Origin of the sequence: Acinetobacter lwoffii (assembly GCF_024129735.1) — a bacterium.
Classification (GTDB): Bacteria; Pseudomonadota; Gammaproteobacteria; order Pseudomonadales; family Moraxellaceae; genus Acinetobacter; species Acinetobacter lwoffii_H.
Map to the genome: position 1 here is coordinate 112,839 of NZ_JAMXXK010000001.1, position 57,671 is coordinate 170,509.

Consider the following 57,671-nt stretch of genomic DNA (forward strand, 5'->3'; position numbering starts at 1 on the left):
AAGGTTTGCTCAGGTATTTTTAAAATATCCTGTGGCATCAGATTCTGCGTATTTACATCTTGGGAAATATCTTCCAGCAAAGCTGTCTGTGCAACTGGCTGAACCGGAGCTGTGTTTTCAAGAGCAGGCTGAGCAATCGAATCCTGTGAAAGTTCCAATTCCGGTGCAGCAAGACTAAATTCCTCATCAGCAGGCATACTGTCTTGTGCTGGCTCGGTAGGGATGACAGCATCTGCAGGAATAAACTCTTCAAGCAGGAAATCATCCGAACTGTTGCTGGTAGCAGGTGCTTCTGGCGTACTCTTGATTTCATCAAAACCAAATAGGCCTTTGTCATCATTTGGATCAAAAACAATTTGATCACTAGACCGCACTTCTTCAATCACTGTTTGAGTTGCTACAGGCTGGACAGGTTCAGGCGCATTGATGCTGGTTGGCTCGTCTTCATCCAAAAAATCATCCGAAGAAGGTTCAGACGCTGATGCGACATCAATCTCCTCATCTGTCTCATCGTCCAGAGAAAAATCATCAAATACCATTTCTGCTTCAAATGCTTGTGTTTCTACTGATTCAGATTGCAATTGTGTCTGAACGGGCTGCTGTAGGCGTGTGGTATGGGGCGCTGCGTGTTGCGGTGCAGTCTCCTGCATCACCGGAATTTCGCTTGGCTGTAAGGGACGGAATGCCAGTAAGCGTAGCACCGTCATCTCAAAGCCTTGCTCTTGGGTGACGACGAGTTGCAAGTCAGCACGTCCTTTACAGGCGATTTGATAATAAAGTTGTAGATCCTGAGCAGAAATCAGGCCGGATAACTGCATGATCTTTTGATTGATCTCAGCACTATATTTCAGGCTTAAATCTGGTAAATATTGCAATAAGGCCAGTTCATGCAACGTCGAAATCAACTGGTCGAGCACCAGTGACACATCCAGAGCTTGCTGACGGAACTGTAGCAATAACTGACTAACCTGCGCTTTCTGATTCTGGTGAATCGCCAGAATCAGATCATAAATAATAGTACGGTCAATCAGCCCTAGCATGTCTTTAACATCCTGATGCTGAATCGCTCCTTGACCATAGGCAATCGCCTGATCGGTCAACGACAAGGCATCACGTAATGAACCTTGCGCAGATTCAGCAATCTGCCAGATGGCATCCTGATCAGACTGAATGCTTTCTTTGCTAAGAATATGGCCCAGATGATCAGTAATTTCATCGACTGCCAATGGACGCAAAGTAAATTGCAGACAGCGAGAAATTACGGTAATGGGTAGTTTTTGCGGATCGGTGGTTGCAAACAAGAATTTGACATGTTCTGGCGGTTCTTCCAGCGTCTTTAACAGCGCATTGAAAGAATGCGTGGAGAGCATGTGCACTTCATCGATCAGGTAGACTTTAAAGCGACCTTGAGTCGGTGCATAAGGCACATTGTCGAGCAACTCACGTGTATCTTCCACCTTGGTGCGGGACGCCGCATCAATTTCAATCAGGTCAATAAAACGACCTTCATTGACTGCGGTACAGGTTGCACACACTTCACATGGGGTCGAAGTAATACCGGTTTCGCAGTTCAAGCACTTCGCCAAAATACGTGCAATCGTGGTTTTTCCGACACCACGCGTTCCTGTAAACAAATAGGCATGATGCAAACGGCCACGTTCGAGCGCGCTGGTTAAAGCACGTGATACATGGTTTTGCCCCACCAATTCATTGAAATTACGAGGACGGTATTTTCGCGCAAGTACTTGATACATGTATGCTCCTTTTTACAGGTCTAAGCATACTGTTTTTTTATGAAATAGTGAAATGAATGTCGGTTTATAAAAAATAAAAATCCCTTGATCAAAATCATTGAAAAAGGGATATAAAACAAATACTTTTTTAAAATTAGACCGATTCAAACAGGATAAAGTCACTTTGCATCTGGTAGCGTTTGCCTGTTTGATCTTCACGAATTTCCAGAACATGCTTTTTCAGATCGACATAGAGTAGATTCCGGGTATCGACATTCAGCAATTCAATCTTTTGTTGTGATTCATCCTGAAACCGAATATTCCCGCTCATCGTTTCAATTTCATTATGACCACTTAAACTTTCACGCTGTAAAGTAAAGGTCTGATCTTCATTCAAAGTCAAGGCCACTGCCATGCCTGGACAGTCTTCACAACTTGAAAAGCATCCCATACATGGCGTTGTACCTTGATAATTCCCGACCCAGGCAGGAATCTGAGCTTTGGCTTCCATCACCGTTTTTGCAGCCGGCTGATTCGGCTCCTGACATCCGAACAACGCACTGCTTGCGACCAGTGGAATCACCAGCACTTTTTTCATTACTTCACACCATAGCCATGGACTGCGCGACAAAATAACATATTTGTCTGATGGGCTAAACTCCCAAATCAGGGATAACTAGCGCCAGCCTTTGCGGCCGGTCAGTACCGCATCCGCACAGCGCAATGTTTCCTGCGTCAGGCCCCAAAGACGATAATCTCCGGTTAATGAACCTGTCGGGAAATTATGGGTATAGGCAAAACTTAAATTCCGCTCAGGATCGCACCAGGCACCAGAGCCATTAAACCCCATATGACCAAAACCTTTAGAGGCTTTTCCTAAAGTGAGAACACGGTGATAACCCAAACGCCAGTGCATCGGTAAAGGCATGACCCGATCTCGTGTTTTGTATTGCATCTGACTAAGTCGCTGGAACACCTCAGGCGAAATCAGTTGCTGACCTTGCCATTCACCATGATTCGCCAGCATGGTATAGATTTTTGCCAGACTCTCTGCAGTAAAGACACCATTGGCGGAGGGAATAATCGCTTGTAGCCCCTGTTCACTAAAGAAACTAAATTTCTTCATGCCTTTGGGAATCATGGCATCCTGAAAATCCTGTGGACTCTGCCCGCTAAAGACCAAGGCTCGTTCCATCAAGTTTGGTTGCCTTGGCACAGTTTTTTTCACAGGCTGTGTTTGAGACTTGGCTGCTTTAGGCTTTAAAATAGGTAAGGCCACCCGAGCTAACTCATGCGTCGGTACGCTAAAATAAGCACCATTTAACTGTAGTGGCTGTACCAGATATTCCTGCATCAGTTCACCCAGTTTTTTACCAGTCGCTTTTTCCAGTACACCACCCACCTGCCAGCCAAAAGTCAGCGGTTGATAGGCTGCATCGGTTGCAACTCGAAAACGTGGTTCCGCTGCCGCAATCCGGTCCAGCATATGCGACCAGTCGGCCATTTCAGTGGCATCATCAATCATATTACGGATATCAAACAATCCGCTTTGATGACTGAGCATATGTGCCAAGGTAATATTTTCTTTACCCTTTTGTGCAAATTCAGGCCAGTATTCTGTAACCAGTCGATCATAATCCAGATAACCTTGACTGACCAGAATATGCGCCAAAGTCGCCAATACGCCTTTGCCGGTGGAGTAACACAGTGACATGGTATCGGGTTGCCAGTTTTCAGTGACAGACTTTTTACCGGTATAAATATCGACGACCTTTTGTCCTTCAAAATATACCACCAGTGCAGCACCACCCTGTTCGGTACGTGCATCCTGCAAACGGCTAAACTGACGGGCAAGATCGCTAAAACGCTCATCGACGTTGCCCTGATAATTATGCTGATCAGCAAACAGATAATCTTTAATTGGCTGCATCATTCTATCCATAGAATATTGATCCCTTAAAATGAAAAAGCCTAAATCGGGTTTAGGCTTTTGATCCAGATTTAAATCGCTTTGATATGACCGGTGACATGCGGTTTTTGACTCTTACTGTTTCGAATCAGGAAATCTGTCTCATTCGCTGCCTGCGCGGTCAGGAACTCAACTTTAGATGGCAAGTACATCGGCAACTTGAACCAGACATCAACTTCATAAGCATCTGGCAATGACAGATTCGCCAGTGCTTTGGCTTTGCTCCACATACCATGTGCAATTGCCTGTTTAAAGCCAAAGGCTTTCGCTGTAACTGCATGAATATGAATCAGGTTAAAGTCACCTGAGGTCATGGCATAACGGCGACCCGTATTCTCCGAGATGCTCCATTCATTATTCAGTTTGTATTCTGGCGCTTGGCTTTCTGCAGGTTTAGCAGCCGCTTTAGCATTGGTCTTTTGACGTGACAGATAAGTGGTTAATGCTTCAACTACGACCTCACCTGCCACTTTGACTGTAGTAATGAAATCAAACTGAACGCCTTTATCATGTGGCTGTAATTCACCAAATTTGCATGATAGGGTCAAGGTTTCATTGACGCCGATTTTACGGTATTGCTTCACTTGGTTACGGATATGTACCAGACCCAAGATCGGAAACGGAAATGCTTCTGAAGTCATCATGTGCATTTGTAGACTTTGTGAAAGCACCGTCAGATAGATTGCTGGAATATAACCATTATTTTTAAAACCGCAGACTTCATTATAGGCTTTCAGATGTTTTTGATCGACCTTGAATGAATCCACCACATATTCAACTTGCGGTAGAACTTTTTCAGCTTTCGGCTTTTTAAAAATCAAGCCTTGAATCACTTTTGGATAGGCTAAATAAGGTTTTGGAAGTTGACTAAAATGGCGCGTATTCATACTGAACCTTTAAAATATTCTTTTCATTTATATATGAGTGGATTTCTCTCTCCCTTTGGGAGAGAGTTAGAGAGAGGGCTAAAAAAAGGCCCCTAATCTCCCTCTCCTAAATCCTCCCCCTGAGCTTCAATAAAAGCGCAAGAGAGAATTTGAATGCTTTAAGCCCCTAAAAGACTTTGACCACATACACGTATCACGTTGCCATTTAAACCTGTTGATGCAGTAGCAGCAAACATTGCAATCGTTTCTGCAACATCGACAGGTAGACCGCCTTGACTCATCGAATTCATACGGCGGCCCGCTTCACGGATCGCAAATGGAATCGCAGCCGTCATTTGTGTTTCGATAAAGCCCGGTGCAACGGCATTAATGGTTATACCATTTTTTAAAGTTGGTGCTGTGAATTTCACCACACCAATCACACCCGCTTTAGACGCTGCATAGTTGGTTTGACCCAGGTTACCTGCAATGCCTGAAATTGAGGATACACAGATAATACGACCATTGGCATTTAGACCATCGTTGGAGATTAAATAGTCATTTACACGTTCAATCGCAGACAGGTTGATGTTAATCACCAGATCCCATAGCTCAGGCTTCATATTGGCCAAAGTCTTGTCACGGGTAATACCGGCATTGTGCACAATAATGTCCAGACCACCCTGCTCAGCTGCTGCCGCTTTGATTTTCTCACCTGCATCTGCAGCAGTAATATCAATAGCTAAAGTTGAACCGCCAATTTCACCGGCTACACGATCAAGGTCCGCTTGCTGCTGCGGAACATCCAGACAGATGACATGTGCACCATCACGTGCCAATACATGAGCAATCGCTTCACCAATACCACGGCTCGCACCGGTTACTACAGCAGTTTTGCCTGCTAATGGTTTAGTCCAGTCCACATCCACTTTTTCAGCAGGTGAAACACGGATCACCTGACCAGAAACATAGGCAGACCGTGGAGAAACTGCAAAACGTAAAGCAGACTCAAGATTTGCTTTAGCACCAGCATCTACATAGATCAGGTTCGCTGAAATTCCCTTTTTAAACTCTTTACCCACAGATTTTACAAAACCTTCCAGTGCGCGTTGAGCAATGGACTGGCTGACTGATTTAGCAGTTTCAGGCGTAGTTCCTACAATCACGACACGGCCAGAACTTTGGATTTGACGTGCAATCGGGTTGAAGAAATCATAAAGTGATTTTAACTGTTCTGAGTTTTCGATTCCTGAAGCATCAAAAATGACAGCTTTGAATTTTGATTCTTTATCGCCTGGATTAAATGCACCCAGATTCAGTCCAGCTGATGCAGCAGCCTGTTGTAATTCAGCATTGTTACCTGCATAGCTATTGGCATGAATATTTGCCAGAACCTGAGCAATAGCACCAGTCAAGGTACTTGCCGGTGCTGCTCCAAACAATACTGCACCTTTGACTACAGGTGTAGCAGACTCAAAACGCTCTAAAGAAGTTGGGGATGGCAGACCCAAATTTTTAATGACAAATTTACCAATAGGAGATTTTGCAAAAGTTTGGTACTGATCAGTCATGTTTATTATCTCTCATACAAATTAATTTTTGGTTGATCTAAAGTTATCCTTAAACTTCAGTATGATGCCAGACACTTATATTTCAATAGATCTACCAGTTTCCGCCCAATCATACTTGAGATAACAGGCAGATGACTTGACCTAAGCGCAGTCTGTAATGTCATTGTAGTCAATACAGCTTATCTTCTTCTATGCTAATGTAACCGCCAAGAAGACGATCTATTTGCCTGGTAAAGCCTTATGAGCAAAACAACTCAAGATAATCCAGCAGTCGAGAACTCTGCGACAGAAACTGTGTCAAAACCATCAACGCGTAGCAAGCGTAGCACTAAAAATCCTGATACAGCCAATGCCACAGAAAAAAGTCCGGCTAAAACCACACGTACACGCAGTACATCTGCACGTACCAAAAAAACGACTTCAAGCCAACAAGATTCAACATCTATAACACAGACTTCTGTTCAACAGGAACCAAACATGAGCCAAAATACAGTTCGCCGCGTTGCTATTATTGGTGGTAACCGCATTCCATTTGCACGTTCTAACGGTGCTTACTTTACGGCATCCAATACTGATATGTTCACAGCAGCCCTGAATGGTCTGGTTGAACGTTTTAACCTTCAAGGTCAACGCTTAGGTGAAGTGGTTGCAGGTGCTGTACTGAAACACAGCCGCGATTTCAACATGACTCGTGAATGTGTACTAAATACTGCTCTTGCACCGGAAACCCCTGCTTATGACATTCAGCAAGCATGTGGTACTGGCCTTCAAGCGGCATTTCTGGTAGCGAACAAGATTGCTCTAGGTCAAATCGAAGTAGGCATTGCAGGTGGTGTAGATACGACTTCTGATGCACCGATTGCTTTTGGTGACGGTTTACGTAAAGCATTACTTGAGCTAAATATCGCGAAAACTGCAAAAGACCGTCTGAAAGCATTGACCAAGATCAATGTGAAAGACCTGATGGATGCACCAAAAAATGGTGAACCGCGTACAGGTCTGTCTATGGGTGATCATCAGGCGATTACCACACTGGAATGGGGAATTTCCCGTGAAGCGCAAGATGAACTGGCTGCATCTTCACACCAGAAAATGGCTGCAGCTTATGAAGAAGGTTTCTTTGATGACCTGATTACACCATTCTTGGGTCTTCAACGTGACAATAACCTGCGTGCTGATTCTTCAGTTGAGAAGCTGGCAAAACTTAAACCTGCTTTTGGTAAAGGTGATGCACGTACCATGACAGCGGGTAACTCTACACCGCTAACAGATGGTGCTTCTTGTGTGCTATTGGCTTCTGAAGAATGGGCGAAGGCAAATGGCCATGAAGTGCTAGCTTACCTGACTTTCCAGGAAACTGCCGCAGTTGATTTTGTCGAGAAAAAAGAAGGTCTGTTGATGGCGCCTGCATATGCCGTACCACGCATGCTTGAGCGTGCAGGTCTGAAACTGCAAGACTTCGACTATTATGAAATTCATGAAGCTTTTGCATCTCAAGTATTGTCTACGCTGAAAGCTTGGGAAGATCCAAAATTCTGTAAAGAGCGTTTAGGTCTGGATGCACCTTTAGGTTCAATTGACCGTGCCAAACTGAACGTAAAAGGCTCTTCACTTGCTGCCGGTCACCCGTTTGCAGCAACTGGTGGTCGTATCATTGCGACAGCAGCAAAACTGATTAACCAGAAAGGTTCAGGCCGCGTACTGGTGTCGATCTGTGCAGCCGGTGGTCAAGGTGTGACGGCAATTATTGAAAAATAATCCGTTGACCGATCCAATTAAAAAGCCCCTCAATTGAGGGGCTTTTTTTATGTTTTAGGGATTTGTTATTGGATTATTTTTAAAATATTCATCTACTTTATTCCATGGTGCAGTCGATGCCACACCTTTTACCATATTCTGGTTCACACCCTGACAAAGTGCGCTGTCCGGCGTCAAGTGAAAAGCATTCACATTTGGGTCCATATAAGGAATTGAACCTGGACGGCGCTGGAAATAGAAGTTTAACCCTTCGACCATAGCTTCAAAGCCATAATTCGACATGGCCCAGGCACTATTATGCCCGCCCCAATGATGACCAAATTCATGTGCAACAATTCGATAGCCAGATAATCTGTAATGGCCATAGAACAACCATGTATCTACCCCCAAGACTGCACCCCCACCTAGACCACCGCCCATATGGGTAATACCAAGATTAATTTCATTGCGGTTAAGAATTTCCCGATAGATCCGGACATAATCTTCTGGCTGAAAGAAACCATTCGGTCCTTCTACCTGACCATGATTGCCAAAAAAATCGTGTCCCATGACTGCTTTATGGTTAAACCATAAGGTTTCAAATTCTGGAGTACTCAGCATATAGGCCAGATTGGTCATCATCATGACCCATTCCCGGGCATAGACCGGCGTAATACGACACCATTTGTTCGGTTCATCATAGGTACCGAAATAAATTTTCCATTTGGCTTTAATCTGGTTCAGCTTTTTGACGTGCTCATCAGTCTCAGAGCTAATTTTCAGATCAAAAATATTGCTTGGATTTTGCGTGGTCTGACTCAGACCTGCTAGCTGGATCGAGCCTGTGCCATCGAGCAACGGGAAACGGGATTGATCGGTCAACTTGAGATCAAAGCTGGCATTCGAAAATGGCGTCAACTGATCCAGCTTCGCCAGAATCACCCAGTCTTCTGAGTTTTTAATCTTGGCACGAATCTGCAAATCACGTACAGGGACAGCACTGTAGCTTTTCAAATGCAGGCGATTGCCATTTAGGGTTGCCGATAAAATCTTGTCCATATAGACATAACGCTGGCTGCTATTGGTCAAGGTTTCCCATGATTCACCATCCTGCAAGACACGGCTTCTTTCGCGCGCTTTAGATTCGGTTAAAATCATAGCTTGGTTTAGCTGTGTGGATTTATTCTGTTGCAAGGTCAGCATTGGCAGAATATGAATTTTCTGATTGGCCATGTGTAATAGATTCTGACCATAAATATAAAGATCGCTGGCCTTGGCTAGTCGGCTGCTCTGGGTTTGCCCTTTTACAATATAATCTCGGAAGGTATCCACACTTTTGTTGGGTAAGATAGAGTCTAAGTTAAAGGATTTTTCCTTGTAACTTTCTACAGTGCCATCATTTCGTGACACATAGACCAAGCCATCGTTATGACGATGCATGACTGCCGACAAATTGGTTTCTGTTAAAATGGGCGTAATATTATTTCCATTTTCCTGAATCTGATTGATATCGTGGACATAAGTCATACCATCCGGCAGGCTGGTATACAGATAGTCGCCCATGACCTCCATACGTGCATTACAGTTGCGTGCACAGCCCGGCAAGCTGAGCCGTGCAAATTTGCGGGCCTTTAAATGGTTTTGCGCTGTCACATCACTTTGACGCCAGACATTGATCCTGCCTTCAATATCAGGTACATACACATAACGGTCGTCAGCAGTCACTGCATTGCTATGTACCAGCGCGTAATTAAGCGCATCGCCCCACCATACACCTGTGCCGAGTGCCATAATGAAGTTCGGTTGCTCGCTATTAATATCTAAAACATCAATCCGGTTCGAGCCATAATTGGCCACATACAAACGCCCTGCTTGAATTTCCAGATCATTCAGGCTATCCCATTTTTTGGCCAGACCCGAAATTTTCGTAAGATCAATCGCACTGAGTGCACGTTTTTGTTTTAAGTCATAACGTAAAATATTCGATTCGGCCTGACTATTGGCAATATAAAGCACATCGCCATTCACCACCATGGCGGTGGGATTCCAGATTTTCAGACCAAAATTCCCTGCTGTTAATTCTGAACCTACATCCAGAACCTTAAATTCCGCAATTTTGCTCAGTTGCTCTCCCGTACTGGGTGATGTCATTGAATCTGGCCCTGTTGGCTGTGAGGTACTGCTATCGCTTCCTCCGCCCCCACAACCAGACATCAGCAACACGATGGACACTGACAAGATCGCTCGTCTAAATAGCATTGAATTCCCCAATAAATTTAAAAATTAAAATAAAAAATCAAAGTCTTATAGCTTAATTTCTAGTTGGGTTCGAGCATAAAAAATGAGGACTTGATAAAGTCCTCATCGCTGAATATTTCACCTTTCGCATTCTGAAAAGGGAGTCTGAACTGTGTGGTATTTTTTATGGCATATTTTATGATGAGATTTTCCGATAATCCGGCTGTAGCCCCAGTCTGGCTTCTAGATGATCATAAATCCACTGAAAAATGAAGGTATACACCAAGATACAAAGGGTCAAAGCCAAATCCAGCAGAAAGGCCTGAGCCAGACTCATGTATAAGGCATAAGCCACCATCGGAATGGTCGCCAGCATCAAACCACCTTCAAAGCCAATTGCATGGGCAATCCGCACTTTAATGGTTCTTTTCAAACAATGTTTTGCTTCAAATTTTTCAAAATAATGATTAAACAGCATGTTCCAGAGTACTGAAGTCACAGCCATGGCAATTCCTAGCATACCTGTGACCTCAAGCGGCATATGCATCAACGTACTTAGCAGGACAGCGATCACGACCAGTAAAATGCCTTCATATAAGGCAGCATGAATCAGTCTTCTTTTGGAAATTAACATATTAAATCAGCTCAATTCATTACATGATGCAAGAATTTTATTTCTTTAAATCTGATTATTCGAGTTAGAATCTATCAATAAAAATGAAAGATTAAAGATATGAATGTTAATCAAGAACAGCTGCTGATGTTTAAAAACGTGATGGAAACCGGTTCTTTCTCTGCGGCTGCCCGACAACTGGGTAAAGTCCCTTCAGCAGTCAGCATGGCCATTGCCAATCTGGAAATTGACCTAAATCTAGAACTGTTTCAGCGTATAGGTCGTGAACCGAAACCGACCGCACAGGCGCAGGTGCTGTATGAAAAAACCCAGCAACTTCTGGTCGAGATGAACCAGTGGAAACAGCATGCTCAAGCCCTAAGTTCAGGCCTGGAATCTGAACTGAATATTGTGGTGGTTTCAGAATTGCTGCATACACGCTGGACCGATTATATCGTGTTGCTGGAACAGGAATTTCCTGCACTGCAAATCAATGTGTTTAGTGCACCTCAGGAAGATGCACATCGTATGCTGTTTGAAGGTTCAGCGCAGCTGGCTTTAATGTTTGAACGCGAACAGCTGGAAACACGGGAACAGTTTGTGGAGTTGAAACGTGAGGTACTGGTGGCTGTAGTCGCTAAACAGCATCCCTTAAGTCAGTTCGATCAAGTCAGTTATGAACAGATTTTGCAAAACAGGCAGATTGTGGTCGCCAGTCGGGATCGTACCATTAAACCGGAACTGCTCTTTTCAAGACACTACTGGCGGACCGACAATCACCACTCGGCTTGCAGCATGATACGGCAAGGTCTGGGCTGGGGCGTGCTGCCACTCGAGATGCTGAATGAGCAGCCACATTTGCAAGATCAGTTACAGGTTCTCAACCTGCTCGATTTCACCCCAAAGTTTGAATATTTTGTTGACCTGGTCTGGAGCAGGGAAACCCGATTAGGCACAGCTGCTCATTTTTTGATTAATCACTTGCGCAAACAACGTAAAACTAGGCATTAATCACAGAAATTCAACGACAGTCTACTTGGTAAACCGGCCATTTATGATATATAAGAAAGCATAAGCAATAACCATAGAACTAGATCGTAATGACATTAACTGCATTAAACCAATTAAAAAACTTGACGACCATTGTGGCAGACAGCAGTGATTTGAGTGCCATTGAAAAATTTCGTCCGCTTGATGCAACCACCAATCCATCGCTGATTACTGCAGCAGCGAAACAACCTGAAAATCAGGCTTTGATTGAAGCTGCTTTTCAGCAGGCCCAGCAAGAAGGCTATACAGATGATGCCCTGATTGAACGTACCATTGATATTTTGACGGTCAAATTCGGTGTAGAAATCTTAAAACTGATTGAAGGTCGTGTTTCAACGGAAGTCGATGCTTCGCTGTCCTTTAATACTGAAGCTACCATTGCCAAAGCCAAAGAGTTACTGGCACTTTATGCGCAATATGGAATTGACTCAGACCGCATTCTGATCAAGATCGCGTCTACCTGGGAAGGCATTCAGGCAGCGAAAGCACTGGAAGAACAAGGCATTCATACCAATCTGACTTTATTGTTTGGTCAGCATCAGGCCCATGCCTGTGCTGATGCCAAAGTAACATTAATCTCGCCTTTTGTCGGCCGTATTCTGGACTGGTACAAAAAAGCTGAAGGCGTTGAGTCTTACCCGATTGAAAAAGATCCGGGTGTACTTTCGGTTAAGCGTATTTATGAATTTTATAAAGCGCATGGTATTCAGACTGAAATCATGGGTGCCAGCTTCCGCAGTATTGATCAGGTTCTAGGCTTGAGCGGCTGTGACCTGCTCACGGTAGCACCAAACCTGCTGGCCGAACTGGAAAATGATCAGCGTGAAGTGCAGGCCCAACTCTCAGCCAAAGATATTAAAGTTCAAGGTGAACTCAGCCCAATCAGCCCTGCCGATTTTGAAGCACAACTGAAACAGGATCCGATGGCCAGTGAATTATTGCAAGGCGGCATTGACGGTTTCATTAAAGCCCGTGAGCAACTGGCTGCTTTATTACGTGAAACTTTCCTGAGTACCACTGAGATTTAAAGAAAATTTAGCAAATTTCTCCAAGCCGATGTTGCTATAATGCCGCATCGGCTTTTTTGTTCATGCGAGTTTTTCGTGTTTGGTATCACAGATCTAACGACCTTTATCATTGGAACCACGTTGATTGTGCTACTGCCCGGGCCGAATTCCCTGTATGTCATGTCGATTGCTTCGCGCTTTGGGATTAAGACGGGATATATGGGTGCCTTGGGGGTTTATACGGGCGATCTGATCCTGATTATATGTACAGCATTGGGAGCAGCTTCTTTACTGCATGCCTTTCCGGTACTGTTTATTGCACTGAAAGTTATTGGAGCGATCTATCTCAGTTACTTGGGTATCAAGCTAATCATTGCGGCCTACCAGACTTTCTTTCCGGAAAAGTCATCACAACGCGTCCAGATTAAAAAGACGACTCCAGATACGGTAGAATCTGTTCAGCCCTTTCGTACAGCGCTCACAATCAGTATTTTAAATCCCAAAGCGATTCTGTTTTATCTGTCTTTTTTTGTGCAGTTTGTCGATCCTGCCTATCCTTATCCAGCCCTGACATTCACGCTTCTGGCTGTAATCTTGCAATTGATCAGTATGACCTATCTGTCGATCCTGATTTTTTCTGGTGTAAAACTGGCCTCCTATTTCAATCAGAACTATAAAGTGACTGCCAGCTGTGTCGCGGCGGTTGGGATCCTGTTTTGCGGTTTTGGCCTTAAACTGGCGACTTCAACTTTCTAGCAATGACCGGCTTCAAGCCAGCAGACCTCTGGATAAAATTGTTAAAAACATTGTGTTGATACGTGAAAAGCGTATGATTTAAACGCATTTAAAAATAGTGTCATGGATGATGCCAAAACTTTTACAAGATCTCTCCTTTCCCGCCATCATGGCCGGTTTTATTACCTGCATGATTGGTATCAGTGTTTCTGCCGTACTGGTTATTGAAGCTGCGCAAAGCCTGGGTGCCAATCAGGCACAGATCAGTTCCTGGTTGTGGGCACTGGGTATCGGCATTGGAGTTTCCGGGTTTCTGCTTTCCTGGAAATATCGCTATCCGATTTCAACCGCCTGGTCGACTGCCGGTCTGGCGCTGGTCATTGCTTCTGCCGGTCACTATAGTCTGGGGGAAGCAATTGGCGCTTTTCTGATTTCTGGCATTCTGATCGCTTGTCTAGGATTTTTTGGAATTTTCGAGCGAATTTTCCAGTTTATTCCACAAAGTTTGACCAGTGCCATGCTGGCAGGTGTCTTGCTGAAATTTGGTATCTCTGTGTTTGGTAGTTTGCAACAGTCATGGGAATTTGTGCTTTGTGTACTGGCGATTTATCTGGTTTCCAAAAAACTGAGTACGCGGTATAGCATCGTGATTACCGTGTTAATGGCTATTGCCCTTTGTCCGTTCTTTATTAATTTTACTATTCCACAGCTGAACTGGAGTATTGCCCAGCCGGTATGGATTACACCTGAATTTAGCCTGCAAGCTGTTTTAGGACTGGCCTTACCTTTAATGGTGATTAATCTGGCATCGCAATACCTGCCTGGCTTGGCCGTCATCAAAAGTTATGGTTATCCGCCGAAAGTAAATTCTATTCTAGGCTGGACGGGTATTACACAGACGATGCTGGCGCCCTTTGGCTGTTTTAGTGTCAATCTTGCCGCAATCAGTGCGGCGGTCAGCCTGGATGCTCAAGCGCATCCTGATCCGGCCAAACGTTATATTGCCGGTATGAGCTGCGGCCTGTTTTATATTCTGATGGGTTTCTTTGCTGCGACCTTAACTAGCCTATTAATGGCCTTTCCCGCTATTTTGATTACAGTATTGGCAGGCATTGCCCTGTTTGGCACCATTGGCCACAATATCGCACTGGCTTTTCAGGATAGTCATGACCGTGAAGCAGCACTGATGACCTTCCTGTTTAGCGCCTCTAATATCCAGTTTTTTGGAATCGGTTCAGCTTTCTGGGGACTGCTACTTGGTTTGACGGTTTATTTGCTGTTTAAGCTTAAACCGCAAGTGGCATAAGCTTATTGTAGAAATGAGGCAGCTACTTTGTCTGCCTTTTTAATGCCCTGCAGTTTGGGAAATAGGTTAATCACCACCACACCGGAAATGATCAGTGCAATCCCGATAAAAGCTGGCAAATCCAGCGCCTGCTTAAATATTACATAGCCTACAATTGCCGTAAGAACGATGCCTACTCCCGCCCAGATCGCATAGGCAATGCCTAAAGGAATTACTTTAATCACCTGAGAGAGTAAATAAAACGCAATACAGAATAAAACGACTACTGCTAGAGATGGCCATAATCGGGTAAAGCCTTCTGACTTCACCAGAAATGTTGATCCAGTCACTTCGGCAATAATAGCCAGCGCCAACAACAAATATGCCCATGAGACAGGATTCATTTTTTAAACTCCAAACTATTTTTCAATGATTGCTGTCGGGCCGATCTGACATGATCAAGCCTGAGAGATTCATTTTGCACAATTTTCTATTTAAGGGGAAAGCTGATGTAAAAAATCCAGGGTTTTGACAAAAGTTTGCTGACTTTCCTTTTTGCCCATAAAAAACTGATATTCATGAATGAGCCAGGCCTTAGACTCTGGATAGAATATTTCAGTCACAGCAACCTGCTGTTCCTTCAAAGCTTTTACAAATGGTAGCGACTGTGTATCGGTCAGAAAGTCCTTGTTCCCACCACTGATCAGGACAGGTGGATAAGACGGCGTAATATACTGAATCGGAGAAATCTGCTTTAAAAACGCGGCATCATGTTTACGCTCGCCGGTATAAGCCTGAATCAGGTTAAAGACACCCCATTCGATAATTTTCATTTCTTCAGGTGCTGTGCTGGAAAATGCTTCCAAGTCATAAATTCCACAATGCAAGATTAAACCTTTAAGCTGCGCAGGTTGCAGATGAGGCTGAATACCAGATTGGTTGGCAAATACAGGGTTGGTCAAAAGCGCGGCATAATGGCTGGCCATATTCGCCCCGGCAGAATCTCCGGCCAGATATAAGTTCTGGGCATCGATTTGGTAGGTGTCTGCATAGGTATCTAGAAATTCAAGTGCCTGATTGATCTGGTGTAACTGGCTAGGATAGGTCGCTTGTGGCGCAAACTGGTATTGTACGGATACCACATTATAGCCCTGTGCCGCCAGCAGCTTGAAATAACCGCGTGCATGTTCTTTAGAACCTGAAATCCAGCCGCCGCCATGAATCCAGACAATAGTCGGTCGCGGGCCAATACTGGCAATATTCTGCGGCTGATACAGATCCAGAGATAATTTCTGTTGCGGCGCATAGGTAATATTTTGCTGGACGATAACCGCACCAGGCGCATAATGATCCATCACTTTTTGCTGCAAGCCTGTGGTCAGGTTAAAAGCACCGGCAATGACTTTACTGTTCTGTGCGGTCTGACAGCCGGAAAGAATAACTGAACTTATGAGCAAAAGATGAATGGCAAAAAACCTCAAAACAGTCCCCTATACATGATCTAAAAACAGGCTACGGCAGTTTAAACCATCCTGCTGTAAACGAGGACTATTCATCCTCTTATTTTTGATCATTAAAACTGCAAATCCGAGTCTTTTACTCTGTTTTTTTTATCACTTTTACATGAAAAATATTTGTAATTTAATGAGTTTTTTCAATTTTACCGCTTTTTTGCAATTGCACCCGCCACAGCACTGTGCTATCAATAAACCAAGCCTAAAAATCAGACAACCTGCGGAGAAAAGCCATGGCTTATCAACATATTTTAGTCCCAGTGGACGGTTCAGAAATTTCCTTTTCTGCAGTACGACATGCTGCCAAAATTGCCAAGGCATTCGGTAGTCAGCTTTCCCTGATCAGCCTGATCGCAGAAGATCCTTTTACCGAGGCTGATTTCTATTACAGCTCCTCTATCATGAAGGAATATTTTATCGAGGCACATGCCAATGCCAAAAAGGCCTTGAAAGAAGCCACTGCCATCGCAGCCGGTGAAGGTATTGAAGCGCAATCCCGCATTGTCACAGGTTTAGTCAATGCAGAACATATTGCTGAAACCGCGGGTGAGGTGAAAGCCGACCTGATCGTCATGGGTTCTCATGGCCGTAAAGGCTTCCAGAAAATGATTCTGGGCAGCTTTGCACAAGATGTATTGGGTGCGAGTGAAATTCCCGTACTGATCGTGAAAAAATAATCCTGATGCTGCGCATCTTCAAGATGCGCAGTACTTGCTACTTTTACATTTGGAAGTCTAACAAAACATGCTGTGGAGATTTACTCGCTTAAACCACACTCCCCCTTTACTGCAATAATAAATATGAGGAAGCACCATGAATAACTATGATCATCTTCTCGTAGCACTCGATGAGTCCTCGATTTCCTATGCTGCCGCAGATCATGCCCTGGAACTGGCCAAAGTATTTCATAGCCATGTCACTTTACTCAGTGTGATTGCGGTGGATCCCTTTAAGGGCGTAGATTTTTACAAAGTTGCTCCTGCAGTCACAGACTATTTTATGCATGCAGAACAAAATGCGCTGGATCGTTTAAATGAACTGAAACTGAACTTTGTTCGTGATGGCATCCAGGTGACGACAAAAATCCTGCATGGCATGGCACCGTCAGAAGGCATTATGCAGGCTGCAAATGAATCCCCGACCGATATGATCATTATGGGTTCACATGGTCGTAAGGGTCTGCAAAAACTCATGCTGGGCAGTGTCGCTCAAAATGTTCTGGCACTTTCCTCTATTCCAGTACTCATCGTCAGACAATAAGATGCTTGATCAAAGCCTGTATGATGCAGGCTTTTAGCGAAGTTTTTGATTTAACTCACTTAAGAAAATTTCAGCATCAAGCTGGCTTTGAAATACTTTTTTGTATTCTCCGACCTGCTGAATGGAATGCGGCGTATATTGAATGGAGATTTCAAGTAAGCCATTTTCAGGATTCTTGCTGACATGTACGGCAATAATATGCTGGCTATTTAAATAAAAACCATCTTCAATTTTCACTAACATATCTTGGACAACCTCTAGTAAGCGAATCTGTAGATCCCTTTACCTAGCTTACAGCTTAATAAACAAATACTCTTTTCCGTATAATCATACTGTAACACCCTTTGGTACTTACCTAGGCCTTTAGAGAAATTCAACTGTATTTAAAGCCAGCATTTGAAATAAACAGGAAATAAAAAACCGGATCAGGTCGATCCGGTTTTTTATGAATATTGATGTTATACGCTGAGCATACTATTGAGTGTCTCAGACACATTTTTAGATTTAACCAGTGGCTTTAAGGTTTCAAGCTGTGCTTTCACTTCACTGCGTTGCGGTTCTGCCAAGGTATACCAGCGTGACAATACCTGTAGCAAACGTGAGCCTACAATCGGATTTTTCTCGTCCAGATATTTTGCCAGTCCAATAAAATGCTGCACGCCAAAGCTCCAGGTATTGACCGGATTAGCATTCAGCCCCCCGCTCACTGCACGGATACGGTTAGGCACAGCCAGATCATAATCCGGATGCTGGGTCAGATACGCAATCGTTGCATCCGTTGCTTTTGGATGTGCTGCCTGAACCATAAACCATTGGTCTAAAGACAAGGCTTCATCTTCAAAGCGGCTATAGAAATCTGCCAAAGCTTCTTCTGCTTGTGGTGCATCATTCCAGACCAAGACTTTCAGCGCACCCAAACGTTCAGACATATTCCCCGTGTGATATTGCTCATAGGCTAAATCAAAGGCAAATGCATCTCCCTGACGAGCCATCATCGTCAGCATAATATTTCTTAAAGCACGCACACCCATCGCTTGTGAGAATTCAGATTGCAGATCAGGATCCAGATTAAGATAAGTTTCTTTCGCTGTTTCTCCAAAAGCACGTGCCAGAGTATGTAGCAAAGCCTCACGCTTTTCCTGAATCATGACCGGATTATAATCCTGATCAATACGGCTACCTAAATAACCTTCCGACGGTACATCAAACAGACGTGATGCCAACAGCGGATCTTTCTCAATCACATCCGGCAAGGTATTGAGCATAGCCTCGATATAAATTTCTGCAGGCTGGTCATCCAGCAAGATACGCTCGAGTAAGGTCTGAGTTGCTTGCCACTGGTTAAAACCATTGGTCTCGTATTGCAACAGGAAAGCCAGTTCTTTTTCTGAATAGTCAAAGTCCAGATTCACCGGTGCAGAGAAATTACGCAGCAAGGACACCACCGGTTTTGCTGTCACACCGCTAAATTCGATCGTGGCTTCATCCTGATCAAACAGATACACGCCATCTTTGACGCCATTTTCAAAGAGTGCCTCAGAGTTCAGCGTTAGCTGCTCACCGCTTTCAGCATCAAACAATGCCAAAGCCACTGGAATTGGAACTGCTTTCAGATTCGGGTATTTGGCATGCGGTTTCAGGCTTTGCTTGAAGTGAAGACGATAGATTTGGGTCTCAACATCGTACTCAGCTTTTACTTGCAATTTAGGCGTACCTGGCTGGTTGTACCAGGTCAGGAAGTTTGAAAGATCCACACCTGAACCTGCTGTAAGCGCGGCCACCCAATCCTCAACTGTTACCGCCTGACCATCATGACGGCGGAAATATTCATCGGTTCCCTGACGGAATTTTTCCTTGCCAAGCAAGGTCGCCATCATGCGGTTAATTTCCGCACCTTTTTCATAAACAGTGGCAGTATAGAAGTTGTTAATTTCTACAAAATGATCCGGACGCGGTGGATGCGACAGCGGCCCTGAATCTTCCGGGAACTGATGCGCTTTGAGAACTGCTACATCATCAATACGTTGTACCGCAGCCGACTGTAAATCTTCCGAGAAAGACTGGTCACGGAATACAGTCAAGCCTTCTTTCAAACATAACTGGAACCAGTCACGACAGGTAATCCGGTTACCAGTCCAGTTATGGAAATATTCATGTGCAATGACTGACTGCACTCGCATGATTGCGGCATCAGTGGTGTACTCTTCATCGGCCAGCACGCATGAAGTATTGAAGATATTCAGACCTTTATTTTCCATGGCACCCATGTTGAATGCACTGGTCGCCACAATCATGTAGTTATCCAGATCATAAGGCAGACCATAATGCTCCTCATCCCAACGCATGGAATGTTTGAGCGCTTCCATGGCGATCTTGCATTTTGGAATATCTTTTTCTTCTGCATAGATTTCCAGAGCTACATTGCGGCCTTCCGATGTGACATAAGAATCTTTCATCACGGCCAGATCACCAATCACACAAGCGAACAAATAGCTCGGTTTCTTGGTCGGATCCTGCCACACGGCATAGTGACGATTGGCATCGACTTCACCGGTTTCCAGCAGGTTACCATTTGCAAGCAAAACCGGATATTTCTTATCTGCTTCGACACGCGTCGTAAAGACCGACAACACATCTGGACGGTCTGGATAGAAAGTAATTTTACGGAACCCTTCTGGTTCATTTTGGGTCACAAACAGATCTGAACTGGCCTGATATAAACCTTCCAGCATCGTATTACTTTCGGGGTGGATTTTAACCACAATTTCAAGCAACACTTGATCAGGTGCATTGGCAATGACCAGCTGTTCAGCATCCAAGTGGTAGTCACTGGCATTCAGGGTTTGACCATTTAACTTAATCGATTGCAGCTCTAGATCGCGGCCAAGCAGAACCAGATCGCCAGCAGTTTGGCGCTGCATCTCCAGCTTGCTGCTGACCAGACTGTGGTCACTATAGACTTGGATATTCAGGTCGATGGAATCAACAATAAAGGAAGGTTTTTGATAGTCTTTTAAATAAATGGTTTGATCCGCTTCGATCACCGGGTTTGCCGCAATATTCATGTCCTGTCCTAATCTTTTATCGTGTTCGACATTGTTCATGTCAAAATCATACGCCAAGTTTTAAACGCTGTCTGTGCATTTGTATTGTTAGATCTAATATGGGCATTTCATGCACCACTTTCAATGCATTCTGCCTAATTGAGCAGCACTCGACTCTACATAAGAAATATCTGTGCCATAAAAATAGTCAGGATCATAATTTCTGACATTTTCATAAATAACTGATTTAAAAATATATAATTTTATTTGCTGAGTACCGAATAAATTCTGATTAATAAATGAGCACACTTCTTGCTACAGTTAAACTGTGTTTTTCCACACTTCCAATGAAAGAATAATGATAACGATGATGAGGTGAGCCATGTATTTAAAACAGCATGTTGTACGGATCGAAAATATCAAAACTTTGCAGACCCTGGATCAGGCCAATATTGACCATAAAGTGATTGCCCTGTTGATGAGCTGTGAAGGCATTCCGCTTCAGGCCCATGAAGTGACTGCCATTCTCAACACCTACGATGCACTCGGTGCCAAAAAAGTGCCCTCTAAAAAGGTTCAGGCCTTAATTCATGCCAAACACCGCGGCGAGGAGGACGACACATTACCCTGCCCGGTTTAAAAAACGTCATTTCATGTTTTTAAAATCAGAGCTACTTCGGTAGCTCTTCTCTTGTTTGGGTGACTAATTTTGATTTAGAAAAATTGCACCAGTCCACTACGTTTGCATCTCATCAGCCGTGTATAATCAAATGCCCTTCCATTCTAGAGTTGCTCGCGACCATGGTATTCAGTGTTCTGCAAAAACAGCTTGATGAAAGTACTCACTGCCCATTGTGTAAGGCATCGATGTATTGGATTGAGGCAGAACAATATGATCAGGAGCTGAGCTATCATGAATGCAGCCATTGCCAGCATCAGCTTTACTCCGATCAAAAGCACAATTGTTATTGCGAACAATGTCTGGCGCAGCGTAAACGCATGCTCAAGGAAGTCCGTTTACAGGAAAACCGTCAATATCATAAAAAACAGGATCGGCCGGTTCTTGAGCTGAATCAGCTCAGTTTTATCAATAAGCTGTTTTTACTTTCGGTTCTGGATGAACAGGTGCAGGAATATAGTCAGCACCGTGAATATATTGACTGGCATCAAATTCGATATTATTCCATCAGTCCCAACTATCTGTTTCAGCATGGTCTGGTAAAAATCCTAATCAGGGATCAGGTTCTGATTCCCAAAGATCTCCAGCAGGAAAATCAGCATTATTATATTAATGTGCGACTGGATGGTTATTCTGAACCGACCCTGTTCAGTATCACCCAGCAGCTGCGCAACTGGTTTTATCAAAACCTGAGCCAAGGTGTGCCCTTTAAAAGTGCAGATGAAGTCAAAGATGCACTCTATTGCCTGCTATATGAAGAAATCATTCAGTTTGCCCAATTCTATTGCCGTAGCTGGAATGTGCAAATTGCCGGAAATCAGAGCTTTCAGACCTTTTGCTATCGTCTTTTGGATGTACTGGCTGTGGGTCAGATTTATTATCTGGTGCAGACCGGGCTGGAATATCTATATAAACAAAAAGCCCTCAAGCCCCGCAATGAAAACTTTATTAATACCAATCTGCTGAAAAAAACCTTGCAGCAGTACCGCGAACGTTCAGTTACAGAAAAATGGGAAACCTCTACCCTGCCGCGTCCACCGCAACTGGCATTCAGCAAGATGAGCGAAATCCTGTTTTATCGGTTTTTGGGCTATGATGAAAATATCTTCTTTCAGCCGGTGTGGCGTTCGTGGCACAAGATCGAACCTCGCCTGAAATTTTATTCCCAGAAACGTTGTATGCACTGCGGCTCACAGGAACTGTCGGTGGATTATGATGCCAGTGACTATGTCAGCCTGTTCTGTCGTAGCTGCAAGCATCAAGACCATTATTTTACCCGCTGACCGAATACAACGAATCTTTCTCCTATTCTAAATGACCACGATGACTACTTCGATGCAAGCATTACAGCAAACACTTCTGGACCAGATCTGTGAAGCCTGGTTGAAACTTCAGCAACAGCAACCCCTGGTGCATATCATGACCAATACGGTGGCCAGCAACTATGTCGCCAATATTGTACTGGCTGCACATGCTTCTCCGGCCATGATCGACAATCCTTTTGAAGCTGAAAGTTTTGCCAAGATTGCAGCAGCAATCAGTCTGAATCTGGGTACACCAACTACCGAGCAGGTTCAGGCGATGCAGATTGCTGCGAAAACTGCACATCAATTGCAAAAACCGTGGGTGCTTGATCCGGTCGGTTATGGAACAGTTCTGCGCTGGCGTTCTGGCGTCGTAGATCAGTTGATGCATTCCCAGCCTACGATTTTACGAGGCAATGCTTCTGAAATTGGTGCTTTGGCTGGCAAGCAGATCGAGTCCAAGGGTGTAGACAGCACAGTAGACAGTGCGGATGTTTATTTACAGGCGCGAAGTTTGCTGGATCATTGTGAATGTATCGCGATCTCCGGTGAATCCGATTACATTATTTCGAAAGACTATCCTGTGATACAGGTGTCAGGCGGTTCTGCTTTACAGCCCCGAATCACGGCAATGGGATGTGCACTCGGGGCACTGATTGCTGCATATAGCGCAGTAACGTCTCCAGCGCTTGCTGCATTAACTGCACATGTACATTTTGCCATTGCCGGACAATTGGCATTTGAACGTGCGCAACAGTTAGGCAGTTTTAATGTCGCCTTTCTGGATGAAATCCACCAACTCAATACTGAAACAATCCGAAAATACGCCAACTTTAAAATTCTGCCAGAATCCATTTAGTTTACTGGTCGCTTCACAGGGTGTTTGTTCTCCTAAATAGATAAACGCCCCTATTTAGATTGATCCTGCCCATTTGCTCTATTGATCTCCTTAGAAATGTTTTGTCTAGCTCTTTCGGAGATCATTTTTGAGTAGTTTTATTCTGAACTGAGTAGGCTTCATGCAACTTATCTGGCGATTTCCACACAAACGGTTTCCATTTTACTTAAGATCTGTTTGCATCATGCAAATCTAGTTCATGTGAATTGTAGTTCAATTTTTTGTCAGTATTTAAATATGACTTTTAAGTTTTGATTAACAGGTTACATGAATCAATATTTGAAGCCTGATCATGCTTATTTTTGATTGCTGATTTGACTTTTTCGGCTTTAAAATTTCAGTGCAATACTGGGATATTTAGCTCAATCTAGAACATGAATGATAGTATGAATAGACTGATAAAACTCAGTTCGAACAATGAGCTAACATTATTTCTATCTAAATTTTTTAATGAGCCCAACTCAGAAAATGCATTAAAAAAGCCAGCTGCCACTAAAGCAACTGACTTTTAGAATTTGAACAAATAACGTATTTAAAACACCTGTTTAAACTGCGTAATGAATGCTGACCGACTTGATACGATTGCTTTCAATTTCAGTGACTTTGAACTGTACACCCTGATAATTTAACTCGGTGCCAACTTCAACCGTACTGTTGGTTTTATCCAGAATCAAACCCGCCACACTGATATAACCGGCATCTTCGTCAATCAGATCAATCATGCCAAGCTCAAGCTCAAGCTGATACAGGTCTAACATGCCCGATGCGATCCAGTGCGTATCATCGACTCTCACCAAATCCAGCTGTTCATCAGCATCCGGGAATTCACCGGCAATCGCTTCAAACACATCCAGCGGTGAAATCAGACCCTGCACATTACCAAACTCGTCACTCACCAAGACCAAAGAACCTTTAGAAGTACGCAAGGTATTAATCGCGTCAATAACTTTCATCTTTTCAAAGATATAAATTGGGCGATGACGTTTAATCAGTGCTTTTAATTCTTCCGGCTCTTCCAGTACATCCAATAATTCTTTGGCACGTACTACGCTAATCACCTTATCTAGGCTACCGCGACATACCGGGAACAGACTGTGTGGAACAGATAGAATTTTTTCACGGATCTGTTCTGGGCTATCTTCTAGATCAACCCATGAAATCTGACCGCGCGGCGTCATGATCGAAGCGACTGAACGCTCTGCAAGGGTAAGCACCCCACCAATCATATAGCGCTCTTCATCTGCAAAGGTTTCTTGTGCCTCATTATTTTGATTATCGGTCGTCTCTAGCTTGCCACCCATTAACTTCAGGATCGAGTCAGCCGTACGATGACGCAAAGGAATCTTAGATTCATGTTTAGCAGCATTACGCTGACCGAACTGGTTAAATGCTTCGATTATGATCGCGACACCAATACCTGAATAGATATAGCCTTTAGGAATATGGAAACCAAAACCTTCTGCAATTAGACTGATACCAATCAAAAGTAGGAAGCTTAAACACAGAATCACCACGGTTGGATGACGGTTCACAAAGTTGGTCAATGGTTTCGATGCCAGTAGCATCACGCCCATTGCGACAATCATTGCAGCCATCATGACATAAATATTGTCGACCATACCAATGGCGGTAATCACTGAATCTAAAGAGAAAACAGCATCTAAAACAACAATCTGCGCAACAACAGCTGTGAAACTTGCATATACCACATTGGTAGACACTGTGACTTCTGGTTTGCCTTCAATCTTTTCATGCAACTCAGTAACGGCCTTATACACCAGGAACAAGCCACCAAATAATAAGATCAGGTCCCGACCGGAAAAAGTCCAGTCCAACAGTGTAACTAGTGGTTGTGTCAAAGTGACTAACCAGGCAATGGCAAATAACAGGCCTAGACGCATGAATAATGCGAGTGACAAACCGACAACACGCGCTTTATCGCGTTGTTCAGGAGGAAGTTTTTCAGCCAGAATGGCAATGAAGACTAGGTTATCAATACCTAAAACAATTTCAAGAATAATAAGAGTAATTAAACCTACCCAGATTCCGGGATCTAATAAAAATTCCATTAGAGAATTACCCCGTTCGAGTAAGCTAGAAATAGAGATGGAAGATCAACGCACGGCGAGGGATCCATTAAAATAAAACCTATGCAACTTAAGACTATTCCATTATGCATAAACTGAGTATTTTGTAATGTATTAATTTATAAAAAAATTACATGATCATGATTTTATTGAGACTTTTATGATCAACTGATTGATGCTGAAACTGATTAATTTTAATTTTTTCTACATCATTTATTCGAATTGAATTAAAAATAAACAGAATTTAGTTTGATTAGACCATTACTTTTAAGGTCACTTAAAGATTAGAGCATAAACTATTTTTTTATTGAAAGAACAATCACTTAAAAATATAGCTGTAAATAATCATTTACTATATTGACTAAAACCACTCAATCACCCTATATTTCTTAAATCGATTAATTTATTGAAATACAATTATTTGCATTAAAACCTATTCAGACAGGCTGCTTAAGAACAATAAAAAGTCTTGGAAAACATTTCTACTCACGAAATACATAATGAGGAATTAAATTTATACAAAATATTATCGCCTTTCATCCGATTTTAAAGAACAGTCTCCGCGCCAGATAAGGCTCACATGCAGAACTGATCAACTCCTTGGGATGTTAAGCAAAACTAAAAGTGTTAGCGCTTTAACATTTTTAAAATAAAGGTTGAAATATGCATAAACTTTTTCATAAAATGAAAGGGCCCTAGAAAAATAAATACAAGGAACATTTCATGACTAAGAAATATGCAAAATTTTTGCCGTGTACGGAAGAATTTAATTTAGAAAACTTTCCATATTATTGGGTAACTCAGGTTCATGCTCAATACGTCGTTAATGTCGATCATGCACTAAAAAAGTATGGTGTTGACAATTCCCGCCGCCGCATCCTTCTTGCACTAAAAGCCAAACCGCATGCCAGTGTTTCTGATTTGTCAGAGATGGTTGTTTCTAAAATGTCGACCACGACTAAAATTGTCTACCGCTTAAAAGACGAAGGTCTGGTTGAAACCTATTCATGTGAGGATGACGCACGGATTACCCGAGTATTTTTGACTGACAAAGGCATGCAAATGACACATAAGATCAATGATCTGACCAATGTCGTACTGGAACAGTCATTTGAAGGCCTGACGCCTTTGCAAATTGAAAAAACCATGGAAAGTTTACGTCATATTTTCAAAAATTTAGCTCGTTAAAGACCTACTTTTTATTTTAAATAGACGCTGGCGAATTGGCGCATACTTTATAATAATAAATAATTCGCCAGAGCTTTCTAAAAATCAAAAAAGTTCAGTTGTGGACTGACTTTTTTGATTTTTTCTTTTGGTACATGTGAGCATTCAAAATCTTCTACCGGAAAGCCCTCTACAAAGCTACGAATATCCGGATGCCTTAGCGTTAGCCATTCTTGCAGTCGCTGCTGTGGAATCACAATAACCGAGCGTTTGATATTACCCGGCTCATGAAACTCCTTCATCATGGGATGGTCAATTGCATCCATGGTAATCATACTGGCAGAGCGTACAATTTCCCCTTGTACCCGAGCAATCTCATACACAGCTGCAATAAAAGTCGCCTGACCATCTTTACGTCTTACACCCCAACGCTGCGGTTTATTGTCAAAATATTTGGACTCATAAAATTCCGATACCGGAATGACGCCAAAATGACATTTGGCAGTGGCCTCAGCAAAAGTGGGCTTTTGCAGTAAGGTTTCATTTCTGGCGTTATAGGTCTTGGTGCCTATAGTTTTGTCTTCTGCCCATTTCGGAATGAGTCCAAAATTCACGGAACGCCATTCCAGTCCTTGAGCGGAATGAAATAAAAGTGGTGTAGCATAATTGGGATAGACCTCCTCTGGATATTCAAAAGGAATTTCTGGCAATCCCAGGTTATGCAACTGTTCTAAGGTTAAAGGCTTAAAGTTGGCACACATGGTTCATATATGTAAATCATTCGACCATAAGATTATAGCGTGATGCCAAGTCGAAGCCTGTCGTATTTCTATAGTTTTAGGCGCATTGCCTGTTATGAATTCGGTACAGTCAACCAATGTGTTCGGGTAAACTCCTCAAAAATCCAGCGGCCATTAAAACGACCCAATCCTGAATTTTTTTCGCCGCCAAAGGGTGCATTTGACTGGTCTGCTACACTAATGCCATTAATATGCGTCATACCAATATCCAGTTGTGCGGCAAAAGCAGTGCCTCGATCGATGTTTGAAGTACATACTGCACTGGATAAGCCAAACTCGGTCGCATTGGCTAGGTTTAAAGCATGCGCTTCATCCCGGGCTTTTAAGATAGGTAAAATCGGACCGAAGCTTTCTTGCTGCGCCAGATCGGAATCTTCCGCGACATCAATAAAAATATGTGGATAGACCAGATTCCCTTCAATTCCTCCTTCATAGACCAGTTGTGCGCCCTGCTCGCTGCCTGTTTGAATGATCTGTTGATGCTTTTCAACCTGACTCTGGTTAATGATTGGACCAATCACTGTATCTTCCAGATTTGGATCACCCACCGGAATTATTTTGATCCGATCCAGGAGCTTATCTACATAAGCATCATGAATAGAGGCATCGACAATGACCCGGTTAGTACTCATGCAAATTTGTCCCTGATGCATAAAACGCCCCATCAGCGTTAGTTCAACCGCAAGATCAAGATCGGCATCATCCAGAATGACCAAAGGTGCATTGCCACCCAGTTCAAGTGCCAGACGTTTGATTCTCGAACTGGCTAGAGCCTTACTGCCAACACTTTTTCCCACTTCGGTGGAGCCGGTAAATGAAATCATTTTCGGCACTGAATGCTCAACAAAATAATCCCCGATTTCACTGCCAGCACCGGCAACAATATTCAGTGCACCTGCAGGCAAACCTGCCTCTTCAAATAATTTACCAATTAAGGTGCCGCCAGTCACTGGTGTATCACTGGCTGGCTTCAGCACAACGGTATTACCACAGGCAATTGCAGTTGCCACTGAACGTAAGGATAAATGAAATGGAAAGTTCCATGGACTAATGACAGCAATCACGCCTAAGGGCTTGCGCAAAACCATACTTTTACGTGCCGGATCCTTACTTTCCAGCTGTTCTGTTTGGATCCAGTCTGGAAAAGCCAGACTTTCCTGAATGATGCCCAGAGCAGCATCCACCTCAACGCCGGCTTTAATGCGCGTACTGCCTGATTCAATAATGAGCCAGTCAATGATTTCGTCCCGACGCTGCTGAATGATCGCGATTAAATTTTGCAGCACTGTTTTACGTACTTCAATGGATTTCAAGCCCCCTTGCTGGAAAGCCTGCTCTGCTGCGGTATAAGCACTGTCGACATCGACAGAACTGGCAGCTGCCATGCTAAAAATTTCGCTCTGGGTATAGGGGTTGATATTTTTTATTGTTCTGGTTGAAGTACCAGCTTGCCACTGACCATGAATAAACTGCTGGTCTAAATTTTGATATACCGTTGTCATTTTATTGTTTCCTCGCATGCTTTGCCCCACTTTAAAAGTTCGGCTGGAAAATTTCTAGTCAGAACGACAGCGGCTTACCATTAGACAATAAAAAAGCCTCCGAAGAGGCTTTTTAAGCTAGACAGGATTAATCACCTTTATAACCTTTTAACTTTAAACGCGCTGCATGTAGAAGCGGCTCAGTATAACCTGATGGCTGCTCACCACCTTTAAAGATCAGGTCAGATGCTGCCTGGAATGCAATATTGTTGGCAAAGTCAGCAGACATTGGCGTATACAGTGGATCATTGGTATTTTGCTCATCCACAATTTTCGCCATACGTTGCATGACTTCTTCTACTTGCTCACGACTTACGATACCGTGACGCAACCAGTTCGCAACGTGTTGTGAAGAAATACGTAGAGTTGCACGGTCTTCCATTAAACCGACATCATTGATGTCTGGCACTTTAGAACAACCTACACCCAAATCTACCCAACGAACGACATAACCCAAGATACCTTGACAGTTATTTTCGAGTTCTTTGGTTTTTTCTTCTTCAGACCAGTTAGTGTCTTTCGCCAATGGCGGTGTCAACAAATCATCTAGAGATAAAGGCTGAGTCGACAATAGTTCTTGCTGACGGTCTGCAACATTAATCTGGTGATAGTGAATCGCGTGGATCACCGCACCTGTAGGTGATGGAACCCATGCACAGCTCGCACCCGCTTCAGGATGTTCAGTTTTGGTTTTGTACATGTCAAGCAGCATGTCTGGCTTTGGCCACATGCCTTTACCGATTTGTGCTTTGCCACGTAAACCTGCTTGCAGACCGATCATCACGTTACGGTTTTCATAAGCCGGGAACCAGATTTGGCCTTTTACTTCGCCTTTACGAACGAATGGACCAGCTTCCATAAAGGTATGGATTTCATCACCGGTACGGTCCATGAAACCTGTATTGATGAAGATAGTACGATCTTTGGCTTGTGCAATACAGTTCTTCAAGTTCACAGAAGTACGGCGTTCTTCATCCATGATCCCGATTTTTAAAGTTTTTGCAGGTAAGCCAAGTGCCTGTTCGGCACGTTCAAACAATTCAACGGCAAATGCCACTTCTTCAGGACCATGCATTTTCGGCTTAACGATATACATTGAACCTTGACGCGAGTTCTTGATCGTGTTTTCACCTTTGATGTCTGCAAAAGACAACAATGGCGTAACCAATGCATCCATGATGCCTTCATAGATTTCTGCGCCATCTACCAGAATCGCAGGGTTTGTCATTAAATGACCAACATTACGCAGCAACATCAATGAACGGCCGTGAACTTTAGTTTCACCACCTTCTACATTTTTGAAAGTACGGTCTTCATTCAGTTTACGGGTAACAGTTTTACCGTTTTTCTCAATAGACTCTTCTAAAGTACCTTTCATCAGGCCTAACCAGTTACGGTAGCCTTCTACTTTCTCTTCAGCATCAACAGCTGCAATCGAGTCTTCCAAGTCCTGAATGGTCGTAACCGCAGCTTCAAGAACTACATCTTTTACACCAGCGGCATCAGTTTGGCCAATCGGGCTGCTGGCATCAATTTGCACAATAGCGTGCAGGCCATTATTTTTAAATACGATTTCAGTCGGTGCTGAAGCTTCGCCATTGTAGCCAACGAATTTAGCTGCATCTGCCACAGTTGTTTTTGAACCGTCTTTTAGGGTAACAACCAGTGCATTAGCTTCAACTGCGTATTGAGTTGCATCTGCATGCGAACCTTGTGCCAATGGGAAAGTTTCGTCGAGGAAATTCTTTGCAAATGCGACAACTTTTTCACCACGTTTCGGGTTATAGCCTTTGCCTTTTTCCGCGCCATCTTCTTCAGAGATGACATCGAAGCCATAAAGTGCATCGTACAAAGAACCCCAACGTGCGTTTGCAGCGTTCAGGCAGTAACGTGCATTACGTACCGGTACCACCAACTGTGGACCTGCCAGTACTGCAATCTCTTCGTCTACATTTTCAGTGCTGATTTGAAAATCTTCTACTTCTGGTAACAAGTAGCCAATTTCAGTCAAGAAAGCTTTGTAAGCTTGTAATTCAAATGTGTTATTGCGGTGCCATTCATCAATTTTCGCCTGAATGTCATCACGCTTAGCCAAAAGTGCTTTATTTTTAGGGCTAAGATCAACAACGACTTGTTCAAAGTTTTTCCAGTATGTTTCGCTGTCTAAACCAGAACCTGGTAGTGCTTCATTTTCGATGAAATCGTAAAGTTCTTTAGCAATCGCTAACTTGCCTTTTTGAATACGTGCAGTCATTGTCTTTCCTGATATTGCTACTTTTTATACAAGAGATTCTAGTATACCGATTAAAATCTAGCTGAATAGTATTATCACATTGCTAAATACTGAGCATTTTTTCCAATATGAATACCCTCATAAACATATTTGATCTTTGTCAGTTGCAAATAGATATCATTCTGCTAAATACCTTAATGACAGTGTATAAAGTTTTCGAAATGTAGAAATTAGACTTAAGTTCAGATTTTCGAGTAAAAATTATGCATTCTAATTATACACGATCATATTTAGATCAAGATTAAGCCATGTTTGATCAGGCTTGTCGATAATTTAAGTACCTATTTTTATAAAAAAAGCGCCAGTAAATAACCAGCGCTTTTATTCTTACTCTCCGTTCACGGAGGCGATTTTCTCAATCTGGCGATGTTCAGAATTCAGGTATTCATCCGACTGCATTTCCAGCAAACGGGAACGGGTCCGTTCAATTTCAAAGGCGAGTTTCTCACCTTGATAAATATCCACGATATTATCTTCCGAGGTTAAGAGTAACTTGACGCCGCGGTCATAAAATTCATCGACCAGATAAATAAAACGGCGTGTTCCATCATTCAGAAAATCGGTCAGGTGCGGCACATTACTCACCAAAACCGTATTATAAATATTGGCGATTTCAATAAAATCAGCTGGACTGCGGGGCTTTAAACACAGTTCAGAAAACTCGCACCACAACACATCTTCAGTATGTGACACGGTTTCAACAATACGGTTGTTAATAATAATCGGCTCTTCAGAACAGGTCTGAGTCTGGGTCAAAGCACTAAAACGTTGAGCAATCCAGTTTTTATGATCATGGGTTAATGGGAATTTAAACAGTTGTGCCTGTTTTAGAACCCGTAGACGGTAATCGACTCCGGCATCGACATTTAAGACCACACAGTTTTTCTTGACCAGTTCGATGGTAGGCATAAAACGGTCACGGTGAATGCCGTTCTTATATAAACCGTCCGGTGCGATATTCGAAGTAGCAACCAAAGTAATACCGCGTTCAAATAGCTTCTGGAACAGATCGCTCAGAATCATCGCATCCGTTACGTTGGATACAAAAAATTCATCAAAACAGATGATGACCGCTTCTTTATAAATCCGATCCGCCACGATATCTAGCGGATTACGCTGTCCGGATAATTTGTTTAACTCACGATGCACATGCTGCATAAAATGGTGAAAATGCATCCGGGTTTTACGGCGAAATGGAATCGAATCGTAAAACTGATCCATGAGCCAGGTTTTGCCACGTCCTACTCCGCCCCACATATAGACGCCTTTGGGAGACGTCTGACGACGAAAACGGCGAAATGCTTTTTTCGATGCCTTAAAACGCTGAATCAATTCCAGCCAGACACGATTCAGTTCATGTACTGCCATTGCCTGTGCTTCATCAGGCATAAACTGTCCTGAAGAGATCGCTTGCGCATAACGTTCTGCAGGAGAAATCGGACTAAAAGCGGTGCTGTGCTGTGAATTAAAATCGGACATAGAATTTCGTACTATTTGGGATCAATTTAATTATAGCGGAGTTTAATCAACACGCTATAACACTTTGGCATAAACAAACTTAGGCTATTTTATATATTGCCGAGGACTTTGCCCAAACCAGCGTTTAAAGGCATGGTTAAAAGCGGCCGGCTCGGAATAGCCTAATAATTCTGCAACCATTTCAATCGAATACTGTTTGTATTCAATTAATCGCAAAGCTTTATCTTTAATAATTTCTTCGCGAATCTGCTTATAACTGGTATCACACTGCTGTAACTGATGCCGCAAGGTTCGTTCCGGGATATTCAGTGCTTGTGCTGTTTCAGCCATGCTCGGCATCAGGCCGCTTTGAATTTCCAGATAATCCTGCACGCGCTGCACCACAGTCGGCGTCTGCTCATCCTGTTGCAAACGTTCCAGTTCAGCCAGACATTTGGCTTCATAGACAGCAAAAGTCACCGCATCCGCAGAGGGAATTTTAATATCCAGAACCGCATCATCAAACCAGAATGCTGCCCGAGATGCATCAAACTGTACCTGTGTTCCATAATAATCATGGTAGACCTTTAAGGTATTCAGATCTTCTGGATAGGCAAATGGCAACTCGATCCGCAAATCAGGTTTGGATAAGCCCATCAATTTGTAAATTTCCCGGATAAACTTAAACGTCCCGGAAATCTCCGCCTGTGCCAGCAGCCTTCCCAAATGATCATCCTGCTGCTTGGCTCGATAACACAGCGCGCTATGATGCTCGCTTTGCTGCAAGGCCAACTGACCGGTCAAATGCGTCAACTGCTGAAAACGGATCACCTGATTCAGTGCATCACGTACCGTAGGACTGGTCACCAGCAACATGAGTAAGGGACCATAACCTGCCAAAGCATAATGCTGGCCAATCAATAATCCCTGTTCAGGCGGGATTTCCTGTCCGACCACCTTAAGCACATCATGTTCCAGACTGGGGTGAATCACCGAGCTCGGATCAAAGGCATCTACACGCAGCCCAATGTTTTGCAGTTTCTGATCGACCTCCATGCCAGCCTTACGCATCCCTTGAATCAAATACATCAGACTGAGAACAGAACGTTTCATAACCATACAAATACAATGTGATTGCTCTAGTTGTACTATAAAAATAATGTGTCGGCTATTGCCGATTAGATCAATTTTCTATCTAATCATCAAGGAGCGAATTACGATAAATATCCAACATTAAAATAAGTAAGGAATGTACTGATGCTAGATCATGCCACCGCTACACGTTCCCATCCCCATACCAAAGTTGCCATTATTTGAGCAGGTTTCGGTGGTATCGCCATGGCATTACGTTTACAACAGCATGGTATTTATGATTTTATTATTCTTGAAAAAGGTAGAAATTTTGGCGGAACCTGGCGGGACAATCAGTACCCTGGAGCAGCCTGTGATGTGCAATCACATTTATATTCCTTGTCATTTGCACCGAAAAGCAATTGGTCCAAACGTTATGCGGAAGCACCCGAGATATTTTCTTATATTCAGGATCTGGTGACCGGTTATAACCTGCGTGCTTTTTGCCGTTTAAATACCGAGGTACTAGCAGCACATTACCAGGCAGACCACTGTCTATGGCAATTACAGCTTCAGGATCAAAGTATCCTTGAAGCCCAGTTTGTTATCTTCGCTTCCGGGCCTTTACATATTCCGCAGATTCCACATATTCCAGGTATTGAGAAATTCCAAGGCAAAGTCTTTCATTCTGCGCAATGGGATCGCGCTTATGATCTGACTGGCAAAAATGTCGCATCGATTGGGACAGGTGGCAGTGCCATTCAATATATTCCGGAAATTGCCCCGCAATGCAAACATCTGTATGTCATGCAACGTACTGCGGCTTGGGTCATTCCTCGGGATGAACGTGCCTACCCTGACCTTGAGAAGAAACTATTTAAAAAATATGACTGGTTTCGAAAGCTACACCGTGCCCGCCTATATTGGTCAAATGAATCGCGTGTCGTACCGATTGTCAAACCGGGCATTATGAAATTCACCCAAAAACTGGCAGAACTATTCATTAAATATGAGGTCAAAAACCCTGAATTGGCCAAAAAACTAACTCCCGATTACATCATGGGCTGCAAACGTATTCTGGTTTCAAATAAATACTTCCCGACGTTTAACCGCCACAATGTAGAACTGGTGACCGAGAAGATTCAGGAACTGACTGAACACAGTATCATTACACAAGATGGAAAAGAGCGGCCGATTGACTGTCTGATTTATGGCACCGGATTCATTACCGATCCACGTATCTATATGAAGAATTTTCAATGTACCGGGCTCGATGGTGCAGAGCTGAATGAAGTCTGGAAACAAGGCGCTGAAAGCTATTATGGAATTTGCATGAAAGACTTTCCAAACCTGTTTCAGTTACTGGGGCCAAATACCCTATTGGCACACAATTCTGTCATTTTTATGATTGAGGCACAAGTTGAATATATTTTGCAATTGATGCAACTGGTCGATCAATCCCAAAGCGATGCCATTATGGTTAAAGACCAGGCACAAGATACATTTAATCAGCAGGTGCAACATATGTTTGAAAAGACCGTGTGGCAATCTGGCTGTGTCAACTGGTATCAGCAGGAAGGTGGCAAGAACTTTGCCTTATGGCCAACTTATACCTGGAAATACTGGCTCAAAACCAAAAAGCCAAATGCCAAATGCCAAATGCCAAATGCCAAATGCCACAGATTATCGATTATTGAATAAAGTCGCCTAAAAGCTTTTACCATCTGACATCAAGCGGTGGCATAATTTATAGGTAATTTTTTCAATCCATTAAATTTATGCAATCGCTTTGGCTTATCTTTCAGCTTCTATTCTGTCTAGCACTCGGTTTTGCCATGGCAAAACAAATTCCGCTTTCGATTATTAAAATCTGTTTCAAGCTATTGCCCTATTTTAGCTATGTTTTATTGATTGCAATTGCCTTTGAATTTTCACAATTGGTAGATGAATTGCAGCATCCTCTCCAGATTTTGAGTACGTCGATCAGCATTGCCTTTCTGACCTCGCTCGGTGCTTTTGCATTTTGCTATCTACTATTTAAATGGGCAGGTTATCCTCCTAGTTCCGGTCGGGTATCCGTCGACCTGGTGCTTAAATCCCTACTGAACATGAGCTATGCCTTTTTGGCTCTCGCAGGCGGATATTGTTTACATACGGGCTTGAATCTATTTGATCTATCCGTGCAAATCAGCACCTGGCATTTGTTGCTGGTATTTATGTTCATGATTGGCCTGGATCTGGCTTATTCACCTTTAGATCGTTCCTGGTTAAATTTTAAAATTCTCTTAGTTCCGATTGGTTGTATTTTTGGTTCATTATTTGCAGTCATGCTTTATTCATTCTGGAATACAGACATCAGTCTAAAAGATTTGATCATGCTGTCACAAGGCTATGGATTTTACTCAATGTCAGGTGTTGTCGTAACAGAACTCAGAAATGCAGAACTCGGCAGTATCGCGCTAATGAATGACCTGTTTAGAGAAATTTTTGCCATCTTACTCATGTATTGTATGGGCTGGAGATACCCAAGATCCGCCATTTCCGCCGCGGGGGCAACTGCAATGGATGTGACTTTACCGATGGTTAAACAGGCTTGCGGGCATGATTTTATTCCACATGCTATGGTCAGTGGTTTTATTTTGTCACTGTTAGCACCAGTCACGGTGAGTGTACTGGCAGCGATTTAATTGTTTTATCGCTTTCTCAATCTCACTAAATCCCTTTTTTATAAAGAGGGACCTCTCCTCCCTGAGTAAGCTCTAAACCAGAATCTTAAAACGAAGCACAAGCAAGAAGGCCGGGAGGGCTGACTAAAACTTAAATCAATATCACTTAAGGCATCGCCTACTGTTTCAATAACATCCGAAGCAAGACTGATGGCATCAGATGCCAAACTGACCACATCGATCCCCGCTGTCCAATCTGCTGAGCTTGCCTGCTGTTGTTGCTGTTCTTGTTGCTTAAGTTGTTCTGCCTGTTGAATATTTTGAATCACGTCATTCTATGCTTTTTCTAATTGTGGTTCAGATGAAGTCATCATTTTTCCTTTTTATTTTATAATCATTTTTTCAATATATAAAAAAGCCTTTCGACTGAAAGGCTTTTTGTCATTCAAACCATATTAAAGCGTTGCCAGAATATCTTTTAAGGTTTGGCGCATATTTTTAGACTGAGTAATCGGGCGACCAATTACCAGATGTGTTGAGCCATCTATCATTGCCTGTTTCGGTGTCACAATACGTTTCTGGTCATCTGCATTCGACCCTTCTGGACGAATGCCGGGTGTCACCAATGCAAAGTCTTTTCCAATCGTTTCACGCAACATTTTCGCTTCTTGAGCTGAGCAGACGACACCATCTAGACCACTATCTTTTGTTAGTTGTGCCAGACGTTTTACATGCTCATTTGGTTCAATATCCAGACCAATATCTTTCAAGTCTTCACGGCCCATTGACGTCAATACAGTTACTGCAATCAACTGAGTCTTATAATTACCTGCTTGCAAACGCTCTACACAGGTTTCCATCATCTTACGGCCACCTGATGCATGCACATTCACCATCCACACACCCAAATCTGCTGCCGCGCATACAGCCTGTGCTGTTGTATTTGGAATATCATGAAATTTCAGATCCAGAAATACATCAAAGCCTTTATCTTGAAGTGCTTTGACAATGATTGGACCTTCATGGGTAAATAACTCTTTACCAACTTTTAGTCGACACAAGGCAGGATCTAACTGTTCTGCAATGGCTAAGGCATCAAATTGGCTTTTGGCATCTAGTGCGACGATGATACTCAAGAGATTACCCCTTCATATAGGCAAAAAATAAGCCCATTATAATGGGCTTTGATTTTCATTGGTAATATCTAATACAGTTTTTTCATGCCGGGTATGGGCTGCTGCTTCAGCGGCCATTAACTTGGCTGTATTCAACTGTTCCTTACGTAGATGTTCAATGTCTTTACGCAGTCGTTTTATTTCCCAATTCGTCTGAAAAACCCGGAAGATCTGAACGCCCAATAACAGGCCCAAAACGACACCTAAAGATAACGTGAGGAGAAGTAATAATCCCAGGCGCATTGCGGGAACTTGAGTAAATAACAAGTCCACTGACAATTCGGTACCATTTTGCAAAACCAAAGCTAATGAATAACCAAACAGTACCAATAAAAGAATGACCAGAACGTAACGCATGAACACCCCGCAAAATATTTACAATTATTTTTGTGCAGACTCGTTCACAGCGTCACGAAGTGCCTTGCCTGGTTTAAAGTGCGGAACTGCTTTTGCAGCCACTTCTACTGATTTACCAGTTTTAGGGTTACGACCTACGCGCGGTTCACGGTGATGCAATGCAAAACTACCAAATCCACGAATCTCGATACGATTGTCAGTTGATAATGCTTCTATCATTTGATCAATCATAATTTTAACTGCTTCTTCCACTAAAGGCTCAGCCAAATGCGGATTTTTTAACGCAATACGCTCTATTAAGTCAGACTTATTAAGTGCTTCAGTAGTCATCTGCGACCTCTTTAATTATCAAGCTACTTGGGATCTATTTCCCGATAATAACCTGTTTAAATACAAAACGGTAGCGCAATAATTAAATACTACGCTACCGTTTACAGTATTTGTATAAAAAGTATTAGTTAACTTACATTAACAATACAATTCAAACGCTTACTTAGTTGCCCATTTGAGCTTTGATCAGGTCACCAATCGTCTTAGGACCATTGTCTTGACCAGCAGGAGCTGTTTTCAAGTTAGCAACTGCTTCTTTCTCTTCAGCTTCGTCTTTCGCTTTGATAGACAAGTTGATTGCGCGAGATTTACGATCTACGTTGATGATCTTCGCTTCAACTTCTTGACCAACTTCAAGGAACTTAGTTGCATCTTCAACGCGGTCGCGGTTGATTTCAGATGCTTTCAGAGTCGCTTCAACTTCGTCAGCTAACTTAACAGTCGCGCCTTTAGCATCAACTGCAGTTACAGTACCTTTAACCAACGCACCGCGTTCGTTAGCAGCAAGGAAGTCATTGAACGGATCGTTGTTCATTTGCTTGATGCCAAGGCTGATACGGTTGCCTTCAGCGTCTACAGAAAGGATAACCGCTTCAACAGTGTCGCCTTTCTTATAACGACGAATCGCTTCTTCGCCTTGTTCGTTCCAAGAAATATCAGACAGGTGAACTAGACCGTCGATACCGCCTGGTAAACCGATGAAGATACCGAAGTCAGTGATAGATTTGATCGTACCAGAAACTTTTTCGCCTTTGTCGTGGTCTTTAGCAAACTCTTCCCATGGGTTAGCACGAGTTTGTTTGATACCAAGAGAAATACGACGACGCTCTTCATCAACTTCAAGAACCATAACATCAACTTCGTCACCAATCTGAACAACTTTAGATGGGTGGATGTTTTTGTTCGTGTGATCCATTTCTGAAACGTGTACTAAACCTTCAACGCCTTCAGCGATTTCAGCGAAACAACCATAGTCAGTCAGGTTAGTTACGCGCGCTTTAACGATTGAACCTTTAGGGTAACGGTTCATGATCGCTAACCATGGATCTTCGCCAAGTTGTTTAAGACCTAGAGAAACACGGTTACGTTCGCGGTCGAATTTAAGTACTTTAACAGTAACTTCTTGACCAACTTCAACAACTTCTGAAGGGTGCTTGATGCGTTTCCAAGCCATGTCAGTGATGTGAAGAAGACCATCAATACCGCCAAGGTCAACGAATGCGCCGTAGTCAGTAAGATTTTTGATCGTACCAGTAACTGTTTGACCTTCTTCAAGCTGAGCAAGAAGAGCTTCACGGTCAGCTGAAGATTCAGCTTCCATAACAGCACGACGTGAAACAACAACGTTGTTACGTTTAGCGTCAAGTTTGATTACTTTGAATTCTAACTCTTTGCCTTCTAGGTGAGTAGTATCACGAATAGGACGAGTATCAACTAAAGAACCTGGAAGGAACGCACGTACTGGACCAATGTCAACAGTGAAACCACCTTTAACTTTACCAGAGATAACACCAGTAACGATTTCGCCGTCTTCAAAGATTTTTTCAAGTTTAGTCCAAGTTTCTGCGCGTTTAGCTTTTTCGCGAGAAAGAACTGTTTGACCCATACCGTTGTCAAGTGCTTCAACAACTACGTCTACAGTATCGCCAACTTGAACTTCAAGTTCGCGCTGTTCATTTAAGAACTCAGCACGGTCAACAACGCCTTCAGATTTAAGGCCAGTGTCAACAGTTACCCAATCAGAGTCAATGCTTACTACAACGCCCTGGATTACTGCACCCTTTTCAACGTTGAGGTTTAATTCGCTTGCTTCAAAGAGGGCTGCAAAAGATTCGGTCATGATATTTCCGATAAAGTCAGCGGTCTTGGATCAGACAAGGCCGGTTTAATTAAGCATCTACATAGTCCATATAAAACTGATCAAGCTATGCGTTTGCTGATAAAATTGGGTTAATTTGCTAACTGCTGATCCACATAAGTGGTCATCAGCTGGAATACTTCATCGATATTCAAATCTGAACTATCAATAATGTAAGCATCATCCGCAGGCTTGAGTGGAGCGACAGCGCGTTCCGTATCTCGTTTATCGCGAGCGATGATATTAGCTAAAATGTCGCTTATTTTAACATCCAGCCCCATGCCCTGCAACTGCTTTACACGTCTTTGCGCGCGTGATTCAGCCGAGGCCGTCAAATATATTTTTGCCTGAGCATTCGGGAAGATACTTGTCGCCATATCACGTCCGTCTGCTACCAGACCAGGCGCCTGTGCAAAGGCATGCTGACGTGAAACCATCGCTGTTCTAAGCTCAGGAATTGCTGCAACTTTTGAAGCAAACTCTCCTACCCGTTCAGTTCGAATAGTTTGGGACACATCTTCACCATCCAGCCACACCTGCACCCCGGTGTCGGTACTGACAAACTGGATATCTAAATTTGTTGCGATTTGTACGCATTCTGGCAATTTCGTGTCTAGCGAATCCAGCAAATCATGGTGATGCAATGACAAACCCAAAAGGCGGTATAAAGCACCAGAATCTAATAAGTGAAACTGATAATGTGCAGCTAGTTTCGCTGCTAACGTGCCCTTGCCAGACCCACTTGGACCATCAATGGTAATAATTTGAACTGTCATTGCTTTCCCGTTGTTGTTTAAACAGATTTTGCGAGCTTTGTCAGGCCTAGTTTAATCGCTACCTGTAACTGTGCAAGGATTAATTTACTCACAAAAGGCGCACGTGCCTGTAATTCAATCGTATAAGTTACTAGCGTTTTGTCATCAGCCAGTGCTTCAAATTCAATAATGCCTAAATGATGCTTGATCAACGGATTTTTAATAATCTGATATTCGATGCGATTATTTGGCTCGAATAAGGTAATTTGTTCTTTCAGCGGCTTTACTGGACCCATACCCATTGCACGAACCGAACCGAGTCCATCAGGATATTCAGCATCCGCAGAATCCTTGATTCGTTCGACCTGCATCGGCGCAAAGGCAATATTATAAGTGGCATGCTTAGACATTAAATCAAAGACATCATCAAGCGCTGCCGGGAATTCTTTTTTTACTTGAATGCTGTTCATTATTGTTCCTGAATATTGCAGATATTTGAAAGTAAGTAAATTTTAGCGGATAAAGCAGATTTATTTCTGCGTATTTAATAACTTTTCTTGTAACTTGAGTTCTCGTTTCTGCTCGCGGCGCAACTTAAAAAATGAACTGAGCTGTTCAGAGCATTGCTGCTGCATGCAGCCTGCCTGGAAAGGAAATACGTGATTATAATAACCGGTTTCAAACAGTTGACGCGCACTCACCAGTGAACCTGCTTTCGCTTCAAATGCACCAAATACTACCCGTGAGACCCGCGAATGCACCAGCGCACCGACACACATGGTGCACGGCTCAAGAGTCACATAGAGCACCGCATCATCAGGTAAACGATAATTTTGGATGTTTTGACAGGCATCACGTAGCGCAACAATTTCCGCATGCGCAGTGGGATCATTCAACGAGATCGGTGCATTAAATCCCTGACCAATGATCTGATTTTGGCTGACGATAATTGCCCCGACAGGGATTTCTCCCTGTGCAGCAGCAAGTGCAGCCTGCTCGTAAGCACGCTGCATCCAGTATTCATCTGTAAATTGTGTTTCGGACATTGAAGCTTAAATCACACCATAATGCTTGAGCAGCTCATTCCAGCTTTCAATAGTCGTAACTGGAGGATTCTCAGACAGGATCCCTTTCAAGCTCATATCTGCACCTTTTTTCCACTCAGGACTAAGGTCTTTGTCGACCAGACGTGCACGCACACCTTCGACAAAATCATGATGACGGATTTTCCAGTCAGAAATTTGCACTTCCAGTTCAAAAACTTCTTTCCAGGAATGTACCTGCTTACCCCATTGCCATAATAGCCAGGTCAAGGCTGCAGTGGTGGGTGAACCTTTTTTAAGGTTTTCACTGGCCTGACGCAACCAGTCACTACGTGCATCACTCAGGCCAATAATCGATTCATAATCATGCTCGAAGTTGATACCACGGCACACACTATGAATGACATCCAGAGAGTTCTGCAATGGTCCCGGGCCGACTGGACGATGCATACCGTTCAGGGTGTCATCAATGGCGCGAAAGTCACCTGCAGGATAATGATCCCAATCGATATTAATGACTTTATCCAAAACTGAATCACGCTGTGCATCACAAATATGGGTTGCCCAGCCAATCCCATAAGCGCCGGCAGCCGTCATGATTGATCCGGTCAAGCCGGTAAATAGACCAATCGCACCACGATCTGCCAGGAAGCGGGTCGCACCCACATCTGGATATAAACCGATATTGATTTCAGGCATGGCCAAACGTGAATATGGCGTCACTAAACGGAAAGGCGCTGCCATAAACAGGCCCAAGCCACCGCCCATCACATAACCTTCACCCCAGACTAAAACGGGTTTGGCATAATTATGTAATAACAGATCGAGTGCATATTCTTGCTCAAAAAATTTATTGGCAGCCGCGACTTCATCATTAATCACTAACTGACGCAGCTTACGCACATCCCCACCCGCGCAGAACGCTTTTGGTGTGGTTGAATCTAGCCAGATGGCTTTTACGCTTTCATCATGATGAAAGTCCTGAAATACTTCCAAGAGTGCGGAAGCGATCGATTCATCTAGCGCATGCAAAGATTTCGGGCGATTTAAACGAACGATACGCCAACCATTGTGCGCTTCTTCAACAATCAAATCCGGATGATAATGTTTAGTAAGGGGAGAATATTTCATGCGTCCAGCTGCCAATCTATAGGCTCAATGCCATGTTGTTTGAGGTAATTATTCGATTTTGAAAATACTTTGCAACCAAAAAAACCACCACGGTTTGCGGCCAAAGGCGATGGATGTGCTGCCTTTAACACGAGATGCTTGTCTTGGTTGATGCGCTGTCCTTTACGCTGTGCGTATGCGCCCCAAAGAATAAAGACAATATGTTCACGCTGTTCATTTAATACATCAATAACTTGATCGGTAAATTCTTCCCAACCGCGCTTTTGATGCGAAGTCGGCTGACCAGCTTCGACGGTCAGTACTGCATTTAACAGAAGCACACCCTGCTCTGCCCAATGTGTCAAGTCACCATGCTTCGGTCTTTCAACCCCGAGATCAGCATGTAACTCATGAAAAATATTACGCAAAGATGGTGGTAATGCAACCCCCTTTTGCACGGAAAAGCTTAATCCATGCGCCTGATTTGGGCCATGATAAGGATCTTGCCCTAAAATTACCACTTTCACCCGATCTAGCGGTGTGGTATTCAAAGCATTAAAAATCAGATGATTGGGAGGATAAATCGTTTTATCAGCTTTTTTTTCTTCAAGCAGAAAGGCTTTTAATTGGTCCATCTTTGGACTCAGCAAAAAATCACTTAATGCATATTTCCAGCTTTCATCCAACTGAACTTTACTCAGCTTGGCCAGTTGCTGTTCATTTAAAGACATTCTTCAATCCTAAATCTATGTCAATGGATTTAAAGTCACGCAGACTTTAAATCTGTACCTGTAAATCTACTGTAGGGTTATGAAATGGTGTGCCCTGTTTGAGCTTGGCAAACATGTCCGGATCTGTCCATTCAGCCTGCACTTGTTCAGAGAACTCAAGTTGCTCCAGACTAAGGATGCCCATTTGTTCATTTTGAATATCTTCTAAAAAGCTTTGTGCATAGCCGGTGTCGGTTTCATGCACAATCACAGAATAGACTTCGACATCGCCTTCACCATTTTGAGTCACGGTCGATGCCAGCACCTGCTGTGCCAGAAAGAAGAAAATACGTGAAAACTGTTCTGCTGATGGCGATACCGGCAAAGACACCCAGCGCGCACTGAAATTCTTGCAGGCCTGAATATATTCCGGATCGTCATTTTGCCAGAAACAAATGGCATGATCGAAAGAATCAAAGAAATCCTTAATCACACCTTTAAGCAGACCAAAGTCATAGACCATTTGACCATGATCTAGCTTCGAGGCTTTTAGCAATAACTCGACTTTATAACTATGGCCATGGATCGAACGCTTACAGCGATCTGACGTGCAGTTACGCACAATATGAGCATTCTCAAACTTAAATAACTTACGAATTAACATATGCCGTAATGTCGTCAAAAAATAGGTGAATTAATTTTGATTATAAAGCAAAAGTAAAGCTTTGAGGATTAATTTTGCTGTTTAGCATGATAGGGAAAAGGCATCAGTCCGGCATTGTTACTTCTACAATCTGTATAATTTATAAACTATGATCAAAATGGCGCCATGCTGCGGTATGCCACATAAACCTGTTTGTCCTGACGAACCAAATCACTACTAAACTGGCGCTTACGCTCACTTAAAACCACTTCGACTCGGGCTTTAAAATAATTGGATTGCACCCCAAGCAGACTGTTAAACAAATTACGCTTGTCCGCATCGACCTGAGCAAAAGGCTCCAGTGACCACAGATCAGATACATTGGAAAAGTGCTCCAAATTGGCCTGACGCTGATCCAGCAATTGCTGCACCGCATTCACATCCAGCTTTTCATCCATACTGGCCAAAAGAAAAGCTGAAGCCGTATTAATATTGACCGGACTTTCCTGCATCGGTGCAGCACTCAGATAAGGTGCTATCAGTTTGTACTTATTTTCCTCAAAACCACGTACCAGCTTTAATTCCTCTACGCTGTGAAATTTTGCATTCGGTGGTAAAGCGGCATTCGGTAAGCCTTGATAATAGTTAGATTCGGCGCCCATGCCGCCACTGACCAGCTCGTCTGCATCCTGCCAGTCAATGACTGCTTCACTGAGCTGTTCCGGCAAACCGGCACGTTTTAGAATCAGCTCGAACCATGCCTTGGCATTTTCATTGACGCTATCTTCAGCAGTGATCAGGCTATTTAAATTAAACTTGCCCGATTCATCCTGAATGATTCCGGAAACATAACCATCATCTACCGGAAAAGCCGGCATGGGCTGCGCCCAGGTTTCCTGTAGATGATCAACTTCTGCGGCATTTTCAGCATCATCCACCAGCAATTCAGAAAAAAAGGCCTCGGCACTTTTGGCATACATGAGAGACTGGTTTTGCCGCATCAGATAGGCGGTACTTTCAGCAGTTGCAGCCTGACGTTGCGCAATCGTGGCTGCCAGAATAGTCGCCAATGCCACCATCACCAGAATGGTAATCAGTGCAATGCCCTGCTGCTGCTTCAGCCTCTGTTTATTCATTTTCATTTCTTATGATTCTTAGCCGGGTTGACCTGTATTCTGATTATCAAGCAAAAAGTCCGTATTTAATAAACTAAACAGCCACTCATAGCTGACGCCATTCACGGTTAAATCGATTTTAATGCCTTTGGGCAAGCGCTGTTTCTGCTCTCGCTGATTTAAATCCATAGAAGAATCAGGCCACTGTGTGAGTTCATTTGGATTCAGCACCACAATCTGAAATTGCTCAACTTCTGATAATAAAATACTGGATTCAGGCTGATCACGACCGGTCTGATTCAGGTTGCGATATTTCAGTCGATACAGTTTTTGTTCATCGGCCCGATACTGATATTCAATGCGTTCATCTGGCGAAATACCCTCCTCCAGAGGATCAGTCACGCCAGTTTTACTAAAATTAAAACGGCCATTTTGCAAAACCAGAGCCGGTTGAATATCACCATTAATATTGGCCGTTAAAGGGACTGCCTGTACCGTATCCCGTAAAATTTGCTGATAGGTTTCCTGTAGCTGACCTAGACGCTGTTCATGTACTGCATTTTGATCTTTGGTTTTGACAATATAATCAAAAACTTTCCAGCCCAAAGCAGACAGCACTGCAAAGATCGCAATCGCAACCAATAATTCGACCAGGGTAAATCCTTTAGGCTTCATGGCGTATTGTTCATGCGATGATTAAAGAACATTAAACTGCTGATCCCGGATGTAACCTGGCCGGTATCCGGATTCACCAGACTGACCTGTAGTTCAATACGCTGCACATTGGGACTGATCGTCGGTTCACTGCGCTTGTCAATTTGCCAGGTTTCGCCTTGCTGGGTCAGCTGTTTGGAGGCCGTACCATCCATCCATTGCTGATTGATTTCCATTTGAGCCACTTCGTTCAGGGCAATAAACTGTGCTTTGGTGCGCAGAATGGCATTCGAGGTTGACTGGGTATATTGCATTGCAACTTTGGTCAGCGTCATGGCTGCGGTAGCGAAAATTGCCAGTGCAACCATAACTTCCAATAAGGTAAAACCTGAGGCACGATTAAGTCGAGTAACACTCGACCTGAGCGACATTGTCGCGCAAGAAAGTCCGAAAGCTATGCTTGAGGAGCAGCGATGAGTGAAATGCTGTTTCACCGCTGCGCAAGACGAAGAGCTCTGCTCGAAGTGCCCACAATGCAATCGATCAGCACTCGACTTAAATGATTTGATCACCCTAGAGCACACACTTTGCTTGAAAGATCTAGATTTCATTGATTTTACCCAGATGATCCACCTCAATCGCAGAGCCGACTTCGCGATCTTCTAAAAAGAACTGAATCCGTACCGGCTTGACCTCACCATTCCCCAGCCAGATCAATTGAGGAGAATTCGCCTGCGTCAGATCACGATTTTGCGCACGGGCATAACGCTGTTGTTCTAGCCCCTGAATCCGAAAAGACACATGATCCGGCAGCTTACGTAATTTAAACTCTGTATAATTCTGCCATTTTTCATTTTGCAGGTTCTGTTTAGTCTGCGCTGCTGAACGATATTCTACAATCCCATAACGAAATGGCGAGACATCGGTAGCGGGTTGCAGATCAAGCGCCAGTATTCTGGACTGGTCATTCGCCTCACGCATGACCCGCTGCAAGTCTAATAACAAAATCTCGCGTGCCTGCATGGCCTTACGCTGATCGACACCACTGGTATTCAGCAATACCAGTGAGGCCATGATTCCCATAATCACAATCACCACCATCAATTCGATGAGGGTAAAGCCACGAACTGCGCTGTGAGATGATCTGATCATACTAAGCTCTAACCTTAGGCAAACTGCTCGGCAGAATGCACCTGCTTTGGCAAAGCCAGTGCTTGATCGATATAGGCCACACGCAAGGTATCGCGTGAACCCAAGTAACGCTGATAGAAACTGGAATTGAGAATTGCGGCTGCACCATGGGTCAGCGACCAGATCGACGCTAGATAATCGCGTACCGACATGCGGCTATTAATAGAAGCCAGATAAGTTTCTGTCATACGGATAATCAGGCGTAAACGCTGTTTGCGCACCTGATAAAGTTCGCTAAAAAGGTGCTGGATTCCAACCCCAGTTGTCGACAGGCGTTCTTCAATCTGATGAAACAGCACGGTTCGTTCCGGATGATGTAAATGATGCAGCATAAAGAAGGCCAGATGTTCAGGAAAGGCTTTATCGCTATCCTGAATCATTTCCAGCAACATGCGCTCATTACGGATAATCAGCAGCATGTACAGCTCATCTTTACTCTGAAAATGTTTATAAAGTGTCCCTTTGGCCAGATCAAGCTCGGCAGCCAGCGCATCTAGCGTCATTCCTGCTTCACCATTTTCCAACAGGAGCTGTTCTGCAACTTGAAAAATCAAGGTTTCTCTTGCTCGAAACTGAGCCTGACGATCCATCTTCACCCTATAAACTCTCTTTGTACTTTATATAACTTTATTTACTTTAAATTCAGAAGATTTTCAAAGTTCTGCTTTGTGATAAAAGCCATTTCTTCTAGCGACTTATCATATACATCGCAAAGCGCTTTGGCTACATAAGGAACGTATTTAGGCTCATTAGATTTGCCACGATACGGCATTGGCGCAAGATAAGGACTATCGGTTTCAATCAGCACACGATCCAGCGGAACCTGTTTGGCGACATCACGCAGATCCTGCGCATTTTTAAATGAAACAATTCCGGAAAATGACACATAATAGCCGCAATCCAGTACTGCTTTAGCGGTTTCCCAGTCCTCGGTAAAACAGTGCAGGATGCCATGCGTAGATTTTTCCGCGCGAATAATATCGACGGTATCATGCTTGGCGGAACGGGTATGAACGACTACAGGTTTTTTGGTGATTTGTGACGCATGGATATGTCGGGCGAAACAGGCTTTTTGCTCTGCAATAAAATCGGTACTGTGATAATAGTCCAGACCTGTTTCACCGAGTGCCCAGACTTTCTCCGGTTGCGCCAGTTCGACCAGATATTCAGTCGTGGCACGCGCCATGGTTGCAGCATCTTCGCAAGGATGTACGCCAACGGTATATCCGACATCTGCATGACGCGCGGCAATTTTGGCCAGCTCGATATGATCATCCAGATCGACCGAGATACTCATGAATTTGGAAACACCGGCTTCACGAGCCTGAGCCAATGCCTGATCCAGATCACCATGATATGGTGTCAAATCAAGCAGGGTTAAATGACAATGAGTATCTACAAACACGATGCGTTCCTACCAAGGGTAAATTAACTACATAGTGTAACTTTTACGTCCTTCAGATTTAAGACCTGCAACCAGACGATCTGCTTCATTTTTAAAATAAACGCCTTTTTCACCGCTTAACTGGATGCCAAAGCCTTGTGGCTTGATGCCATTCTGCTTTTGCGAGACCCAGATGACTTTACCGGTTAAAGGAATTTTCTGGGTCTGGTCAGGCAAAGTCGTCAATACAAAAACCTCTTCGCCCAGTTTGACCGGCTGCTTGGAAGGAATAAAAAGCCCACCACCCACAACATAAGGCATATAGCTGGCAAACAGTGTTTCAATGTCAGGAATATTGGCCTGAATAATACCGCCCATACGTGGTTGCATGTGATTTCCCCTTAATTAAAGATTCATCAGCTTGATAAACAATTCATCAATAACCAGATTGCTTTGGACATTCTGTTCAAGGAATTGTTTAGCGCGCTGAAAATCTTCATAAATTTTAAAAAGTGCTTCTAATGAATATTGTTCGGCAAGTACATTGAATTCCAGATCAATGTTTTTCACCGTTTGATTTAGCTTGACACAAATTAAATCGGACAACAAGTATTCAAACATTTGAGCAAATTCACCAAAACTCAGGCTTTTATTCCATTTGGTCGCAATTGCCAGTGGCATATTTTTTTGCATGACCAGTTTTTGCCAGTCTTGCAGGAATTCCTGACGTAGTGGCAGCCAGGCACTTTGTGCAACCTCTAGTGCCTGTAACGGCATCTGATTGGACAGGTTCATCAATAACTGTTGTTGGCTAGCACCTGCATCTGGGAGCTGATTCTGGACATAATCGCTAAATTGTTCTGCGGAAATCCGGTCCAAAGCAAAATGCTGCAAACGACTGCGTATAGTCGCGGGCAATTTTAAATAATGATTCGCCAGTAAAATAATGACCGTATTATCACCGGGTTCTTCCAGTGTTTTGAGTAAGGCATTGGCAGAGGCAATATTCAAGGCTTCTGCCGGCTCAATCACAATCACGCGCCAGCCATCTACAGTCTGTTGCACAAAAGGCAGCAGATCGCGAATCTTCTCGATCTTGATTTTGGCATTCTGTTTTTTATTGTCGTCGTCGGTACTGATATGCACATAGTTGGGATGGGTGTCTGCCTTTAACCATTGACAGCTACTGCATTTACCACATGGCCCGGCAGGCTGACGATTCAGGCATAACACCCAAGCCAGAAACTGTTGGGTAAACGCTTCTTTACCACAGCCTTTTTTTCCATAAAACAATAAACCATGTCCAAGCTTGGGAAAGCGCCCGGTCAGGGTTTCCCAAACCTGTTGCTGCCATGGATAGATATATGCATTGACATCAAAAGGCATGTATTTGACTCTTCTTAGGCAAAATGGGAAAGATCCATCTGATTCAGGCGATCCAGATCTTCCTGAGTATCTACCCCTGGCGGCAAATTGGCTTCAGCCACCGCAATGGCAATACGGTGTCCATTTTCCAGTACCCGTAACTGTTCTAGAGATTCCAGTTTCTCCAGCACACCCATTTCCCAGGTCACATATTCTTGCAACAGTTTTACCCGATAGGCATATAGACCTAAATGACGATAGGCCTGATCATGCAGCTTCGGTTCAGCGAGTTTCGCGCCATCACGGTCATAAGGAATGGTAGCACGGCTAAAATACAGTGCTTGCTGGTGTTTTGACATGACAACTTTTACAATGCTGTCACGTTTGAATTCATCCAGTTGATGGATCGGCTCACATAGCGTCGACATGGAAGATTCAGGCTGATCTTCCAAGAGTTGAGCAACCTGTTTTACCAGTTGCGCCGGCAGTAAGGGTTCATCCCCCTGTACATTGACAATAATGTCCTCACTGGCCCAGCCTTTGATTCGAGCCACTTCACTCAAGCGGTCTGTGCCTGAAGGGTGATCCGCCGAGGTAATGACAACATCAATGCCTTCAGCACGGCAAACGGCAGCAATACGCTCATCATCAGTTGCCACACACAGATCATCAAAACCTTGCACTTTTTTGGCTTGGTCCACTACCCGCAGAATCATGGAACGACCATGAATTTCCAGCAAAGGTTTACCCGGTAAACGTGAACTGGCGAAACGTGCAGGAATAACAATGTGTTTCATAATGAATGAGCCTTAAGAAATTTGAATACCGTATTGTTGTAACTGTTGCTGCAAGACTGTATAGCAGGCTGGCGATAGGACTGCATCGACTGGCACCACCCAGATATCCTGTTTAAAATCTGGATATTGTTTAAGTAGCGCCATAATTTTTATTGCGTCTTTTTCAGTGGTAATAATCGGATTGTTATCATCGAACTGTAAATCTTCAATGTCATAGTCATGATGGTCTGGAAACTCATGACACTGAAATTGTTCTATGCCTAAATTTTGCAAGGTCTGATAAAACCGCTGTGGAAAGCCAATGCCGACTACCGCATAAAAAGCCGCTTGAGGATCAAAGATTTTATTGTTGTCCTGATTAAGCAAATAAGGCTGTGATGCAGCCAGATGCATATGCAGTTCAGAGCTTGGGTTAGCCGAATGCTCAATTACGGTTCCCGTTTTCAAACGGGTCACTGGTTCACGTAGATAACCTTCTGGAAGCAGTTTCTGATTACCCAGACCGCGATTATTATCCAGCACAATCCACTCAATCTGGCGATTCAAGGCCCAATGCTGCAGGCCATCATCACAGATAATCAGATCCAGTTCATGTTTGTGCAGCAATAACTCGATACTTTTCTGCCGGTTGGGACCAACTGCCATCGGCACGCCTGTTGCCTGTACAATCAAGGCAGGCTCATCTCCGACAATCTCCGGCAAGCTATTAAAGTCGACATAGGCAGGAAATGGACCTTGGCCGCCATAGCCTCGACTGATCACGCCTACCCGAACATTTTTCTCGGTTAAATAATCCACCAGATGAATCAACAAAGGTGTTTTACCGCTACCACCGACTGTGATGTTACCAATTACCATAACGGGAATTGGTGCACTATAACTTTTTTTAATGCCTTTTTGATAAAGCCAGTGATTGCTGACAAAACCCAGGCGATACAACCATGACAAAGGACGCAGCACCACCAGCCACTTTGCCTGTGCATTCCAAGCATCCTGAATGATTTGTGCCAGTGCCATAAGTTACTGTTCCTCAAAGTTACGCTGATGCAACTGATAATAAGCACCATGTAGCGCAATCAGTTCGGCATGACTGCCCTGCTCAACAATACGGCCCTGATCCATAACCACAATACGATCCGCGTTTTCAATCGTCGATAGACGATGTGCAATTACGATGGTCGTACGGTCCTGCATGGCTTTATCAAAGGCACGCTGAATAAAGTATTCCGACTCGTTATCCAGCGCACTGGTCGCTTCATCCAGAATCAGGATAGAGGCATTTTTCAAAATTGCGCGTGCGATCGCGATGCGCTGACGCTGGCCACCAGACAGGTTTAAACCCTGGGCACCCAGCTGAGTATCATAACCTTGCGGTAATGCCATAATAAAATCATGCGCATAGGCTGCCTTTGCTGCCGCGATAATATCTTCATCGGAGGCACCTTCAAGCTGACCATAAGCAATATTTTCCCGCACAGTTCGGTTAAACAGTACTACTTGCTGGTTCACCATGGCAATCTGGGTTCGCAAGGCGGTAATTTCAAAATCTTCAATCGGTTTCTGATCCAGCAAGATCTGCCCCGAAGTTGCATCCTGATAACGCACCAGCAGATTCACCAGAGAACTTTTTCCTGCACCAGAACGTCCTACCAGCGCTACTGTTTCACCGGCCTTGACCTGCAAATTAAAGTCATGAATAGCATGATGGCCATCATCATAAATCAAGTTAACATCTTTAAACTCGATATCGCCTTTTAGGCTATCAGTCAACGTCCCGGTATTTTTTTCCTCAGGCATATCCAGCAATTCAAATACTGAATGTGCTGCGGCCATACCCCGTTGAATCTTTTCATTGATATCCGTCAAGGCTTTGATTGGTCTTGCCAGCATACCCGCCGCAGTAATATAAGCAACAAATTCACCGGCAGAGGTGTCACCCAAGATTTGTGGGCGCAAGGCAATAAACATCACGATACTCAGTGAAATGGACATGATCAACTGAACGACAGGACTATTCAACTGTTGCACAGCGACCATTTTCAAGCCACGACGCAAGTTTTCAAGCGAGTTCTGTTTAAAGCGTTCCTGCTCAGAACTTTGCCCTCCAAAACCCTTGACGATCAGGTTGGCATTCACCGTTTCCTGCACCACATGGTTTACATCACCCATGGTGTCTTGCACTTGCTGCGATAATTTACGCATCCGTCTTGCAGCTTTACTGATAATAAAGCCAATGACGGGTGCAAAAATCAGGATACACATGGTCAGACGCCAGTTGGTATACAACAGGTAGCCTAATAATGCCAGAGTGATCAAACCTTGTTGCAACAAGGTTCTTAAAGCTTCAGTTGAAGCAGCGGTTAGCTGTTCGACGTTATACATGATTTTGGCAGTAATATGCCCGCTGGTATTATCCAGATAATACTGGGACGGTAAACGCAGCAATTTTGCAAAAACTTCCTGACGGATGTTGAATACCAGATTCCGGGAAATTACCGCAGTAAAATATCCACCCATGAACAAACCCAGGCCCCGGAAGAACATGAGTATGACCACTAAAAACGGGAAAAGTGATGTGAAACTCTGGTCTTTATTTTGAATCGCCTCAATAATATATTCCAGTAATTTAGCGACAGAGACTTCCGTAGCGGCATTAATAGAAAAACCCAGCAGGACAAGCAATGCAATGCCCCAAAACGGTTTTAAATAACTTAAAAGGCGAAGATAGACCTTAAAATCGTGCTTCACTAATAACCTCGGGTGGGTACTTTGGTACTGATATTAATATTTACAAAGCCGAGCTGCCCGGCCACATCCATGACACGAATCACGTCCTGATGGCTGGCTTTTGCGTCAGCTGCAATGACAAACATTAAATCACGGCGTTCATTAGAAATCTGTTTAATTGCAGTATTTAAATCCGCGACTTCCTTACTGGCCAAGGATTGACCATTGACTGCGTAATGACCATTGGCATCCACAATCACTTCAACTTTCTGATCATAGCTTTTAGGCGGTACACCTTGCGCATCCGGCAAGGTCAGATTCATTCGGCTCATTTGGCTAAATGTCGTCGACAAAAGTAAAAAGACCAGAATAAACAGCAGACAATCAATCATCGGTGTCAGATTAATATGTACATCTTCCACCTGGTTGCGTTTGAATTTCATCATCCGCCTCCTAGCTGGCTTTTTGCATGTCTTGATCTATGTCCGCATGATTACGATAAAAAAGATCCGCATGAAACAAAGTCGCTTGCTGCTCAAGTTCAGCCACATATTCCTGAACAAGACGCTGAAAATAACGGTGAGCAAACAGTGCAGGAATTGCAATCAGCATACCGGCTGCCGTGGTAATTAAAGCCTTGGAAATACCGGGCATCATCAAGACCGGATCACTCCCGGTACCTACATCGATCACCAGGAAAGATTCAATAATCCCAAGTACAGTTCCCAATAAACCGAGTAAAGGCGCAACTGCACTCAAAGTTCCCAGAAAATTAATGTTTTTTTCCAGATAACCAATTTCCTGTGATGCCACCACTTCCATCTGTGCGCGAGCATACTGCTCACCTTGCTGCTTGCTGGCATAGCCTGCAGTAAATACCCGACCCAAAGTGCTTTGCTTTAAGGCCGCACTTTGATTCATTTTTTGCATGACTTGTGCTGTATTTTGCGAAGGCCCCATCAACAGTGTCAACGGAAGTACTGCATTCTTTTTCAGGCGAATCAGACGCTCGATCGAAATCGCCAGCATAAAGATAGAACACAAGACCAGGGGCAGCATAAGCCAGCCACCTGCTTTAACCAATTCCCACATCTAATTTATTCCCCAATAAAAAAAATATATAAATTATTCATCTTCTAAAATAGAAAGAATGCCATCCAGCTCTTCTAAAGAGTGATAGCTAATAACCAGTTTCCCTTTACCTTGCTTGTTATAGTCAATTTTAACATCTGCACTGAAACGCTCTGAAAGGCGCTGAGTCAATTGCTGAATATCCGGTGCTACAGCTTCTTTTACTTTTTCTTGTTTAGGTGTATTGAAATCACGGACTAACTGCTCGGTTTGACGAACAGACAGACTTTTTTCAATTACGATATCTGCAACTTTGAGCTGATCTTTAGCTTTTAAGGTTAAGATCGCACGTGCATGCCCCATATCCAGCAAACCCTGCTGCATAAAGTCTTTCACTTCTTCTGCCAGGCTAAGCAGGCGAAGCAGGTTACTCACTGTCGTACGCGCTTTACCCACGGTATCTGCAATTTCCTGATGGCTTAAGCCAAATTCTTCATGGAAACGTTGCAGAGCCATCGCCTGATCAATCGGATTCAGATCCTGACGCTGGATGTTTTCAATCAAGGCCAGTGCAATCGCAACCTGATCATTCAGATCACGTACAATCGCAGGAACCTCGGTCAAACCCGCCAGCTGTGCAGCACGCCATCGACGCTCACCTGCAATAATCTCGTATGGATAGCGTTCATCGTCAACCGGACGGATCACGATGGGCTGCATGATGCCATGCTTTTCAATCGATGCCGCCAGTTCCTGCAAATCCTGCTCGTTAATATAACGGCGTGGCTGATATTCACCACGCTTGAGCAAATTCACATCAATCTGTTTCAACTGACCATGATCAAGACCTTGGGCTTCGAGTTGTAATTTTTCTTTTTGAATTGAGCCTAGCAAGGCATCCAAGCCACGACCTTTGGCGAGTCCACGTTTCTTGACGGTCATGCTTTACTTCCTTTTTTCACTTTGCTTTTCTTTAATACTTCAGCTGCCAGATTTAAGTAAGCAACTGCACCCTTTGAGCTTTTTTCAAAATAAATCACCGGCAAACCGTGTGCTGGCGCTTCAGCCAGACGAATATTTCGTGGAATTACGGTTTCATACAGTTTTTTACCGAAATATTGTTCTAATTCTTCAGAGACATCACGGGTTAAGGCATTACGTGCATCGTACATGGTGCGTAATACACCGACAATTTGCAGGTCCGGATTCAATGCTTGCTGAATCCGATCGATGGTTTGGGTTAAATCCGCCAAACCTTCCAGTGCATAATATTCACACTGCATTGGAATCAGCACACCATCCACGGCTGCCAAAGCATTGACAGTAATCAGGCTAAGACTCGGTGCACAATCAACAATAATATAATCAAATGAGGATTCAATTTCCTGCAATGCATCCCGTAAAATGAACTCGCGCCCTTCCTGCTCTGCAATCGCCAACTCAACCCCAGCCAGATCACGGTTTGCCCCAAGTACCTTGTAACCGACTTCCGCCTTAGATATCGCCGTTTCAATCGGCACTTCACCCAGCAACACATCGGTAACCGAATACAGCAGGTCATTCTTCTGAATGCCAGACCCCATGGTCGCATTACCTTGCGAATCCATATCGACCAGCAAAACACGTTTTTTTAACACAGCTAAAGATGCCGCCAAATTTACTGCGGTTGTGGTTTTACCTACACCACCTTTTTGGTTTGCAATCGCAATAATTTGTGCCATGTTGCCCCCAATCCCTTTAAAAATCTTAATTACGTTTTAATAGAAGTAAATGACGCTGTTCGTCTAAGCGCGGAACTTTAAGTTCAATAATCTCACAACTAAATTCATTTTTTAAAGTAGCAATTTCATCTTCAGGAATTAAGCCTTTCATTGAGGCAATAATCGTTTGTTCGTGCATATATGGCTTAGAAGCATCGACAAAGTCTGTTAATGATGCAAAGGCACGACTGGTAATCACATCAAATTGACCCAGCTCATTGATGCTGTCTTCGTTTTCTACACGCGTTTGCACGGCAATAACATTTTTAAGTTTTAAGTCAGCAATAAACTGCTTGAGGAAACGAATTTTTTTACCGTTAGAATCCAGTAATACACATTCACGCTCAGGCTGACATAAAGCAATGATCATGCCCGGCATACCGCCACCTGTACCGATATCCAGCAGTCTGCCTACAGGCAAGTCCTTTAAAATACTTAAACTGTCGAGCAGATGCTTGACCAGCATTTCTTTAGGATCACGGATTGCAGTCAAATTGTATGCTTTGTTCCACAACACCAAAGCATCCTGATACTTGAGTAATAAATTTAAAGCTTCATCAGATAGCTCTAAACCCAAAGCCTGGCTACCCTGCTTTAGTTCTTGAAAAAACATGTGCATAAACAATCTACGCTCGAAAAAGTTAGGTGGAAGTATACCGTTTTCTCTATATTGGCACAGTAGGCAGTGCTTAGCGAATATTCACTTAAGCAAACTTCCCTTCATGGATCGCTGTATCCAGTGCCGTTAAACGCTCCGGGGTTCCCACATCAACCCAAATGCCTACCAATTTAGAAGCGGCAACCTGCTGATTCTGCATTGCCGCTTTTAGCAATGGCGCTAAAGGACGCTTGCCAGTCTCTAAGCCTTGGAACATCTTTGGATCAAGCACGGATACACCACTAAAAGTCAGGTTTTCACCTTCGACTTGCTGATCAAAGGTATAAGCTTTCCCAGCTGCAAGCGTAAAATCACCTTCAGGATGTTGTTCAGGGTTCTGCACAAGTACGAGATGCGCCAAATTACCCTTTAGATCAATATC

Annotated in this window: 57 protein-coding genes and 1 pseudogene (2 of these 58 cut by a window edge); 13 read left to right on the plus strand and 45 right to left on the minus strand. The window is 43.5% G+C overall.

Annotated features, from left to right (window positions below; translation table 11 throughout):
- From dnaX to NI469_RS00655, 5 genes are all read right to left on the minus strand, one after another.
- Window positions 1-1,754, minus strand: partial view of a DNA polymerase III subunit gamma/tau gene (gene dnaX, locus NI469_RS00635; protein ID WP_253174222.1) — the 5' portion only. The gene continues 379 nt to the left of window position 1, outside the view; 1,754 of the gene's 2,133 nt are visible here — the first part of the coding sequence; it begins with the start codon at window positions 1,752-1,754; the stop codon falls past the left edge of the window.
- 133 nt (window positions 1,755-1,887) lie between these two features.
- A complete protein-coding gene (locus NI469_RS00640) occupies window positions 1,888-2,331 on the minus strand; it encodes a copper resistance protein NlpE N-terminal domain-containing protein (RefSeq protein WP_005247286.1) in 444 nt (147 codons plus the stop codon).
- Between the two features lie 78 nt (window positions 2,332-2,409).
- Complete coding sequence (locus NI469_RS00645) at window positions 2,410-3,675, minus strand: serine hydrolase domain-containing protein (RefSeq protein WP_253174223.1); 1,266 nt, start codon at window positions 3,673-3,675, stop codon at window positions 2,410-2,412.
- Between the two features lie 59 nt (window positions 3,676-3,734).
- Window positions 3,735-4,589, minus strand: coding sequence for a MaoC family dehydratase (locus tag NI469_RS00650; RefSeq protein WP_044108854.1), 855 nt, complete (start codon window positions 4,587-4,589; stop codon window positions 3,735-3,737).
- 158 nt (window positions 4,590-4,747) lie between these two features.
- Window positions 4,748-6,139, minus strand: a complete 1,392-nt coding sequence (locus NI469_RS00655) for a 3-oxoacyl-ACP reductase (protein ID WP_253174224.1) — start codon at window positions 6,137-6,139, stop codon at window positions 4,748-4,750.
- A 240-nt stretch (window positions 6,140-6,379) separates the two neighbouring features.
- Between NI469_RS00655 and NI469_RS00660 the strand changes: the two genes are divergently transcribed.
- Window positions 6,380-7,897, plus strand: coding sequence for an acetyl-CoA C-acetyltransferase (locus NI469_RS00660; RefSeq protein WP_005263300.1), 1,518 nt, complete (start codon window positions 6,380-6,382; stop codon window positions 7,895-7,897).
- A gap of 54 nt (window positions 7,898-7,951) precedes the next feature.
- Here NI469_RS00660 and NI469_RS00665 read toward each other — a convergent pair whose 3' ends face one another.
- Both NI469_RS00665 and aceI read right to left on the minus strand, forming a co-directional pair.
- Window positions 7,952-10,135, minus strand: a complete 2,184-nt coding sequence (locus NI469_RS00665; protein WP_253174225.1) for a YncE family protein — start codon at window positions 10,133-10,135, stop codon at window positions 7,952-7,954.
- Between the two features lie 175 nt (window positions 10,136-10,310).
- A complete protein-coding gene (aceI, locus tag NI469_RS00670) occupies window positions 10,311-10,748 on the minus strand; it encodes a chlorhexidine efflux PACE transporter AceI (protein WP_253174226.1) in 438 nt (145 codons plus the stop codon).
- Window positions 10,749-10,847: 99 nt separating this feature from the next.
- On the opposite strand from aceI, the gene aceR reads away from it, so the two are divergent.
- The 4 genes from aceR (at window position 10,848) to NI469_RS00690 (ending at window position 14,825) form a co-directional block, all read left to right on the plus strand.
- Window positions 10,848-11,738 (plus strand): HTH-type transcriptional regulator AceR, encoded by an 891-nt coding sequence (gene aceR, locus NI469_RS00675; RefSeq protein ID WP_253174227.1) that lies wholly within the window; start codon window positions 10,848-10,850, stop codon window positions 11,736-11,738.
- 89 nt (window positions 11,739-11,827) lie between these two features.
- Complete coding sequence (gene tal / locus NI469_RS00680; RefSeq protein WP_184413259.1) at window positions 11,828-12,805, plus strand: transaldolase; 978 nt, start codon at window positions 11,828-11,830, stop codon at window positions 12,803-12,805.
- A gap of 75 nt (window positions 12,806-12,880) precedes the next feature.
- Window positions 12,881-13,540: a leucine efflux protein LeuE gene (gene leuE / locus NI469_RS00685; RefSeq protein ID WP_004278829.1), complete on the plus strand. Its 660-nt coding sequence runs from the start codon at window positions 12,881-12,883 to the stop codon at window positions 13,538-13,540.
- A gap of 109 nt (window positions 13,541-13,649) precedes the next feature.
- Entirely contained in the window at window positions 13,650-14,825 is a 1,176-nt protein-coding gene (locus NI469_RS00690) for a benzoate/H(+) symporter BenE family transporter (protein ID WP_253174259.1), read from the plus strand.
- 2 nt (window positions 14,826-14,827) lie between these two features.
- On the opposite strand, the gene NI469_RS00695 is transcribed toward NI469_RS00690, so the two are convergent.
- On the minus strand, window positions 14,828-15,208 hold the full coding sequence (locus NI469_RS00695; protein WP_253174228.1) for an SMR family transporter: 381 nt from the start codon (window positions 15,206-15,208) through the stop codon (window positions 14,828-14,830).
- A 90-nt stretch (window positions 15,209-15,298) separates the two neighbouring features.
- Complete coding sequence (locus NI469_RS00700; RefSeq protein ID WP_253174229.1) at window positions 15,299-16,285, minus strand: alpha/beta hydrolase; 987 nt, start codon at window positions 16,283-16,285, stop codon at window positions 15,299-15,301.
- Window positions 16,286-16,551: 266 nt separating this feature from the next.
- On the opposite strand from NI469_RS00700, the gene NI469_RS00705 reads away from it, so the two are divergent.
- The gene (locus NI469_RS00705) at window positions 16,552-16,995 is read left to right on the plus strand and encodes a universal stress protein (protein ID WP_004278834.1); all 444 of its coding nucleotides are present in this window, start codon (window positions 16,552-16,554) and stop codon (window positions 16,993-16,995) included.
- A gap of 136 nt (window positions 16,996-17,131) precedes the next feature.
- Window positions 17,132-17,578 (plus strand): universal stress protein, encoded by a 447-nt coding sequence (locus NI469_RS00710; RefSeq protein WP_004278835.1) that lies wholly within the window; start codon window positions 17,132-17,134, stop codon window positions 17,576-17,578.
- 33 nt (window positions 17,579-17,611) lie between these two features.
- Here NI469_RS00710 and NI469_RS00715 read toward each other — a convergent pair whose 3' ends face one another.
- Both NI469_RS00715 and pepN read right to left on the minus strand, forming a co-directional pair.
- The gene (locus NI469_RS00715) at window positions 17,612-17,821 is read right to left on the minus strand and encodes a hypothetical protein (protein WP_004278836.1); all 210 of its coding nucleotides are present in this window, start codon (window positions 17,819-17,821) and stop codon (window positions 17,612-17,614) included.
- A 215-nt stretch (window positions 17,822-18,036) separates the two neighbouring features.
- A complete protein-coding gene (gene pepN, locus NI469_RS00720) occupies window positions 18,037-20,643 on the minus strand; it encodes an aminopeptidase N (protein WP_004731462.1) in 2,607 nt (868 codons plus the stop codon).
- Between the two features lie 361 nt (window positions 20,644-21,004).
- Between pepN and NI469_RS00725 the strand changes: the two genes are divergently transcribed.
- From NI469_RS00725 to thiM, 3 genes are all read left to right on the plus strand, one after another.
- A complete protein-coding gene (locus tag NI469_RS00725; RefSeq protein WP_004278839.1) occupies window positions 21,005-21,262 on the plus strand; it encodes a hypothetical protein in 258 nt (85 codons plus the stop codon).
- Window positions 21,263-21,423: 161 nt separating this feature from the next.
- Window positions 21,424-22,584, plus strand: coding sequence for a hypothetical protein (locus NI469_RS00730; protein WP_004278840.1), 1,161 nt, complete (start codon window positions 21,424-21,426; stop codon window positions 22,582-22,584).
- Between the two features lie 31 nt (window positions 22,585-22,615).
- Complete coding sequence (thiM, locus tag NI469_RS00735; protein ID WP_082180536.1) at window positions 22,616-23,464, plus strand: hydroxyethylthiazole kinase; 849 nt, start codon at window positions 22,616-22,618, stop codon at window positions 23,462-23,464.
- A 584-nt stretch (window positions 23,465-24,048) separates the two neighbouring features.
- Here thiM and NI469_RS00740 read toward each other — a convergent pair.
- Window positions 24,049-25,572: a TerC family protein gene (locus NI469_RS00740; RefSeq protein ID WP_253174230.1), complete on the minus strand. Its 1,524-nt coding sequence runs from the start codon at window positions 25,570-25,572 to the stop codon at window positions 24,049-24,051.
- A gap of 741 nt (window positions 25,573-26,313) precedes the next feature.
- On the opposite strand from NI469_RS00740, the gene NI469_RS00745 reads away from it, so the two are divergent.
- A complete protein-coding gene (locus NI469_RS00745) occupies window positions 26,314-26,778 on the plus strand; it encodes a MarR family winged helix-turn-helix transcriptional regulator (protein WP_004278843.1) in 465 nt (154 codons plus the stop codon).
- A 77-nt stretch (window positions 26,779-26,855) separates the two neighbouring features.
- Here NI469_RS00745 and NI469_RS00750 read toward each other — a convergent pair whose 3' ends face one another.
- From NI469_RS00750 to NI469_RS00770, 5 genes are all read right to left on the minus strand, one after another.
- Entirely contained in the window at window positions 26,856-27,518 is a 663-nt protein-coding gene (locus NI469_RS00750) for an SOS response-associated peptidase family protein (RefSeq protein WP_005247305.1), read from the minus strand.
- Window positions 27,519-27,610: 92 nt separating this feature from the next.
- Window positions 27,611-29,059 carry an aldehyde dehydrogenase family protein gene (locus NI469_RS00755; protein ID WP_253100631.1) on the minus strand — a complete coding sequence of 483 codons (1,449 nt, stop codon included), beginning with the start codon at window positions 29,057-29,059 and terminating at the stop codon, window positions 27,611-27,613.
- Between the two features lie 127 nt (window positions 29,060-29,186).
- A complete protein-coding gene (locus NI469_RS00760) occupies window positions 29,187-31,352 on the minus strand; it encodes a malate synthase G (protein ID WP_253100634.1) in 2,166 nt (721 codons plus the stop codon).
- 366 nt (window positions 31,353-31,718) lie between these two features.
- Window positions 31,719-32,870, minus strand: coding sequence for a cell division protein ZapE (gene zapE, locus NI469_RS00765; protein ID WP_005252217.1), 1,152 nt, complete (start codon window positions 32,868-32,870; stop codon window positions 31,719-31,721).
- An 84-nt stretch (window positions 32,871-32,954) separates the two neighbouring features.
- On the minus strand, window positions 32,955-33,962 hold the full coding sequence (locus NI469_RS00770) for a helix-turn-helix domain-containing protein (protein ID WP_253100637.1): 1,008 nt from the start codon (window positions 33,960-33,962) through the stop codon (window positions 32,955-32,957).
- 219 nt (window positions 33,963-34,181) lie between these two features.
- Here NI469_RS00770 and NI469_RS00775 point away from each other — a divergent pair.
- Window positions 34,182-35,631: pseudogene (locus NI469_RS00775) on the plus strand (flavin-containing monooxygenase).
- A 67-nt stretch (window positions 35,632-35,698) separates the two neighbouring features.
- Window positions 35,699-36,607: a LysO family transporter gene (locus NI469_RS00780; RefSeq protein ID WP_253174231.1), complete on the plus strand. Its 909-nt coding sequence runs from the start codon at window positions 35,699-35,701 to the stop codon at window positions 36,605-36,607.
- A 38-nt stretch (window positions 36,608-36,645) separates the two neighbouring features.
- On the opposite strand, the gene NI469_RS00785 is transcribed toward NI469_RS00780, so the two are convergent.
- The 28 genes from NI469_RS00785 to murU form a co-directional block, all read right to left on the minus strand.
- A complete protein-coding gene (locus NI469_RS00785; RefSeq protein ID WP_253174232.1) occupies window positions 36,646-36,915 on the minus strand; it encodes a hypothetical protein in 270 nt (89 codons plus the stop codon).
- Between the two features lie 126 nt (window positions 36,916-37,041).
- On the minus strand, window positions 37,042-37,722 hold the full coding sequence (gene pyrF, locus NI469_RS00790) for an orotidine-5'-phosphate decarboxylase (RefSeq protein WP_005263339.1): 681 nt from the start codon (window positions 37,720-37,722) through the stop codon (window positions 37,042-37,044).
- Between the two features lie 36 nt (window positions 37,723-37,758).
- Window positions 37,759-38,118, minus strand: coding sequence for a lipopolysaccharide assembly protein LapA domain-containing protein (locus NI469_RS00795; RefSeq protein ID WP_004278852.1), 360 nt, complete (start codon window positions 38,116-38,118; stop codon window positions 37,759-37,761).
- 24 nt (window positions 38,119-38,142) lie between these two features.
- A complete protein-coding gene (locus NI469_RS00800; protein WP_004278853.1) occupies window positions 38,143-38,448 on the minus strand; it encodes an integration host factor subunit beta in 306 nt (101 codons plus the stop codon).
- 163 nt (window positions 38,449-38,611) lie between these two features.
- Window positions 38,612-40,288 carry a 30S ribosomal protein S1 gene (gene rpsA, locus NI469_RS00805; protein WP_004278854.1) on the minus strand — a complete coding sequence of 559 codons (1,677 nt, stop codon included), beginning with the start codon at window positions 40,286-40,288 and terminating at the stop codon, window positions 38,612-38,614.
- A 110-nt stretch (window positions 40,289-40,398) separates the two neighbouring features.
- The gene (gene cmk, locus NI469_RS00810; protein ID WP_004278855.1) at window positions 40,399-41,082 is read right to left on the minus strand and encodes a (d)CMP kinase; all 684 of its coding nucleotides are present in this window, start codon (window positions 41,080-41,082) and stop codon (window positions 40,399-40,401) included.
- Between the two features lie 17 nt (window positions 41,083-41,099).
- Window positions 41,100-41,531 (minus strand): SRPBCC family protein, encoded by a 432-nt coding sequence (locus NI469_RS00815; RefSeq protein WP_253174233.1) that lies wholly within the window; start codon window positions 41,529-41,531, stop codon window positions 41,100-41,102.
- Window positions 41,532-41,591: 60 nt separating this feature from the next.
- Complete coding sequence (gene tadA / locus NI469_RS00820; RefSeq protein ID WP_253174234.1) at window positions 41,592-42,107, minus strand: tRNA adenosine(34) deaminase TadA; 516 nt, start codon at window positions 42,105-42,107, stop codon at window positions 41,592-41,594.
- Between the two features lie 6 nt (window positions 42,108-42,113).
- The gene (locus tag NI469_RS00825; protein WP_253174235.1) at window positions 42,114-43,235 is read right to left on the minus strand and encodes an enoyl-CoA hydratase/isomerase family protein; all 1,122 of its coding nucleotides are present in this window, start codon (window positions 43,233-43,235) and stop codon (window positions 42,114-42,116) included.
- The gene (ung, locus tag NI469_RS00830) at window positions 43,232-43,945 is read right to left on the minus strand and encodes a uracil-DNA glycosylase (RefSeq protein WP_253174236.1); all 714 of its coding nucleotides are present in this window, start codon (window positions 43,943-43,945) and stop codon (window positions 43,232-43,234) included. Before ung ends, NI469_RS00825 begins: the two co-directional genes overlap by 4 nt.
- Before the next feature lie 46 nt (window positions 43,946-43,991).
- A complete protein-coding gene (locus NI469_RS00835) occupies window positions 43,992-44,588 on the minus strand; it encodes a 6-pyruvoyl trahydropterin synthase family protein (RefSeq protein WP_004278864.1) in 597 nt (198 codons plus the stop codon).
- Between the two features lie 152 nt (window positions 44,589-44,740).
- Window positions 44,741-45,709 (minus strand): type II secretion system minor pseudopilin GspK, encoded by a 969-nt coding sequence (gene gspK / locus NI469_RS00840; RefSeq protein ID WP_253174237.1) that lies wholly within the window; start codon window positions 45,707-45,709, stop codon window positions 44,741-44,743.
- A 12-nt stretch (window positions 45,710-45,721) separates the two neighbouring features.
- The gene (gspJ, locus tag NI469_RS00845; protein ID WP_253174238.1) at window positions 45,722-46,357 is read right to left on the minus strand and encodes a type II secretion system minor pseudopilin GspJ; all 636 of its coding nucleotides are present in this window, start codon (window positions 46,355-46,357) and stop codon (window positions 45,722-45,724) included.
- Window positions 46,354-46,875, minus strand: coding sequence for a type II secretion system minor pseudopilin GspI (gene gspI, locus NI469_RS00850; protein ID WP_253174260.1), 522 nt, complete (start codon window positions 46,873-46,875; stop codon window positions 46,354-46,356). Before gspI ends, gspJ begins: the two co-directional genes overlap by 4 nt.
- Before the next feature lie 61 nt (window positions 46,876-46,936).
- Window positions 46,937-47,488, minus strand: a complete 552-nt coding sequence (locus NI469_RS00855) for a type II secretion system protein (RefSeq protein ID WP_004645465.1) — start codon at window positions 47,486-47,488, stop codon at window positions 46,937-46,939.
- Between the two features lie 14 nt (window positions 47,489-47,502).
- Complete coding sequence (locus tag NI469_RS00860) at window positions 47,503-48,117, minus strand: TetR/AcrR family transcriptional regulator (RefSeq protein ID WP_005252237.1); 615 nt, start codon at window positions 48,115-48,117, stop codon at window positions 47,503-47,505.
- A gap of 41 nt (window positions 48,118-48,158) precedes the next feature.
- Window positions 48,159-48,932, minus strand: a complete 774-nt coding sequence (locus NI469_RS00865; RefSeq protein ID WP_005106566.1) for a TatD family hydrolase — start codon at window positions 48,930-48,932, stop codon at window positions 48,159-48,161.
- Between the two features lie 27 nt (window positions 48,933-48,959).
- The gene (locus NI469_RS00870) at window positions 48,960-49,301 is read right to left on the minus strand and encodes a PilZ domain-containing protein (protein ID WP_004278877.1); all 342 of its coding nucleotides are present in this window, start codon (window positions 49,299-49,301) and stop codon (window positions 48,960-48,962) included.
- A gap of 15 nt (window positions 49,302-49,316) precedes the next feature.
- Complete coding sequence (locus NI469_RS00875; protein WP_253174239.1) at window positions 49,317-50,297, minus strand: DNA polymerase III subunit delta'; 981 nt, start codon at window positions 50,295-50,297, stop codon at window positions 49,317-49,319.
- A gap of 14 nt (window positions 50,298-50,311) precedes the next feature.
- Window positions 50,312-51,073: a 3-deoxy-manno-octulosonate cytidylyltransferase gene (kdsB, locus tag NI469_RS00880; protein ID WP_253174240.1), complete on the minus strand. Its 762-nt coding sequence runs from the start codon at window positions 51,071-51,073 to the stop codon at window positions 50,312-50,314.
- Between the two features lie 12 nt (window positions 51,074-51,085).
- Entirely contained in the window at window positions 51,086-52,090 is a 1,005-nt protein-coding gene (gene lpxK, locus NI469_RS00885; RefSeq protein ID WP_253174241.1) for a tetraacyldisaccharide 4'-kinase, read from the minus strand.
- A 3-nt stretch (window positions 52,091-52,093) separates the two neighbouring features.
- Window positions 52,094-53,821: a lipid A export permease/ATP-binding protein MsbA gene (gene msbA, locus NI469_RS00890; RefSeq protein WP_216986163.1), complete on the minus strand. Its 1,728-nt coding sequence runs from the start codon at window positions 53,819-53,821 to the stop codon at window positions 52,094-52,096.
- A complete protein-coding gene (locus NI469_RS00895) occupies window positions 53,821-54,243 on the minus strand; it encodes an ExbD/TolR family protein (RefSeq protein ID WP_004278885.1) in 423 nt (140 codons plus the stop codon). Before NI469_RS00895 ends, msbA begins: the two co-directional genes overlap by 1 nt.
- 10 nt (window positions 54,244-54,253) lie before the next feature.
- On the minus strand, window positions 54,254-54,892 hold the full coding sequence (locus tag NI469_RS00900) for a MotA/TolQ/ExbB proton channel family protein (protein ID WP_253174242.1): 639 nt from the start codon (window positions 54,890-54,892) through the stop codon (window positions 54,254-54,256).
- A 33-nt stretch (window positions 54,893-54,925) separates the two neighbouring features.
- Complete coding sequence (locus NI469_RS00905) at window positions 54,926-55,813, minus strand: ParB/RepB/Spo0J family partition protein (protein WP_004731487.1); 888 nt, start codon at window positions 55,811-55,813, stop codon at window positions 54,926-54,928.
- The gene (locus tag NI469_RS00910; RefSeq protein WP_004278889.1) at window positions 55,810-56,592 is read right to left on the minus strand and encodes a ParA family protein; all 783 of its coding nucleotides are present in this window, start codon (window positions 56,590-56,592) and stop codon (window positions 55,810-55,812) included. Before NI469_RS00910 ends, NI469_RS00905 begins: the two co-directional genes overlap by 4 nt.
- 25 nt (window positions 56,593-56,617) lie before the next feature.
- Window positions 56,618-57,250: a 16S rRNA (guanine(527)-N(7))-methyltransferase RsmG gene (rsmG, locus tag NI469_RS00915; RefSeq protein WP_253174243.1), complete on the minus strand. Its 633-nt coding sequence runs from the start codon at window positions 57,248-57,250 to the stop codon at window positions 56,618-56,620.
- A gap of 85 nt (window positions 57,251-57,335) precedes the next feature.
- Window positions 57,336-57,671 carry the end of an N-acetylmuramate alpha-1-phosphate uridylyltransferase MurU gene (murU, locus tag NI469_RS00920; RefSeq protein WP_253174244.1) on the minus strand. The gene runs 354 nt beyond the window's last position, so the window shows 336 of its 690 coding nt (coding positions 355-690); its start codon lies off the right edge, out of view — the gene reads right to left on this strand; it ends in the stop codon at window positions 57,336-57,338.

Coding starts and splice junctions, on each gene's coding strand:
- NI469_RS00660 (WP_005263300.1), top strand. CDS start 6,380: ATGAGCAAAACAACTCAAGATAATCCAGCAGTCGAGAACTCTGCGACA.
- NI469_RS00860 (WP_005252237.1), bottom strand. CDS start 48,117: ATGGATCGTCAGGCTCAGTTTCGAGCAAGAGAAACCTTGATTTTTCAA.
- NI469_RS00905 (WP_004731487.1), bottom strand. CDS start 55,813: ATGACCGTCAAGAAACGTGGACTCGCCAAAGGTCGTGGCTTGGATGCC.
- tadA (WP_253174234.1), bottom strand. CDS start 42,107: ATGTCCGAAACACAATTTACAGATGAATACTGGATGCAGCGTGCTTAC.
- NI469_RS00835 (WP_004278864.1), bottom strand. CDS start 44,588: ATGTTAATTCGTAAGTTATTTAAGTTTGAGAATGCTCATATTGTGCGT.
- NI469_RS00690 (WP_253174259.1), top strand. CDS start 13,650: ATGCCAAAACTTTTACAAGATCTCTCCTTTCCCGCCATCATGGCCGGT.
- NI469_RS00715 (WP_004278836.1), bottom strand. CDS start 17,821: ATGTTAGTGAAAATTGAAGATGGTTTTTATTTAAATAGCCAGCATATT.
- NI469_RS00730 (WP_004278840.1), top strand. CDS start 21,424: ATGGTATTCAGTGTTCTGCAAAAACAGCTTGATGAAAGTACTCACTGC.
- tal (WP_184413259.1), top strand. CDS start 11,828: ATGACATTAACTGCATTAAACCAATTAAAAAACTTGACGACCATTGTG.
- zapE (WP_005252217.1), bottom strand. CDS start 32,870: ATGTCCGATTTTAATTCACAGCACAGCACCGCTTTTAGTCCGATTTCT.
- aceR (WP_253174227.1), top strand. CDS start 10,848: ATGAATGTTAATCAAGAACAGCTGCTGATGTTTAAAAACGTGATGGAA.
- NI469_RS00650 (WP_044108854.1), bottom strand. CDS start 4,589: ATGAATACGCGCCATTTTAGTCAACTTCCAAAACCTTATTTAGCCTAT.
- gspK (WP_253174237.1), bottom strand. CDS start 45,709: ATGAAAATGAATAAACAGAGGCTGAAGCAGCAGCAGGGCATTGCACTG.
- pepN (WP_004731462.1), bottom strand. CDS start 20,643: ATGAATATTGCGGCAAACCCGGTGATCGAAGCGGATCAAACCATTTAT.
- cmk (WP_004278855.1), bottom strand. CDS start 41,082: ATGACAGTTCAAATTATTACCATTGATGGTCCAAGTGGGTCTGGCAAG.
- NI469_RS00870 (WP_004278877.1), bottom strand. CDS start 49,301: ATGCAACCACGTATGGGCGGTATTATTCAGGCCAATATTCCTGACATT.
- NI469_RS00780 (WP_253174231.1), top strand. CDS start 35,699: ATGCAATCGCTTTGGCTTATCTTTCAGCTTCTATTCTGTCTAGCACTC.
- NI469_RS00695 (WP_253174228.1), bottom strand. CDS start 15,208: ATGAATCCTGTCTCATGGGCATATTTGTTGTTGGCGCTGGCTATTATT.
- NI469_RS00910 (WP_004278889.1), bottom strand. CDS start 56,592: ATGGCACAAATTATTGCGATTGCAAACCAAAAAGGTGGTGTAGGTAAA.
- NI469_RS00760 (WP_253100634.1), bottom strand. CDS start 31,352: ATGACTGCACGTATTCAAAAAGGCAAGTTAGCGATTGCTAAAGAACTT.
- NI469_RS00655 (WP_253174224.1), bottom strand. CDS start 6,139: ATGACTGATCAGTACCAAACTTTTGCAAAATCTCCTATTGGTAAATTT.
- aceI (WP_253174226.1), bottom strand. CDS start 10,748: ATGTTAATTTCCAAAAGAAGACTGATTCATGCTGCCTTATATGAAGGC.
- NI469_RS00645 (WP_253174223.1), bottom strand. CDS start 3,675: ATGGATAGAATGATGCAGCCAATTAAAGATTATCTGTTTGCTGATCAG.
- NI469_RS00710 (WP_004278835.1), top strand. CDS start 17,132: ATGAATAACTATGATCATCTTCTCGTAGCACTCGATGAGTCCTCGATT.
- NI469_RS00640 (WP_005247286.1), bottom strand. CDS start 2,331: ATGAAAAAAGTGCTGGTGATTCCACTGGTCGCAAGCAGTGCGTTGTTC.
- thiM (WP_082180536.1), top strand. CDS start 22,616: ATGACCACGATGACTACTTCGATGCAAGCATTACAGCAAACACTTCTG.
- rsmG (WP_253174243.1), bottom strand. CDS start 57,250: ATGCACATGTTTTTTCAAGAACTAAAGCAGGGTAGCCAGGCTTTGGGT.
- NI469_RS00750 (WP_005247305.1), bottom strand. CDS start 27,518: ATGTGTGCCAACTTTAAGCCTTTAACCTTAGAACAGTTGCATAACCTG.
- NI469_RS00755 (WP_253100631.1), bottom strand. CDS start 29,059: ATGACAACGGTATATCAAAATTTAGACCAGCAGTTTATTCATGGTCAG.
- NI469_RS00795 (WP_004278852.1), bottom strand. CDS start 38,118: ATGCGTTACGTTCTGGTCATTCTTTTATTGGTACTGTTTGGTTATTCA.
- NI469_RS00875 (WP_253174239.1), bottom strand. CDS start 50,297: ATGCCTTTTGATGTCAATGCATATATCTATCCATGGCAGCAACAGGTT.
- NI469_RS00770 (WP_253100637.1), bottom strand. CDS start 33,962: ATGAAACGTTCTGTTCTCAGTCTGATGTATTTGATTCAAGGGATGCGT.
- lpxK (WP_253174241.1), bottom strand. CDS start 52,090: ATGGCACTGGCACAAATCATTCAGGATGCTTGGAATGCACAGGCAAAG.
- kdsB (WP_253174240.1), bottom strand. CDS start 51,073: ATGAAACACATTGTTATTCCTGCACGTTTCGCCAGTTCACGTTTACCG.
- NI469_RS00815 (WP_253174233.1), bottom strand. CDS start 41,531: ATGAACAGCATTCAAGTAAAAAAAGAATTCCCGGCAGCGCTTGATGAT.
- NI469_RS00900 (WP_253174242.1), bottom strand. CDS start 54,892: ATGTGGGAATTGGTTAAAGCAGGTGGCTGGCTTATGCTGCCCCTGGTC.
- NI469_RS00745 (WP_004278843.1), top strand. CDS start 26,314: ATGACTAAGAAATATGCAAAATTTTTGCCGTGTACGGAAGAATTTAAT.
- NI469_RS00740 (WP_253174230.1), bottom strand. CDS start 25,572: ATGGAATTTTTATTAGATCCCGGAATCTGGGTAGGTTTAATTACTCTT.
- gspJ (WP_253174238.1), bottom strand. CDS start 46,357: ATGAAGCCTAAAGGATTTACCCTGGTCGAATTATTGGTTGCGATTGCG.
- NI469_RS00800 (WP_004278853.1), bottom strand. CDS start 38,448: ATGACTACTGAAGCACTTAATAAGTCTGACTTAATAGAGCGTATTGCG.
- rpsA (WP_004278854.1), bottom strand. CDS start 40,288: ATGACCGAATCTTTTGCAGCCCTCTTTGAAGCAAGCGAATTAAACCTC.
- NI469_RS00855 (WP_004645465.1), bottom strand. CDS start 47,488: ATGATCAGATCATCTCACAGCGCAGTTCGTGGCTTTACCCTCATCGAA.
- ung (WP_253174236.1), bottom strand. CDS start 43,945: ATGTCTTTAAATGAACAGCAACTGGCCAAGCTGAGTAAAGTTCAGTTG.
- NI469_RS00665 (WP_253174225.1), bottom strand. CDS start 10,135: ATGCTATTTAGACGAGCGATCTTGTCAGTGTCCATCGTGTTGCTGATG.
- NI469_RS00825 (WP_253174235.1), bottom strand. CDS start 43,235: ATGAAATATTCTCCCCTTACTAAACATTATCATCCGGATTTGATTGTT.
- NI469_RS00705 (WP_004278834.1), top strand. CDS start 16,552: ATGGCTTATCAACATATTTTAGTCCCAGTGGACGGTTCAGAAATTTCC.
- NI469_RS00895 (WP_004278885.1), bottom strand. CDS start 54,243: ATGAAATTCAAACGCAACCAGGTGGAAGATGTACATATTAATCTGACA.
- NI469_RS00725 (WP_004278839.1), top strand. CDS start 21,005: ATGTATTTAAAACAGCATGTTGTACGGATCGAAAATATCAAAACTTTG.